The organism is Synechococcus elongatus PCC 6301 (assembly GCF_000010065.1).
In the GTDB taxonomy this organism is placed as follows: Bacteria; Cyanobacteriota; Cyanobacteriia; order Synechococcales; family Synechococcaceae; genus Synechococcus; species Synechococcus elongatus.
On sequence record NC_006576.1, the window covers coordinates 1050001 to 1105423 of the forward strand.

At 55.7% G+C, this 55423-nt stretch carries 57 protein-coding genes, 3 tRNA genes and 2 rRNA genes (2 of these 62 running past the window's edge); 27 read left to right on the plus strand and 35 right to left on the minus strand.

Translation table 11 applies throughout. The features are described 5' to 3' along the window. From SYC_RS04960 to SYC_RS04975, 4 genes are all read right to left on the minus strand, one after another. A 23S ribosomal RNA gene (locus SYC_RS04960) occupies positions 1-255 on the minus strand; it reaches 2623 nt to the left of the window's first position. Positions 256-456: 201 nt separating this feature from the next. Beyond that, positions 457-532 (minus strand) — tRNA-Ala (locus SYC_RS04965). A gap of 33 nt (positions 533-565) precedes the next feature. Beyond that, positions 566-639, minus strand: a tRNA-Ile gene (locus SYC_RS04970). 161 nt (positions 640-800) lie between these two features. Next, positions 801-2289 (minus strand): 16S ribosomal RNA (locus tag SYC_RS04975). The 16S and 23S rRNA genes sit together here with 2 tRNA genes alongside, the layout of an rRNA operon. A gap of 310 nt (positions 2290-2599) precedes the next feature. On the opposite strand from SYC_RS04975, the gene SYC_RS04980 reads away from it, so the two are divergent. The 3 genes from SYC_RS04980 (at position 2600) to rpiA (ending at position 5525) form a co-directional block, all read left to right on the plus strand. Beyond that, positions 2600-3340 (plus strand): metallophosphoesterase, encoded by a 741-nt coding sequence (locus SYC_RS04980; RefSeq protein WP_041677101.1) that lies wholly within the window; start codon positions 2600-2602, stop codon positions 3338-3340. 150 nt (positions 3341-3490) lie between these two features. Beyond that, positions 3491-4711, plus strand: a complete 1221-nt coding sequence (locus SYC_RS04985) for an HhoA/HhoB/HtrA family serine endopeptidase (protein ID WP_011243250.1) — start codon at positions 3491-3493, stop codon at positions 4709-4711. A gap of 88 nt (positions 4712-4799) precedes the next feature. Next, positions 4800-5525 (plus strand): ribose-5-phosphate isomerase RpiA, encoded by a 726-nt coding sequence (gene rpiA / locus SYC_RS04990; protein ID WP_011243251.1) that lies wholly within the window; start codon positions 4800-4802, stop codon positions 5523-5525. 136 nt (positions 5526-5661) lie between these two features. Here the strand turns inward: rpiA and bchI are convergent, their stop codons facing one another. Then, positions 5662-6756, minus strand: a complete 1095-nt coding sequence (bchI, locus tag SYC_RS04995; RefSeq protein WP_011243252.1) for a magnesium chelatase ATPase subunit I — start codon at positions 6754-6756, stop codon at positions 5662-5664. A 98-nt stretch (positions 6757-6854) separates the two neighbouring features. Between bchI and SYC_RS05000 the strand changes: the two genes are divergently transcribed. From SYC_RS05000 to mrdA, 3 genes are all read left to right on the plus strand, one after another. Continuing rightward, positions 6855-7859: a YheT family hydrolase gene (locus tag SYC_RS05000; protein WP_011243253.1), complete on the plus strand. Its 1005-nt coding sequence runs from the start codon at positions 6855-6857 to the stop codon at positions 7857-7859. 38 nt (positions 7860-7897) lie between these two features. Continuing rightward, positions 7898-8245 (plus strand): hypothetical protein, encoded by a 348-nt coding sequence (locus tag SYC_RS05005; RefSeq protein ID WP_011243254.1) that lies wholly within the window; start codon positions 7898-7900, stop codon positions 8243-8245. A gap of 96 nt (positions 8246-8341) precedes the next feature. Continuing rightward, on the plus strand, positions 8342-10159 hold the full coding sequence (gene mrdA / locus SYC_RS05010; protein WP_011243255.1) for a penicillin-binding protein 2: 1818 nt from the start codon (positions 8342-8344) through the stop codon (positions 10157-10159). Here mrdA and SYC_RS05015 read toward each other — a convergent pair. From SYC_RS05015 to SYC_RS05025, 4 genes are all read right to left on the minus strand, one after another. Next, positions 10114-11247: a glycosyltransferase gene (locus tag SYC_RS05015; RefSeq protein WP_011243256.1), complete on the minus strand. Its 1134-nt coding sequence runs from the start codon at positions 11245-11247 to the stop codon at positions 10114-10116. The two genes, mrdA and SYC_RS05015, sit on opposite strands and share 46 nt — an antisense overlap. 15 nt (positions 11248-11262) lie before the next feature. Next, complete coding sequence (locus tag SYC_RS05020; protein WP_011243257.1) at positions 11263-12471, minus strand: NAD-dependent epimerase/dehydratase family protein; 1209 nt, start codon at positions 12469-12471, stop codon at positions 11263-11265. A gap of 93 nt (positions 12472-12564) precedes the next feature. Beyond that, entirely contained in the window at positions 12565-12735 is a 171-nt protein-coding gene (gene psb34 / locus SYC_RS13790) for a photosystem II assembly protein Psb34 (protein WP_011243258.1), read from the minus strand. 83 nt (positions 12736-12818) lie between these two features. Further along, positions 12819-13679: a thiazole synthase gene (locus tag SYC_RS05025; RefSeq protein ID WP_011377630.1), complete on the minus strand. Its 861-nt coding sequence runs from the start codon at positions 13677-13679 to the stop codon at positions 12819-12821. 228 nt (positions 13680-13907) lie between these two features. Here SYC_RS05025 and SYC_RS05030 point away from each other — a divergent pair, with 228 nt between their 5' ends. After that, positions 13908-14465 (plus strand): hypothetical protein, encoded by a 558-nt coding sequence (locus tag SYC_RS05030; protein WP_234701802.1) that lies wholly within the window; start codon positions 13908-13910, stop codon positions 14463-14465. Here SYC_RS05030 and SYC_RS05035 read toward each other — a convergent pair. Further along, positions 14437-15267, minus strand: coding sequence for a DUF3598 family protein (locus SYC_RS05035; protein WP_011243261.1), 831 nt, complete (start codon positions 15265-15267; stop codon positions 14437-14439). The two genes, SYC_RS05030 and SYC_RS05035, sit on opposite strands and share 29 nt — an antisense overlap. 78 nt (positions 15268-15345) lie before the next feature. Here SYC_RS05035 and SYC_RS05040 point away from each other — a divergent pair, with 78 nt between their 5' ends. Beyond that, positions 15346-15582, plus strand: a complete 237-nt coding sequence (locus tag SYC_RS05040; RefSeq protein ID WP_011377629.1) for a hypothetical protein — start codon at positions 15346-15348, stop codon at positions 15580-15582. A gap of 8 nt (positions 15583-15590) precedes the next feature. Here SYC_RS05040 and SYC_RS05045 read toward each other — a convergent pair. Further along, positions 15591-15661: transfer RNA gene (locus SYC_RS05045), tRNA-Gly, on the minus strand. Between the two features lie 83 nt (positions 15662-15744). Here SYC_RS05045 and SYC_RS05050 point away from each other — a divergent pair. From SYC_RS05050 to SYC_RS05075, 6 genes are all read left to right on the plus strand, one after another. After that, on the plus strand, positions 15745-16185 hold the full coding sequence (locus SYC_RS05050) for a VOC family protein (RefSeq protein WP_011377628.1): 441 nt from the start codon (positions 15745-15747) through the stop codon (positions 16183-16185). Then, complete coding sequence (locus SYC_RS05055) at positions 16182-17555, plus strand: MFS transporter (RefSeq protein WP_011243263.1); 1374 nt, start codon at positions 16182-16184, stop codon at positions 17553-17555. Before SYC_RS05050 ends, SYC_RS05055 begins: the two co-directional genes overlap by 4 nt. A 102-nt stretch (positions 17556-17657) precedes the next feature. Beyond that, a complete protein-coding gene (locus SYC_RS05060) occupies positions 17658-19001 on the plus strand; it encodes a trans-splicing intein-formed DNA polymerase III subunit alpha C-terminal partner DnaE-C (protein ID WP_011243264.1) in 1344 nt (447 codons plus the stop codon). A 224-nt stretch (positions 19002-19225) separates the two neighbouring features. Next, the gene (locus tag SYC_RS05065) at positions 19226-20161 is read left to right on the plus strand and encodes an RpoD/SigA family RNA polymerase sigma factor (protein WP_011243265.1); all 936 of its coding nucleotides are present in this window, start codon (positions 19226-19228) and stop codon (positions 20159-20161) included. Between the two features lie 30 nt (positions 20162-20191). Further along, positions 20192-21508 (plus strand): cytosine deaminase, encoded by a 1317-nt coding sequence (locus tag SYC_RS05070; RefSeq protein WP_011243266.1) that lies wholly within the window; start codon positions 20192-20194, stop codon positions 21506-21508. Positions 21509-21510: 2 nt separating this feature from the next. Further along, positions 21511-22860 (plus strand): FAD-binding oxidoreductase, encoded by a 1350-nt coding sequence (locus SYC_RS05075; protein WP_011243267.1) that lies wholly within the window; start codon positions 21511-21513, stop codon positions 22858-22860. A gap of 1 nt (position 22861) precedes the next feature. On the opposite strand, the gene SYC_RS05080 is transcribed toward SYC_RS05075, so the two are convergent. The 3 genes from SYC_RS05080 to SYC_RS05090 form a co-directional block, all read right to left on the minus strand. After that, positions 22862-23632 (minus strand): HAD family hydrolase, encoded by a 771-nt coding sequence (locus SYC_RS05080; RefSeq protein WP_011243268.1) that lies wholly within the window; start codon positions 23630-23632, stop codon positions 22862-22864. Beyond that, complete coding sequence (locus tag SYC_RS05085) at positions 23629-24291, minus strand: FHA domain-containing protein (RefSeq protein WP_011243269.1); 663 nt, start codon at positions 24289-24291, stop codon at positions 23629-23631. The genes SYC_RS05080 and SYC_RS05085 overlap by 4 nt, the downstream gene beginning before the upstream one ends. Positions 24292-24391: 100 nt before the next feature. Continuing rightward, positions 24392-25105 carry a DevA family ABC transporter ATP-binding protein gene (locus SYC_RS05090; RefSeq protein ID WP_011243270.1) on the minus strand — a complete coding sequence of 238 codons (714 nt, stop codon included), beginning with the start codon at positions 25103-25105 and terminating at the stop codon, positions 24392-24394. Positions 25106-25224: 119 nt separating this feature from the next. On the opposite strand from SYC_RS05090, the gene uvrB reads away from it, so the two are divergent. Beyond that, complete coding sequence (gene uvrB, locus SYC_RS05095; protein ID WP_011243271.1) at positions 25225-27225, plus strand: excinuclease ABC subunit UvrB; 2001 nt, start codon at positions 25225-25227, stop codon at positions 27223-27225. Between the two features lie 57 nt (positions 27226-27282). On the opposite strand, the gene SYC_RS05100 is transcribed toward uvrB, so the two are convergent. Together SYC_RS05100 and SYC_RS05105 are read right to left on the minus strand one after the other, a co-directional pair. Next, positions 27283-27738 (minus strand): DUF3531 family protein, encoded by a 456-nt coding sequence (locus SYC_RS05100; protein WP_011243272.1) that lies wholly within the window; start codon positions 27736-27738, stop codon positions 27283-27285. Positions 27739-27829: 91 nt separating this feature from the next. Next, positions 27830-28825 (minus strand): Sll0314/Alr1548 family TPR repeat-containing protein, encoded by a 996-nt coding sequence (locus SYC_RS05105; RefSeq protein ID WP_011377624.1) that lies wholly within the window; start codon positions 28823-28825, stop codon positions 27830-27832. Positions 28826-28899: 74 nt separating this feature from the next. Between SYC_RS05105 and SYC_RS05110 the strand changes: the two genes are divergently transcribed. Together SYC_RS05110 and hslO are read left to right on the plus strand one after the other, a co-directional pair. Continuing rightward, entirely contained in the window at positions 28900-29604 is a 705-nt protein-coding gene (locus tag SYC_RS05110; protein WP_011243274.1) for an ABC transporter ATP-binding protein, read from the plus strand. 32 nt (positions 29605-29636) lie between these two features. Then, a complete protein-coding gene (gene hslO / locus SYC_RS05115) occupies positions 29637-30530 on the plus strand; it encodes an Hsp33 family molecular chaperone HslO (protein ID WP_011243275.1) in 894 nt (297 codons plus the stop codon). A 51-nt stretch (positions 30531-30581) separates the two neighbouring features. Here hslO and SYC_RS05120 read toward each other — a convergent pair whose 3' ends face one another. Further along, positions 30582-31196, minus strand: coding sequence for a CPP1-like family protein (locus SYC_RS05120; protein ID WP_011243276.1), 615 nt, complete (start codon positions 31194-31196; stop codon positions 30582-30584). 77 nt (positions 31197-31273) lie between these two features. Continuing rightward, positions 31274-31465 carry a hypothetical protein gene (locus tag SYC_RS05125; protein WP_011377622.1) on the minus strand — a complete coding sequence of 64 codons (192 nt, stop codon included), beginning with the start codon at positions 31463-31465 and terminating at the stop codon, positions 31274-31276. Between the two features lie 194 nt (positions 31466-31659). Between SYC_RS05125 and SYC_RS05130 the strand changes: the two genes are divergently transcribed. Next, entirely contained in the window at positions 31660-32373 is a 714-nt protein-coding gene (locus SYC_RS05130; RefSeq protein WP_011243277.1) for a response regulator transcription factor, read from the plus strand. Here the strand turns inward: SYC_RS05130 and SYC_RS05135 are convergent. Both SYC_RS05135 and ychF read right to left on the minus strand, forming a co-directional pair. Next, positions 32370-33089: a M48 family metallopeptidase gene (locus SYC_RS05135; RefSeq protein WP_011243278.1), complete on the minus strand. Its 720-nt coding sequence runs from the start codon at positions 33087-33089 to the stop codon at positions 32370-32372. The two genes, SYC_RS05130 and SYC_RS05135, sit on opposite strands and share 4 nt — an antisense overlap. 104 nt (positions 33090-33193) lie before the next feature. Then, complete coding sequence (ychF, locus tag SYC_RS05140) at positions 33194-34285, minus strand: redox-regulated ATPase YchF (protein WP_011243279.1); 1092 nt, start codon at positions 34283-34285, stop codon at positions 33194-33196. A 59-nt stretch (positions 34286-34344) separates the two neighbouring features. Here ychF and SYC_RS05145 point away from each other — a divergent pair, with 59 nt between their 5' ends. Next, complete coding sequence (locus SYC_RS05145) at positions 34345-35697, plus strand: efflux RND transporter periplasmic adaptor subunit (protein WP_011243280.1); 1353 nt, start codon at positions 34345-34347, stop codon at positions 35695-35697. Here SYC_RS05145 and wecB read toward each other — a convergent pair. The 4 genes from wecB to SYC_RS05165 form a co-directional block, all read right to left on the minus strand. Beyond that, the gene (gene wecB, locus SYC_RS05150) at positions 35694-36812 is read right to left on the minus strand and encodes a non-hydrolyzing UDP-N-acetylglucosamine 2-epimerase (RefSeq protein WP_011243281.1); all 1119 of its coding nucleotides are present in this window, start codon (positions 36810-36812) and stop codon (positions 35694-35696) included. The genes SYC_RS05145 and wecB overlap by 4 nt on opposite strands. Before the next feature lie 105 nt (positions 36813-36917). Further along, on the minus strand, positions 36918-37310 hold the full coding sequence (locus tag SYC_RS05155) for a hypothetical protein (protein WP_041676967.1): 393 nt from the start codon (positions 37308-37310) through the stop codon (positions 36918-36920). A 533-nt stretch (positions 37311-37843) separates the two neighbouring features. After that, entirely contained in the window at positions 37844-38227 is a 384-nt protein-coding gene (locus SYC_RS05160) for a DUF6464 family protein (RefSeq protein ID WP_011243283.1), read from the minus strand. 8 nt (positions 38228-38235) lie between these two features. After that, positions 38236-38967 (minus strand): TerC family protein, encoded by a 732-nt coding sequence (locus SYC_RS05165; RefSeq protein WP_234701803.1) that lies wholly within the window; start codon positions 38965-38967, stop codon positions 38236-38238. Between the two features lie 130 nt (positions 38968-39097). On the opposite strand from SYC_RS05165, the gene SYC_RS05170 reads away from it, so the two are divergent. Together SYC_RS05170 and SYC_RS05175 are read left to right on the plus strand one after the other, a co-directional pair. After that, positions 39098-40258, plus strand: coding sequence for a hypothetical protein (locus SYC_RS05170; RefSeq protein ID WP_011243285.1), 1161 nt, complete (start codon positions 39098-39100; stop codon positions 40256-40258). Between the two features lie 56 nt (positions 40259-40314). Continuing rightward, the gene (locus SYC_RS05175; RefSeq protein ID WP_011243286.1) at positions 40315-40824 is read left to right on the plus strand and encodes a hypothetical protein; all 510 of its coding nucleotides are present in this window, start codon (positions 40315-40317) and stop codon (positions 40822-40824) included. A gap of 33 nt (positions 40825-40857) precedes the next feature. Here the strand turns inward: SYC_RS05175 and SYC_RS05180 are convergent, their stop codons facing one another. From SYC_RS05180 to SYC_RS05190, 3 genes are read right to left on the minus strand one after another with little or no spacing between them, the layout of a single operon-like run. Beyond that, positions 40858-43005, minus strand: a complete 2148-nt coding sequence (locus tag SYC_RS05180; protein ID WP_011243287.1) for a cation:proton antiporter — start codon at positions 43003-43005, stop codon at positions 40858-40860. A 40-nt stretch (positions 43006-43045) separates the two neighbouring features. Beyond that, positions 43046-43738 carry a hypothetical protein gene (locus SYC_RS05185; RefSeq protein ID WP_011243288.1) on the minus strand — a complete coding sequence of 231 codons (693 nt, stop codon included), beginning with the start codon at positions 43736-43738 and terminating at the stop codon, positions 43046-43048. Then, positions 43720-43989, minus strand: a complete 270-nt coding sequence (locus SYC_RS05190; protein ID WP_011243289.1) for a YciI family protein — start codon at positions 43987-43989, stop codon at positions 43720-43722. The genes SYC_RS05185 and SYC_RS05190 overlap by 19 nt, the downstream gene beginning before the upstream one ends. A gap of 78 nt (positions 43990-44067) precedes the next feature. Here SYC_RS05190 and SYC_RS05195 point away from each other — a divergent pair, with 78 nt between their 5' ends. After that, positions 44068-44631, plus strand: a complete 564-nt coding sequence (locus SYC_RS05195) for an NADPH-dependent FMN reductase (protein ID WP_011243290.1) — start codon at positions 44068-44070, stop codon at positions 44629-44631. Here SYC_RS05195 and lipA read toward each other — a convergent pair. Further along, positions 44628-45521 carry a lipoyl synthase gene (gene lipA, locus SYC_RS05200; protein WP_011243291.1) on the minus strand — a complete coding sequence of 298 codons (894 nt, stop codon included), beginning with the start codon at positions 45519-45521 and terminating at the stop codon, positions 44628-44630. The genes SYC_RS05195 and lipA overlap by 4 nt on opposite strands. Positions 45522-45618: 97 nt before the next feature. Between lipA and SYC_RS05205 the strand changes: the two genes are divergently transcribed. Beyond that, entirely contained in the window at positions 45619-45804 is a 186-nt protein-coding gene (locus tag SYC_RS05205) for a hypothetical protein (protein ID WP_155813891.1), read from the plus strand. A 13-nt stretch (positions 45805-45817) separates the two neighbouring features. On the opposite strand, the gene SYC_RS05210 is transcribed toward SYC_RS05205, so the two are convergent. From SYC_RS05210 to acpP, 6 genes are all read right to left on the minus strand, one after another. Then, complete coding sequence (locus SYC_RS05210) at positions 45818-46048, minus strand: hypothetical protein (RefSeq protein ID WP_011243292.1); 231 nt, start codon at positions 46046-46048, stop codon at positions 45818-45820. Positions 46049-46051: 3 nt separating this feature from the next. Then, entirely contained in the window at positions 46052-46477 is a 426-nt protein-coding gene (locus SYC_RS05215; protein WP_231621346.1) for a PIN domain-containing protein, read from the minus strand. Positions 46478-46526: 49 nt separating this feature from the next. Beyond that, entirely contained in the window at positions 46527-47276 is a 750-nt protein-coding gene (locus SYC_RS05220) for a CPBP family glutamic-type intramembrane protease (RefSeq protein ID WP_011243294.1), read from the minus strand. A 95-nt stretch (positions 47277-47371) separates the two neighbouring features. Then, on the minus strand, positions 47372-49378 hold the full coding sequence (gene tkt / locus SYC_RS05225; protein ID WP_011243295.1) for a transketolase: 2007 nt from the start codon (positions 49376-49378) through the stop codon (positions 47372-47374). A 146-nt stretch (positions 49379-49524) separates the two neighbouring features. Then, positions 49525-50778 carry a beta-ketoacyl-ACP synthase II gene (gene fabF / locus SYC_RS05230; protein ID WP_011243296.1) on the minus strand — a complete coding sequence of 418 codons (1254 nt, stop codon included), beginning with the start codon at positions 50776-50778 and terminating at the stop codon, positions 49525-49527. Between the two features lie 67 nt (positions 50779-50845). After that, positions 50846-51088: an acyl carrier protein gene (gene acpP, locus SYC_RS05235; protein WP_011243297.1), complete on the minus strand. Its 243-nt coding sequence runs from the start codon at positions 51086-51088 to the stop codon at positions 50846-50848. Between the two features lie 458 nt (positions 51089-51546). On the opposite strand from acpP, the gene psaC reads away from it, so the two are divergent. From psaC to SYC_RS05255, 4 genes are all read left to right on the plus strand, one after another. After that, complete coding sequence (gene psaC / locus SYC_RS05240) at positions 51547-51792, plus strand: photosystem I iron-sulfur center protein PsaC (RefSeq protein WP_011243298.1); 246 nt, start codon at positions 51547-51549, stop codon at positions 51790-51792. Positions 51793-51938: 146 nt separating this feature from the next. Further along, the gene (glmS, locus tag SYC_RS05245) at positions 51939-53864 is read left to right on the plus strand and encodes a glutamine--fructose-6-phosphate transaminase (isomerizing) (RefSeq protein WP_011243299.1); all 1926 of its coding nucleotides are present in this window, start codon (positions 51939-51941) and stop codon (positions 53862-53864) included. A gap of 15 nt (positions 53865-53879) precedes the next feature. Then, positions 53880-54116, plus strand: coding sequence for a DUF433 domain-containing protein (locus SYC_RS05250; protein WP_011243300.1), 237 nt, complete (start codon positions 53880-53882; stop codon positions 54114-54116). Next, positions 54113-54466 (plus strand): DUF5615 family PIN-like protein, encoded by a 354-nt coding sequence (locus SYC_RS05255; protein ID WP_011243301.1) that lies wholly within the window; start codon positions 54113-54115, stop codon positions 54464-54466. The genes SYC_RS05250 and SYC_RS05255 overlap by 4 nt, the downstream gene beginning before the upstream one ends. 237 nt (positions 54467-54703) lie before the next feature. On the opposite strand, the gene SYC_RS05260 is transcribed toward SYC_RS05255, so the two are convergent. After that, a protein-coding gene (locus tag SYC_RS05260; protein ID WP_011243302.1) for a tetratricopeptide repeat protein crosses the window boundary here: on the minus strand, positions 54704-55423 show its 3' portion. The gene runs 144 nt beyond the window's last position; only the last 720 of its 864 coding nucleotides appear in the window; its start codon lies off the right edge, out of view; the stop codon is at positions 54704-54706.

Genomic DNA, 55423 nt, shown 5'->3' on the forward strand with positions numbered 1-55423 from the left:
GGCTGGTCCCCGTTCGCTCGCCGCTACTGAGGGAATCACTTTTGTTTTCTCTTCCTCCGGCTACTAAGATGTTTCAATTCGCCGGGTTCGCTCGCGCCACCCTATGGATTCAGGTGGCCGTACATGGGGTTGCCCCATTCGGAAATCCTCGGATCAATGCTTGCTTCCAGCTCCCCGAGGCGTATCGTCGGTAGCCACGTCCTTCTTCGCCTCTGTGTGCCTAGGTATCCACCGTAAGCCCTTCGTAGCTTGACCACTACTTCTTTCTGACTTCCATTTCTCCCACTTGACTCAATCAAGTGATGATGAAGATGGTGTCTGTGATACCTACACTCTCATCTCTATGCAGTTTTCAAGGTTCTTGCTGAGTCTTTCAACTCAGCATTCCTAACCTTCCGATACGAAAATCGAAAACTTAAGATGCTGAACTGATTTTTTGAATTTTAAGCAGTCTTTTGGTGGAGGTTAGCGGACTCGAACCGCTGACATCCTGCTTGCAAAGCAGGCGCTCTACCAACTGAGCTAAACCCCCACATCACTTCTTCACTCTCATGAAAAAGCTAGGTGGGCCATCCTGGACTTGAACCAGGGACCTCACCCTTATCAGGGGTGCGCTCTAACCACCTGAGCTAATAGCCCACATCCTGCTCTTGACCCAAACATCTTTGTCTAGGAAAAACCCAGACTAGTTTAGAAGCCCTTGCTCGAAAGACTCGACCGACCTAGGTTGACCTCTGATACCGCTCTATCAAATATGAAGCTTGCGCTTCTCGCAGTTATCAGTAGGGTAGGTCTCCCTGAAAGGAGGTGATCCAGCCACACCTTCCGGTACGGCTACCTTGTTACGACTTCACCCCAGTCATCAGCCCTACCTTCGGCGCCCCCCTCCGCGAACGGTTAGGGTAACGACTTCGGGCATGGCCAACTTCCATGGTGTGACGGGCGGTGTGTACAAGGCCCGGGAACGTATTCACCGCAGTATGCTGACCTGCGATTACTAGCGATTCCGCCTTCATGCAGGCGAGTTGCAGCCTGCAATCTGAACTGAGCCCCGGTTTGGGAGATTTGCTTCACCTCGCGGCTTCGCGTCTCGCTGTCCGGAGCATTGTAGTACGTGTGTAGCCCAGGATGTAAGGGGCATGATGACTTGACGTCGTCCACACCTTCCTCCGGTTTGTCACCGGCAGTTTCTCTAGAGTGCCCAACTGAATGATGGCAACTAAAAACGTGGGTTGCGCTCGTTGCGGGACTTAACCCAACATCTCACGACACGAGCTGACGACAGCCATGCACCACCTGTCTCCCCGCTCCCGAAGGCACTCTCTCGTTTCCAAGAGATTCGGGGGATGTCAAACCCTGGTAAGGTTCTTCGCGTTGCATCGAATTAAACCACATACTCCACCGCTTGTGCGGGCCCCCGTCAATTCCTTTGAGTTTCACACTTGCGTGCGTACTCCCCAGGCGGAACACTTAACGCGTTGGCTACGGCACTGCGCGGGTCGATTCACGCAACACCTAGTGTTCATCGTTTACGGCTAGGACTACAGGGGTATCTAATCCCTTTCGCTCCCCTAGCTTTCGTCCATGAGCGTCAGTTATGGCCCAGTAGCGCGCTTTCGCCGCTGGTGTTCTTCCAGATATCTACGCATTTCACCGCTACACCTGGAATTCCCGCTACCCCTACCATACTCTAGTCAATCAGTTTCCATTGCCTGTATGAGGTTGAGCCCCACGCTTTGACAACAGACTTGATTAACCGCCTGCGGACGCTTTACGCCCAATAATTCCGGATAACGCTTGCCTCTCCCGTATTACCGCGGCTGCTGGCACGGAATTAGCCGAGGCTTATTCCTCAGGTACCGTCACTTTCTTCTTCCCTGAGAAAAGGGGTTTACAGTCCAAAAACCTTCCTCCCCCACGCGGCGTTGCTCCGTCAGGCTTGCGCCCATTGCGGAAAATTCCCCACTGCTGCCTCCCGTAGGAGTCTGGGCCGTGTCTCAGTCCCAGTGTGGCTGATCATCCTCTCAGACCAGCTACTGATCGTCGCCTTGGTAGGCCCTTACCCCACCAACTAGCTAATCAGACGCGAGCTCATCTACAGGCCATAAATGTTTCACCTCTCGGCACATCGGGTATTAGCAGTCGTTTCCAACTGTTGTCCCCGTCCTGTAGGCAGATTCTCACGCGTTACTCACCCGTCCGCCACTAGCTCCGAAGAGCCCGTTCGACTTGCATGTGTTAAGCACGCCGCCAGCGTTCATCCTGAGCCAGGATCAAACTCTCCATTTTGGTTGAACTCTTAATTTGAAATCTCACCCATTAGGCAAGACTTCCAAGTTCGTAAGTTTTCCCGAACCCAGTTAACCGGATTCATCATTTTATTGACGAGTCCCTCAAGACTGGCTTCTAAACTATTCTCTTGTCTAGGTCCTGTCGCCAGCCCCGCTTCGCGTTTCCGCTCCGCTCTCACCGGCGCTTAATTAATCTACCTAACTCGCCTAGTCGCGTCAACCCCCTCAGAGAAAAATTTTTTCGGGATGGACAGAAGAGTAGACGGAGACTGGGTTTTGGGGTGGTTGAAGACTTTGCTGGAGATGCAATGACCCTCTCGATCGCTCAAATTACTGACCTTCATCTCCTAGTCGATCCGCAAGCTGCCCTTCGAGGTTGCGTGACAACACCCCGAGCCGCTGCCGTATTTGGCAATCTCAAACAGCGATCGCCCGATCTACTTCTTCTGAGTGGCGACTTGAGCGAGGATGGCAGCCCTGCTAGCTATGAGCGATTACGAGATTGGGTTGAAGAACTAGGTTGTCCTGCTATTGCGATCGCGGGTAATCATGACCAGCCTGAGCGTTTGACGGAAATTTGTGGGCGATCGCCTTTTATGGGTGAGCCTGTCTATTCCATCCAAGGCTGGCGAATCATTGCACTGGATTCCTACCAACCCAAACGGATAGATGGTCGATTGAGGGGCGATCAACTTGACTGGCTGGATCAGCGCTTAGGAGAAGACTCGTCCCCAACCTTGCTGATGCTGCATCATCCACCGGTGCTGATCGGGGTTACCAAGATGGATGCGATCGGGCTTAAGGACGGGCCAGAGTTTCTAGAAGTGATTGCTCACCATCAGCAAGTCCGCCTTGTGCTTTCGGGGCATGCTCATCAGGCATTTATTCAAGGTCGTGGTTTGACTACCTTCCTCGGGTGCCCCGCCACAGCTATGCAATTTGACCAGCCTGAGCTGCCGGCTGGTTGGCGATCGCTAGAGCTAGAGCCAGATGGATCTTGGCGATCGCAAATCCATTGGGTTGACACCGATTCAATTCATTTCGCTTGAACAGGGCTTGCATCTTAGACAGATCTTGGAACCGTCACTGGAGTCCCAGCGTCTACAGGCTCTATCACTCTTTGCTTAGGATAGGTGGCGATCGCTAACGTCAGTTCGCGACCCACTACTGAATGAGCGTTCGTGGATCTCGGAGGTGTCATGCGTCATCGTCGTTCTGGTCAGCGCCGGTTATCAGTCCGCGCAATCTTGAGTCACACCCTGGCAATTAGCTTGGGCGTCTTGGTGACAGTGGGCGGATTACAAGCACGTCCCTCTTTGGCCCAAGCAGCACCTGTAGAAATCGCACAAGCGACTCCTGCGAATACAGCAGCTCCCAACAGTAACCCAGATAGTTTTGTTGCAGCAGCAGTCCGTCAGATTGGCCCTGCAGTCGTTCGGATTGATACTGAGCGGACGGTGACACGGCGGGCAGCTCCCATGTTTGATGACCCGTTTTTCCGTGAGTTTTTTGGGTCTGACTTTTTTGGCAATGTCAATCCGCCAGCACGGCAAGAAGTACAGCGTGGTCAGGGTTCTGGTTTTGTCGTAGATGGTAACGGCTTGATCATGACCAATGCCCACGTGGTCGCCAATGCGGATCAAGTGCGGGTCACGCTACGGGATGGTCGAGAATTTACGGGACGAGTGCGGGGTGCAGACTCTGTCACTGATTTAGCGTTGGTAGAAGTTGATACCAAAGGTGAACGGCTGCCCACTGCTCGCATCGGCAATTCCAGTAATGTCGAGGTCGGAGACTGGGCGATCGCGATCGGGAACCCGCTCGGACTCGACAACACCGTCACTTTAGGGATTGTCAGCAGCCTTGGCCGCCGGAGCAGCGCTGTCGGTATTCCGGATAAGCGCCTCGACTTTATCCAGACCGATGCAGTGATCAACCCCGGTAATTCGGGCGGCCCGCTGGTCAATAGTCGGGGCGAAGTGATTGGCATTAACACCGCCATTCGCCAAGCGCCGGGTGCAGGGATTGGCTTTGCGATTCCAGTTAACACGGCCAAGCAAATTGAAACGCAGCTGCTGAAAAACGGGAAAGTCTCACACTCCTACCTAGGGGTGCAGCTGCTCTCCCTGACGCCACAAATGGCTCGAGATAACAACCGCGATCCCAACTCCACCGTGCGCTTACCAGAAGTGCAAGGTGTCTTAATCATGGGGGTTCAGCGCAATGCACCCGCTGCTACTGCGGGACTGCGACGCGGAGATGTGGTGATAGCGACTGATGGTCAAGCGGTGACGACTGCGGATGAGTTCCAGCGCCGTGTCGAAGCGAGCCAAGTCGGCCAGTCACTCAACCTCAGCGTGATTCGCGACGGTAACCGCCAGCAGATTGCTGTGCGCACTGGCGAACTCCAAGCTGGTTAAACCGCGATCGCTCGCACATGAGGTTACTCAGGCGGCTGGATTCAGTCGCCTTTTTTAGTTGCGACAGGCAGGCCCGTATACTGATTCGATGTTGTTGAACACCCGCAAGCCTGTTATGGATCCAGTCACCCACATGAAACATGAAGTCGCGAAAGCAGCCGCGAGTCGGGTGCAATCTGGCATGGTGGTCGGGCTGGGCTCGGGCTCTACAGCAGCCCTCATGATTCAGTACTTGGGCGATCGCGTTCGCAATGGCGAACTCACCAATATTCAGGCTGTACCCACCTCTTTTCAGTCCTCAGTATTGGCGAATGAATACGGCATTCCGCTGACGACCCTGAACGAAGTCGATCGCATTGATATTGCAATTGATGGCGCGGATGAAGTTGATCCACAACGCAACCTGATCAAAGGCGGTGGCGCTTGCCATACCCGCGAGAAACTAGTGGATGCGCGGGCTGAGCAATTCATTGTCGTCGTTGACAGCAGCAAACTGGTAGAGGCACTCGGAACAACCTTCTTACTGCCCGTGGAAGTGCTGCCGGAAGCTTACATTCAAGTCGGCAAAGCCTTGGAAAAATTGGGTGGCAAACCAGAACTGCGGATGGCGGTCAAAAAAGCAGGCCCAGTCGTGACTGACCAAGGCAACCTCGTTCTCGATGTGAAATTCGATCGCATTGACCAGCCCGCAGAACTGGAGAAAGCGATTAACAACATTCCAGGCGTGCTGGAAAACGGTCTGTTTGTTGGCTTGACCGATCTTGTACTCGTTGGTGAAGTTGACGGCGATCGCGTTTCTGTGCGCGAGTTCTAGGCTTTCGATCAACCCAATCAACTGAGCCAGCTTCAGATCGAAGCTGGCTTTTCGCTGGCTGAAAACACTGTGATCAAAACGCCCTGAAGAGACAGCCTTCAAGGCGTGGCAGCCTTTATCCAGTTGAAAATAGTGATTAGCTGACCAGAGAGAAGGCACTGGTGTCGGTCGGCTCCGGCAGGCCAAAGACACGGCAGAAGACTTTCGCCACTTTGCCCCCCGAGTCCACAGACTCTAGCGGATCCTTGCGGAGGCGGTGCCGCAGACAGGGGGCAACGATCCGCTGAATATCTTCGAGGGTGACTTCCGACCGCCCTTCAAAGGCCGTCAGCGCTTTGGCAGCGCGGTTGGTGACGATGTCACCCCGCAGGCCGTCAATATCCAGCTCCGAGCAGACCTCCGAGATTTTCACCCGCAGGTCATAGTCCAGCTCAACGGATGGCAGCAGCGTTTGCGCTGCAACAATCCGTGCTTGCAGGCTATCTTGCTCGCTGGCATAGCGATCGAGGAAAGTCTGAGGATTTTGATCGAAGGTCGATCGCTGTTCTACGACCTGAACCCGCAGTTCCGGATCTTTGACAGTGCGCACTTCGACACTCATACCGAAGCGATCAAGCAACTGAGGCCGCAGTTCACCTTCCTCGGGGTTACCGGAACCAACCAAGACGAAGCGAGCAGGGTGGCGAATCGATACGCCTTCCCGTTCCACCGTATTCCAACCAGAAGCCGCCGAGTCCAGCAGCACATCTACCAAATGATCGTCGAGCAGGTTGACTTCGTCGACGTAGAGAATGCCACGATTGGCTTTTGCGAGTAGACCCGGTTCAAAGGCTTTGACGCCTTCCGACAGCGCTTTTTCGATGTCAATCGTACCGCAGACGCGATCTTCCGTCGCACCCAAAGGCAGGTCGACCATTTGTACTTTGGCGCGACCAATCGTCGGGGTTTCGCCACGGGCAATGCGATCGCGAACCTCATTACTCATCAGCTCTGGATCGCTGGGATGGCTGTTGTAGGGATCCTCTGCCACCACCTCAATTTCGGGCAGTAGGTCAGCCAAGGCACGAATTGTGGTTGATTTCCCAGTACCGCGATCGCCCATGATCATCACCCCGCCCAATTTGGGGTCGATCACATTCAGCAGCAGGGCAAGCTTCATCTCCTCCTGGCCGACGATCGCCGTGAAGGGGAAAACAGTGCGGCGTGGCGCAGTCGGAAGAGTCGCAGTCACGGGTAAAGCAACGCTGAGCAAAGACCGTTTTTCATTGTGCCACAGTGCTTATACCCCTGCCGTGAACCCTGCTCGGCTAATCAGGTGCCTGTTCGACCATGCCGCTCTACCCCGATCGCTTTCGTTGTCCGTTCGTTCTGCGCCAAGGCTGGGGAATGACGATCGCCGCTGCTTTAGCTAGCGATCGCCCGCCATCTCTGCCAGCACCGATCTACCAAGGGCAATGCCTACGTGGGGCAGATGATGTGCCGCTCTGGACAGAGCGCGCAATTCCAACAAATCCCCGTGGCACCTTGATCGCCACCTACGGCATCACCGGGTCCCTGCAGAATCAAGGCATTCTCCAGCGCTGGGCAACTGCTGCTTATCAAGCCGGTCTGGCAGTGCTGCTCTTTGACTGGCGCGCCCATGGGCGATCGCTGGAATTGTCGCCCGTTCTGACCAGCGATGGGCTACGGGAAGGCGATGATTTTCTGGCGTTAGCTGGACAAGCTCGGCAGCTGGGGCTGCCAGAGCCCTACATATTTGGCGGCTATTCCCTCGGCGGTCAGCTGGCACTCTGGGGCGCTTGGCGCGGGCAACAGGAGGGCTGTCCTCCAGCAGCGGTCCTGTCGCTCTGCCCCAATCTCGATGCCGAGCGATCGCTGCCTTGGTTACGCAGCACGAGGCTCGGTCGCTGGATTGAGCAGCGGATTTGTCGCGAACTGTGCCGATTAGCGACCGACATTGCCAATCACCATCCGGGCAGCCTCGATCCAGCCGCGATCGCCCAAGTCACCACCATTCAGGACTTTGATAACTATTTGGTTGCTCCCCGTTTGGGCTTCCAGAGTAGCGTCGACTATTACCGTGCCAGCAGTCCGCTACCTTTTCTTGCCGATCTACACGTACCTGGACTGGTTCTCTACGCCGCAGACGATCCCTTCTTTCATCCTGCGATCGCCCCCGAACTCGCAGCGATCGCTCAGCGCAATCCAGTTCTAGAGATTGAAATCACGCGCCATGGCGGTCACGTGGGCTATTGGCAGGGCCGCGATCGTTGGTGGGCGATCGATCGATTCCAAGGCTGGTTGGAAGACTCCGGGACTTTACCTAAAGCCTGAGTAGACTGGCGATACGCCTGCTCATCTGCCACTCTCCTATGACCGTTTTGACGCTCCAACTGAGCAATGGCTCGCTGAGCTTGCCGCTCAATTTGGCGGCTGGCCTAGAGCTCAAGTCTGTTTTGCAGCAGCTCCTGCAGCAGCTCCGACAAGCCGCGACGCCGCTCAGTCCTGGTCAACGACCGACCCCACAGCCCAGCACTGATCATCGGTTGGAAGTCGGCGAAATTCATCTCGAAGTGTTCTGCAATCCCAATCTTTGGCCGAGTCCCTTTGCTGCCAAAGTCTTGCTGAGCCTACGACAAGGGGAGTTGCGGCTCAGTCTCGAAACCGAGCTAAGTCGTTTGATGGAAGATCTCGATCAGTATCTCGAGTCAATTCGCTAGGTTAGGGCGGTTTGCAGATTGCCTACACCCTGCAATCGCCGCCTTTGCGTAGACTGGTTGGACAATCCTGACTGTAGACCAGCGATCGCAATCGGTATGGCGAATCCCACATTTGGCAATCGCGACTCGGGCCGCAGTGTTGGCCGCTCCTATCAGTCGCTATGGCTGCTCTTGGGAATCACCACCGTCTTTTTTGGGGCTTTGGGTGGCCGCCTCGCCTACATGCAAATTCAGCAGGGCGAACGAAATCGCGAACTGGCCAACGAGAATCGCATCCACCTGTTGCCTCGCCTCCCTGAACGTGGACGTATCCTCGACCGCGAAGGGCGTGTATTAGCGAGTAGCCGCCACGTTTACTCACTCTATGTTTGGCCGCTGGCAATTAAAGACGACCGCTGGCCCGATACCCGACGCCGGCTAGCCGAGCTACTCAAAGTGCCGGAGTCTACGCTGCAAGCCCGCATCGATCGCCAGAAAGACAATGCCGCTTATCGAGTTCGCCTGGCCCAAAATCTGAGCCAACCCCAAGTTATTGCTTTTGAAGAAAATCGCCGTAACTTCATCGGCGTCGAAGTGGACTACGACAGCGTGCGCTACTACCCCAATGGGTCAATCGCAGCCCACGTTTTGGGGTACACCGGCGAGATTTCGGATGAGGAATTAAAACGGCGCGAGGAACAAGGATATCGACCTGGCGATGTCATTGGCCAAGCTGGACTCGAAGCCGCCTTTGAGAAGCAGTTGCGCGGTGAGTGGGGCGGTCAACAGGTAGAAGTGGATGCCCTCGGCAACGTCGTCCGCATTTTGGGCGACAAGCAAGCGCGAGCGGGCAAAGATGTCACCATCACACTGGATCTCGATCTGCAAAAAGCAGCAGAGGCTGCGATCGGCAACAGCATGGGGGCGATCGTGGCGATCGATCCTCGGGACGGCAGCATCTTGGCGATGGTCAGCCGTCCCACCTACGATCCCAACGTCTTTGCCACCGAAATCAGCCAGGCCGAATGGGATCGACTGCAGCAGCTGGAATTCCCCTTCGTCAATCGCGCTCTGCAGTCCTTTCCGCCAGCCAGTACGTTCAAGATTGTGACCACAGCAGCGGCCTTGGAATCGGGCAAATATTCCCCCGACGCCGTGCTGCAAACCTTCCCCTTCCTGCGGGTTGGCGGCATTCAGTTTTGGGACTGGAATAATGCGGGCTTTGGTCCCCTCGGCTTTGTAGGCGCAATGCGCTATAGCAGCGACACCTTCTTCTACCAAGTCGCTCAGCGGATTGGCGGCGACGCGATCGCAGCCATGTGCCGTCGGTTTGGCATGGGGCAGCGTACAGGGGTAGAGCTTGCCGCGGAGGAAGGGCGGGGTCTTGTGCCCGACAAAGCTTGGAAACTGAAGAACCTGAATGAGGAATGGACCGTCGGCGACTCGATCAATATGTCCATTGGTCAAGGCTTCTTACTGCAAACGCCACTGCAAGTCGCGGTGATGTTTGCGATTCCAGCCAATAACGGCTTCCGGGTAAAACCGCACTTCCTCAAGGACGATCGCGACAGCAAAGAATGGCGCGAGGATCTGAAACTGAAGCCATCCACGATGAAAGTCATCCGGGACGGGCTAGTCTCAGTCGTCGCGGATGGAACTGGAGCTGCCCTGCGAGTGCCCTCACTGCCGCCCAACGCAGGCAAAACTGGAACAGCGGAGGATCCGCCCCGGCGATCGCACACTTGGTATGGCGGCTATGCACCGATTGAGAAACCTGAGATCGTCGTCGTTTCCTTCAACGAAAACTCAGGCGGCGGCGGTGGCAGTACAGCGGCTCCAAAAGTCCGTCAAGTGATGGAAGCCTACTTCCGCAAGAAGGCGCTTCGAGCTCAGGCCGCTAAGGGTAAGCAACCATCTGCCAACACCTCGCAGTAGTAGTCCTGGAGTTGGCGCGTGGCTGCGTTCCAGCTCCAGCGTTCGGCTTCTTGACGAGCCGCTTGGCGTAGAATCTCGCGCTCTGCAGGGTTAGCCAACAAGCGCTGAATCGCAGCGATCGCCCCTTGTTCATCCTCAGGATCGAACAGGAAACCATTAATGCCGTCGCTGACAATATCGGGAATGCCACCGGAATTGGCCGCCACGACCGGACAACCCGCTGCCATGGCTTCCAGCAAGACTAGACCGAGGGTTTCGGTCCGGGAGGGAAAGACAAAAGCGTCAGCAGAAGCGTAGGCCGCCCCTAGCTGTTCCCCATGCAGATAGCCAATGAACTGCGTCTGGGTGCCAGCAAACAATTGCTCTAGTTCGGCCCGATGCGGGCCATCGCCGACCAAGGCCAAGCAAGCCTCAGGATTGGCATCCAAAATGGGTCGCAGGCGATCGATTTGCTTCTCGGCTGAGAGGCGTCCGACGTAGAGCAACAAGGGCGCAGTGGGCTTACCGCCACTGAGGCGATCGCGCATCGCAGCAGTAGCCAAGTCTGGCCGAAAGGTCTCGGTATCCACTCCTCGCTGCCAGAGGCAACAGTGCTCAATGCCGTGATCTGTCAGCTCCTGCACCATCGCGGTTGAAGTACAGAGGTTGATCGCTGCTTGGTTATGCGCCAGCTTCAGCAATTCCCAGAGCACCCCCTCCAAGACCCCCAGCCCGTAATGCTCAAGGTATTTCGGCAAATGGGTGTGATAGGACGCCACGAGTGGCACATTTAGCGCCTTGGCATAGTAGATGCCGCCCAACCCCAACACAGCCGGATTGACCACGTGGATCAGGTCGGGCCGGAACCGCTCCAAGGCTTTTCCCACTTTCGGCAACGGAAAAGCTAGCTTCAGCTCGGGATAGAGCGGTAGCGGAAAGCCTTTAACCCCATAGACTCGAGCCCCCTTGTGCTCGCGGAGCCCGCCGTCGGGGCAAAAAACCATGACGGTGTGGCCAAGACGCTGCAGGTGATCGACCGTGTGCCGAAGCCGCGTGACGATGCCATCCACTTTGGGGAGGAACGTCTCGGTAAAGAGAGCGATGCGCATAGAGAGAGTGCGACTTTAGCGCAGAGCGGTTTCAGGAGCGCTGAGAGCTTCAGCTTGATTACGGGTCCAGGCAGAAACGCAGGGAATTTTGGCGCGATCGCAGCGATCGGCAAACTTCTGCGCAATTTCTACCACTTCGCTCATCAGGCCATTGTCCAAGGTGGTCGGATTGAGGCCTAAATCAATCAAGCAGCGGTTGTCGACAATCAAGTCGTTCTCAAGGGCTTCCTTGCGTGGATTGGGCAGGTAGGCGATTTCAGCACCGGTCAATGCCGCCACTTTCTCTGCCAAATCCTTGACTTGGTAGGTTTCCGTCATCTGGTTAAAGATGCGGACTTTTTCATTGGCTGCTGGCGGATTTTCGATCGCCAGTTGGACGCAGCGCACTGAGTCGCGAATGTGGATGAAGGCTCGGGTTTGGCCACCAACGCCATGCACAGTCAAGGGATAGCCGATCGCCGCCTGCATCAAGAAGCGGTTCAAGACTGTGCCGTAATCACCGTCGTAGTCGAACCGATTGGTCAGATCCGGGTGGAGATTACAGTGATCGGTGTTCGTGCCCCAGACAATACCCTGGTGAAGGTCGGTGACTTGGATGTTGTCGTTCTTGTTGTAGTAGTAGAACAACAATTGATCCAGCGTCTTGGTCATGTGATAGACGCTACCCGGATCAACGGGGTGAAGAATCTTCTCTTCAAAGCGTTGGCCATCCCGCTGGACGACTTCCACTTCTAAGTAGCCTTCAGGAATCGTAGCCCCGCGATGGCTACCGTATCCATAGACGCCCATGGTGCCCAAGTGGACAATGTGGGACTTGAGGCCGACATCCACACAGGCGCAGAGCAGATTGTGGGTGGCGTTGACGTTGTTATTGACCGTGAAGCGCTTATGCCATGCACTCTTCATTGAATAGGGGGCGGCGCGCTGTTCGGCAAAATGCACGATCGCATCCGGCTGCGTTTCTAGCAGTAGTGCACAGAGGCGATCGTAATCAGCCGCTAAGTCGAGATTGACAAAGCTAATCGGCTGCCCGCCCGTTTCTTGCCATGCCTTCAACCGGCGTTCAATCGTCGCGATCGGAGTGAGGGACTGAACCCCCAATTCCACGTCTGTCTTGCGGCGAACGAGGTTGTCAACAATGGTGACGGCGTGACCTGCAGCAGCCAAATTGAGAGCGCAGGGCCACCCGCAGAAACCATCGCCACCCAATACAAGAATCTTCACGCAGTTCCGCTCCTGAGATCGCGTTTGACCGGGGCAATCAGGCTCACGGCCAAATTACCACAGAGCGATCCCCGGGAGCGGTTGTCCATGACACTAGTGAGAAGCAGACACGGCAATCACTAACATCCCTGCAATCAGCACCAGGGCAGCCCCGCCCGTCCAGAGCCATTTTTTGCCCTGATCAGCGTTGGCTTCTGCTTGGTACATTCTGGGTTCTTTGGCGAAGTTATTAAGCCGTCCGCCTTCTTCGGTGGTGTAGGGCATGGGAATGGATGAGACCTCAATACAGCTCTGTCGTGCCCCAGAGTAGCAAAGGATGCTGTCATCGCCCTGAGTCGCTGCAGCTTCTAAACAGTGGCTGGTGACTGCCCGACCAAGCCTGTTTGCGGAGAGCTAGCGATCGCCGCCGATCGCGTGGGAATCCGACCCGCTTGAAAGGCCAATCGACCCGCGATCGTGGCCATGGCCATCGCTTGGGCCATCCGCGCCGGATCTTCGGCTTGAGCGATCGCGGTATTGATCAGCAGGGCATCGGCTCCTAGTTCCATCGCCTGTGCAGCTTCACTGGCGGTACCGATGCCGGCATCAACAACAACGGGAACCTTCGCGTTCTCAACGATGATGCGAATGTTGGCTTCGTTGCGAATGCCTTGCCCCGAACCGATCGGCGAGCCCAGGGGCATCACCGTTGCGCAGCCCACTTCTTCTAAGCGCTTGGCAAGCAGTGGATCGGCATTGATGTAGGGCAAGACTGCGAAGCCCTCTTTGACTAACTGCTCCGCCGCCTGCAACGTCCCGATCGGATCGGGCAGCAGATAGCGACTGTCGGGGATGACTTCCAGCTTGACGAAGTTGTTGTCTTCCTGACCCAGCAATTTCGCCATTTCCCGCCCGAGGCGGGCGACCCGAATTGCTTCCTCTGCCGTGGCACAGCCGGCAGTGTTCGGTAGCATCCAGATCTTTTGCCAGTCCAGAGCCTCGGCCAAGCCTTCATGGCCGGGAGCATTGGTCTGCACTCGCCGCACTGCAACAGTCACAATCTCGCAGCCACTGGCGGCAATGCTGGCGCGCATTTGCTCAAAGCTGCGGTATTTGCCCGTCCCCGTCATCAGGCGCGATCGAAACGACCGTCCGGCGATCGTCAAAACATCGGCAGTGGTGTCGGGGGTGGCGACCATGAACTCGGCATCAGCACAACTGTTTTCCATTATTCCGACTTGCCTGAGCCGAATCGAGATTGTGGATGTTGACAAAATTGCGACAAAGAGTTACAAAAGTTTACAGAGAAAGACAGTGACGACCTGCTAACGCTTACTCAGCGTTTCAGAACAAGCATTTCGAGAACTGACCCTTCTCCTCCTCGACTCAGCTCTGTATCGACTGCCTCGGTTCTGCCGGGGCTTTTTTTTGACCTCGACTGGCCTGCCATAATGGCGATGGTCGTTCGTCGAGATGTTATGCGATCGCTCTTTTTGTCTGCACTGCTAGCCGCCACGACGGTGGCCACCGGAGCACTACCGGCGACGGCTCAAAGCATTTTTAACCGTGATGCCTTTTTTAATCGCGTTACGCCTGAGCTAGCACCTTGGGCTTCTCCTCAGGTCTTGCTGGAGCGTCTGCCGCGCCAGTGGAAGGGCAACTTTAACTACGAAGGGAGTACCCAAGCCCAGAACTATCCGACTGGCCTACAAGTGACTGGCTATTCGATCTCCGGCCGGGTGCTGTCCTTCTCCGGTCTGCTCAACTGGGGCAGCGATCGCCAGTCTGATGTGTTTGGCTACATCGACAGCCAAACGGGCCAAATTGAGTTTTACGAACGGCAAAATCTCGGTCCCACGGCTGCAAGTTCCTCCGGTGGCGGCTTTATCGGCTTCTTAGCTCTGCCCGATGAGCAACGCATTCCCGGTGAAGCCCTGTTCTACTGGGTTCCCAACAGCATCATTCAGCCCACTGGGGTCCTAGCGATCAAACCCGCACCTGCGACGAATCGCTAAGCCGCTGCTCGGTGATGAGAGTCACACTCGTCCACGCACCACTGGCATCGAAACTGCGGATCAGGCGCAGTCGGCGATCGCGACTGACGAGCCAGCCTAGTTCAAGCTGAAAAGGCGATCGAAGGGCCAGTTCTGTCGGGCAAGCACAGCTCACGCCACCGGGTAATAGCCAGATCGTGACTGCCTGTTGTTTGCCGACAAAGACCAGTTGCGATCCTTGAATTGGCGCAAGGGATTCGATCGTGCGATCGCCCCAGTCGAGCTGGGACTGCAACTGATTCCCCACTTTCTCCAAACGGAGTTGGGTGGTGACGCGATCGGGCGATCGCCAGTCGGGATACCGAGTTTCGGCGATTCCGCTCCAGGTTCCCAGCAAGTCTTGAACGGTCAACGGAGCTTGTTGGAACGCATCAATGCCAGGTAGTGCCTCCCGAATCAGGGTTAGCCCCTGTAGCTGGCGATCGCGGTACTGCCAGACCAAGCGGCGGCGCTGTTGATCGGCGAGCAAGCCCTGCTCTGCGCCAAACTCCCCAAACGGGGCAAGCTGCATGCCACCTTGGGAAAAAGCCCCGTCGTCAAAGCCAAGGTAAGCGCGACTGACACTCGTGAAGGGAATCTCAACCCGGCGATCGGGTTGCTGCTGATAGTCAACAACGATTTTGGCCTGTTGGCGATCAGCACTAGCGCTGAGAGTCACGACCGTCGGCTGCTCAGACAGGATTTCGCCCTGCAGGTTCAGGCTGGTAAAGCTGCCTCGCCACTCACCTACATTTTCCAGCAAGCAATTCCAGACCGATTTCATATTTGCATCGCCTTGCAAGGTGAGTTACGCCGAAGCAATCGGGCTTTATAGGGGTACAGTCACCGACTAACAACCACTATGAAACGAGAAGGGGTTCCCTCATTGACCGCCGATCAAGAAGCAGAGCTTCAACACATTCTCCAAGAGATTGATCGGGACTTTCTCAGTGACGGCAGAATCAACTTGCAAAAGGCACGGGCAATCGTGCAGCTTTCGCAGCAACTAGCACCCGTACAAGCTGAAGTGCTCTACCGGATCCGCCAAGCCATTCGCGAGCGCTGGGGGGATCGCCTAGACGTGGAATTCGAGGATTAAAGCTTCAGAGCGGGCTGCGGGAATCGAACCCGCATCATTAGCTTGGAAGGCTAAGGTTTTACCACTAAACTAAGCCCGCTGGCAGATTTCACAATATCATGCGGCGATAACAGTGTTGAGTGGGCTGACATACCCTCAACTGTGCTGCAAGAGGATGGCACTATGGCGATCGCCCGTTCTCAAGGCTGGCTGAGGGGCGTCCACCACGTTGCGCTACATGTGCAAGATCTAGCGCGATCGCGGCAGTTTTACGGCGAGATTTTAGGACTAGCGGAGCTGACAGATGATCAGGTTCCTAGTACGCTGCGACCGCTGGTTGAGGCCGGTCAGGTTGCCAACTTTCGGCTACCAGATGGCGTGATTTTGGACCTGTTCGCAGCACCAAAACTGCAGCCGCCTGACCCCGACCCTAGCCAAGAATTTACCCGCTTTGCCCATCTGGCCTTCGACATTGCGCCCGAGCAATTTGATGCGGCCGTGCAAATTCTCCAAGAGCAGAATGTCGCGATCGCCCAAGGGCCAGTCAGCCGTCCGACCGGTCGCGGTGTCTATTTTTACGACCCTGATGGCACCCTGTTAGAAATTCGCTGCGACCCTTCATGATTCCTCAACTCGACCTACGCACCAAACTCAGCTTCGGAGTTGGTGACTTTGGCACAGCAGTCATGGCGAATTTGCAGGTTTTCTTCCTGCTCTTTTTTCTAACGACGGTAGCGGGCTTGGATGCCGCTTGGGCCGGCAGCATCCTGATGATTGGCAAGGTTTGGGATGCCGTCAATGACCCCTTGATTGGCTGGTTGAGCGATCGCACCAAGAGTCGCAACTGGGGCCGCCGCTACCCTTGGATGCTCTGGGCTGCTATTCCCCTCGGACTCACTTTTTACTTGCAGTGGATTGTTCCGACTCAGAATCCAACTTGGCTCTTTATTTTCTATGTCGTGGTTGCACTGCTGTTTAACAGCTTCTACACAGCGGTTAACTTGCCTTACACCGCCCTGACGCCGGAGCTGACCCAGGACTACAACGATCGCACAAAACTCAACAGCTTTCGCTTTAGCTTTTCGATTGGCGGCAGTATCCTCTCGCTCTTGCTCGCTCAGGCAATTTTTAGCCTCATTCCCAATCCACAAGAACAGTACCAATGGCTAGGGGCGATCGCAGCGATCGCGTCAGTCCTTCCCGTCTTTATCTGTGTTTGGGGCACCCGTCGTCGCTATCAGTTCATGCAGCCGTTGGTCGAAACCACTCTACCGCCACGCCAATCGATTGCCGAAGAATTGCAGGTCGTCAAAGGCAATAAACCATTCTTATTTGTGATTGGCCTTTACCTCTGCTCTTGGCTAGCCGTGCAAGCGACAGCCTCCGTGATTCCCTACTTTGTCCGCTACTGGATGCGATTGCCCGACCCCGATCTCACTTCAGTGATGTTGGCAGTGCAGGGCACCGCGTTAGTCACTCTTTTTGGCTGGAGTTGGCTGAGCAATCGCATTGGCAAACAGGCCGTTTATTACTGGGGTACCGGCTTATGGCTAATCGCCCAAGTCGGCCTGTTTGTTCTGCAACCCAACCAAGTGGGTCTGATGTATGTCATGGCGATCTTGGCCGGTTGTGGTGTTTCCGTGGCTTACCTGATTCCTTGGTCAATGCTGCCGGATGTGATCGAATGGGATGAGCTGCAAACGGGTCAGCGCCGCGAGGGGATTTACTACGGCTTCATGGTCTTTTTGCAAAAACTCGCACTGGCGTTGGGTTTATTTATCGTTGGCCAAGCGCTGTCGCTCGCTGGTTTGATTCCCGGTGACTCAACCGTTGTTCAACCTGACAGCGCCCTCTGGGCAATTCGAGTCGCAGTTGCACCCTTCCCCACACTCTGTCTGATTTTGGGAATCCTCTGCGCCAAGGGCTATCCGATTACCCGCGATCGCCACGAAGCCATGCTCTTACAACTTGCCGAACGGCGATCGCAGGTCTAGAAACCTTTTCACCGCTGGGGCACCCGCGATCGGCGACAGCAAGCAGCCCTCAGCCGTAGACCTATGTGGCACGATCGACGCAGTGGATTGAGCCTGTAGCCCGTGGTCAAAATTGTTCGGCGGCGTTCCTTGGGTGTGCAACCCGTCTACGACCTTGGCGTGGCAACCGTACATAACTTTGTGCTGGCCAATGGCCTTGTGGCCTCCAACTGCTTCAACAAGAGCCACTCCACCGCCTATGGCTACGTCACCTTCCAGACGGCTTACCTCAAGGCCAACTTTCCTGTCGAATACATGGCGGCGCTGCTGACCGTCAACAGTGGCAATGCCGACAAGGTGCAGAAATACATCGCTAACTGCGCGGCCATGGGGATCGAAGTCCTGCCGCCAGACATTAACCGTTCGGGCGTGGACTTTACCCCCACCGGCGATCGCATTCTGTTCGGCCTTTCGGCAATTCGCAACTTGGGTTTGGGCGCGATCGAGTCGATTTTGGCGGCCCGAGACGTAGGCGGCCCATTTCTATCGCTGGCGGATCTCTGCGATCGCGTAGATACGGGGTCGCTCAACCGCCGCGCTATGGAATCTTTGATTCACGCCGGCGCCCTCGATGTCCTAGAAACCGGGGCCAACCGTCAGCAGCTCGTCGCTGATCTCCCACTAGTTATCGATTGGGCCAACAGCCGAGCCAAGGACCGCGCCAGTGGCCAAGGCAATTTGTTCGACATGCTGGGCAGTAACGACAGCAACAGCAGCCCGCTGGACACCGCGCCTAAAGCGCCTGCCGTTCCCGACTATTCCCCCGACGAAAAGCTCAAGCTGGAAAAAGAGCTGCTGGGTTTTTATCTCTCCGATCATCCACTCAAAGTGGTGCAAGAACCGGCGCGACTCCTCGCCCCCGCCAGCATTAGTGACTTAGAAGACTACTGCGATCGCGGTCTGATCAGCACGATCGCTCTACTAACAGAAGTCAAACCCGTCGTCACCAAAAAGGGCGATCGCATGGCGATTTTGCGGATCGAAGACCTGAGCGGCAACACCGAAGCCGTCGTCTTCCCGCGCAGCTACGAACGCATTGGCCACTACATCGAAGCGGATGCCCGCTTGATGCTTTGGGGCAAGGTCGATCGCCGCGACGACCAAGTGCAATTCATCATCGAAGATGCCGAGCCGATCGACCATGTCCGCCTCGTCTTGGTTGAACTGAGCGTCGAGCAAGCCAGCGACATCGTCCAGCAGCAACGCCTCAAGGAACTGCTGTTGCAGCAGAAACGCGAAGAGGAGCGATCGAAGGTGCCTGTCGTCGCAGTGATTCAAGCCGGCAGCGATCGCTACTTCGTCCGCTTGGGCGCCCAATTCCGCGTTGAGGATCCAGAGGAGGCTGTGGAAGCACTGCAAGCCGCTGATTTTCAAGCCCGCGCCGAAGCCCTCTTGTCGCCAGCCTAGGCCAACCACCCCACACAGCGATCGCGGTTGACCCTCAGAGAGCCATTTCTGGGGGTTTCTTGTTTAGTATCCCAAACTACTAAATGCAACAAAGACTGTCATCTACTTAACAGTTCTTTGAAGCAAAAAGGCTGAATTTTCTCCTTTTAGAGAAACTTTAGAAAAATCGCTGTTGTCCTTTCTGCGATCGGTGCTATAGTCTCCGCAAAACTCAGCGAGCGGCCATGAACGTACAGGAACGCCGAAACCTGAACGCAGCGGTTGAGCGACACACCAGTGATCATGTCAGCTGGTATCTCAGTTCAATCGGTAGAATTCCGCTCCTCACTGCCGAGGAAGAGGTTGAACTCTCACGCAAGGTTCAACTGATGATGGCATTGTTGGAAAACCCAGATGCCGAGAGCAATTCAGAGAACCAAGCGGTCTTACAGGCCGGTCAAAGAGCGAAAACAAAAATGCTCAAAGCCAACCTCCGGTTGGTTGTGAGTGTTGCGAAGAAATACCAGAATCAAGGCCTAGAACTACTCGACTTGATCCAAGAAGGGTCACTTGGTTTAGAGCGAGCAGTTGAAAAATTTGACCCAGCCTTGGGTTATAAATTCTCGACCTACGCTTACTGGTGGATTCGCCAAAGCATGACTCGGGCGATCGACAATCATGCCCGCACGATTCGTCTTCCCATTCATGTCAGCGAGAAAATTAGCCGCATCAAAAAAATGACGCGAGAGCTGACTCATCAGCTCAAGCGATTGCCCAGCCGTGCCGAAATCGCTGAGGCGTTAAAGTTGCCGCTTCAAGATGTAGAAATGCTGCTCAGCCAATCGACCCCCTGCACCAGCTTGGATGCCCAAGCACGGGGCGACGATGGCCGCAGCTTCTTGGGAGACTTGATTCCGGATCCCAAGAGTCTAGAGCCGATGGACGCCATGGATCGCCACATCCAGCACGAGCAAATCTCGACTTGGTTGGCACACCTGACCGAACGTGAGCAGCAGGTCTTGCAACTGCGCTTTGGTCTCCACGACGGCGAGCAACACACCTTGGCGGAAATTGGTCGGCGGCTGAATGTGTCCCGCGAACGGATTCGTCAAGTTGAAGCTCGGGCACTGCAAAAACTGCGGGTCTTGAGTCAACAACCGCTTTGCCCAGAGGCTTGCTAGGCTAGCTCCGGTTGCTGGGGCTAAACCGACGTGATCCTGTCTCTTGTCTTGCCTGAGAGCGATCGCTACTGTCTGCAGCAAGCGCGGGTTCCACAAGCAGTCCTCACTGACTGGAGCAGCCTCGGTCAACCCGATTGGGAAGGTAACTTTCTGATCGATCTTGAGATCGACAGGGGCAAGATTTGTGCGATCGCCCCCACCCAGTCCAGCGCTGGCAACGTCGCCAGTCTGGATTTACAGGGTCGGCAACTCTGGCCCGGATTTGTCGATATCCACACCCACATCGATAAAGGACATATCTGGCCGCGCAGTCCCAATCCTGACGGCAGTTTTGATGGCGCTTTGACGACGGCGATCGCGGATTCTCAAACCCACTGGAATTCCGATGAGTTGCTGGTGCGGATGGAATTTAGCCTGCGCTGTGCCTACGCCCACGGCACGGTCGCGCTACGCACCCATCTCGATTCTGCAGGTGATTTGGCAGCCCAGGGCTTCACTGTTTTTCAGGAATTACGGGAACGCTGGCGCGATCGCCTGACGCTCCAAGCCGCTTCGCTAGTCTCCCTCGATCACTATCAGGGGGTAGCAGGAGAGCGGCTCGCCGATTTGGTAGCGGCAGCAGGCGGTCTACTCGGTGGAGTAACTTTTCCGTCGCCAGCCTTGGATGAGCAACTCGATCGCCTGCTGGATCTTGCCCGCGATCGCCAGCTCGATCTGGATTTGCATGTGGATGAAAGCCTCAATCCAAGCGATCGCACTCTGCTGCAGGTAGCTGCTGCCGTCCAACGCAACGGCTTCACCGGTAAAGTGCTCTGCGGCCACTGTTGTAGCTTGTCCGTACAACCCGAGGCAGACTTACCGATTCAGTTACAGGCAGTGCAAGCGGCGGGACTGGGGATTGTCTCACTACCGCTCTGCAATTCCTACCTACAGGATCGGCAGGCCGGTCGGACGCCACGATTGCGCGGTATTGCCCCAGTTCAAGAAATCCAAGCGGCAGGGATTCCCACCTTCCTCTCCAGCGACAACAGCCGCGATCCCTTCTATGCTTACGGCGATTTGGACATGGTCGAAGTCTTTCGAGAGTCGGTGCGAATTGGGCAGCTCGATCATCCTGGGTCACCTTGGCCTGCTGCCGTCACCCGTACGCCGGCGGATTGGATAGGACTGCCAGATCAAGGCCGGATTGCGATCGGGGCGCGGGCTGATTTCGTGATTTTTAACGCCCGTTCTTTCACAGAACTGCTGGCTCGCCCCCAAAGCGATCGCCTGATTGTGCGCAATGGCCGCGCGATCGCGCCGGAACTGCCTGACTATGCTGAATTAGATGCAATCTTGGCGCAGTAGCAATGGTGGATTGGACAGCAGTAGATCTAGCGCTGGCTGACATTGAAAGCGATCGCGATCGGGCGACCTGTCAGCGCCTGTCCTTGGACTACGCCCATTTCAGTCCGATCCTCTGGCCACAATTGCAAGATCGGGCCGCCGATCGCGTCCTCTATCCCCGTAGCGAAGCGGATCTATTGGCGATCGCGCGGGTCTGCGTGCAAGAGCAAATCCCTTTGACGGTGCGCGGTGCAGCCACGGGTAATTACGGACAATGCACGCCGCTCCACGGAGGATTGCTAGTCGATCTCACCGCTTTTGATCAAATTGTTTGGCAGCGTGAATCTCGCTTACGAGTTCAGGCGGGCGCAAAACTGGCTGCGATCGATCGCGCCCTGCGTCCGAGTCGGTGGGAACTCCGCTGGGCACCGTCGACCTACCGCACAGCCACCATCGGTGGGTTCTTTGCAGGCGGCAGCGGTGGCATTGGCTCGATCACCCATGGACAACTGCGCGATCGCGGCAATCTGTTGGGGGCTAAGGTGCTGACCTTGGAAGCAGAACCGCGCTTTGTCGAGCTACAAGGCGAAGCCGTGCAAGCGATCAACCATGCCTACGGTTGCACGGGCTTGATCACCGAGCTGGAGATTCCGCTCGCGCCCGCCTACGACTGGCAGGAATGCATGGTCGATTTCCCGAGCTGGGCTGCTGCTTTGGATTTTGCCCAAGCGATCGCCGAGGCGGATGGCTTGATCAAGAAGATGGTCTGCGTTCTCGCCGACCCGATCCCTAGTTTTTGTAAAGCGCTCAAGGATTCTTGGCAAACAGGCGAAAGCGCTGTGTTGCTACTCCTGACAGAGCCGAGTTTAGAAGGGGCGACGGCGATCGCCTCAGAACTGGGAGGCCGGATCAGTTGGCAGCGATCGCCCCAGGATCAACCGCTGTTCACCTTGATGGAGCAGAGCTGGAATCACACCACCCTCCATGCCCGCAGCGTTGATCCAGTTTGGACCTATCTGCAAATGTTGCTGCCCTTGGGAGAAGAAGCGCAGTTCATCAGGCACATTCAACAGGACTGGGGCAACAACCTGCTCTGGCATTTGGAATTGATCCGCAGCCATGGTCAAGTCCGAGTCGCAGCCCTACCCTTGGTGCGCTTTGAAGGGCGCGATCGCCTCCAACAACTCACTGATCAGCTGACCGCAGCCGGCGCGATCCTATTTGATCCGCATACCTACTGCCTCGAAGACGGCGGCATGAAGCAAATTGATCTTCAGCAGTTGACCTTTAAGGAGCAAGTCGATCCCCAAGGACTGTTCAATCCGGGTAAGATGCGTGCCTGGCGCGAGAAGTACGGCGATCGTACGGTCTGAGCTAAGCGCGATCGCGCAGCAGCACCTCAACTAGTTCCAGGAAACCTGCCACTTCCGGTTGCTGACAAAGGTAACGTGGGGGCTGGGGCAGACGATGAAGGTACGGCACTAGATTGGCCACACCGACACTCAGAGGAAACTCGGCAAAGAGGCTGGCGTCGTTGGGGCTATCGCCCACGGTCACAATTTGCTCAGGCTGCAACGCAGGAAAAGTTGATTGGCAAACTTGCCAGAGCGATCGCCCTTTGCTTTGGCCGCGCGGCAGCAAGTGACACTGAACGGCGCTATAGACAAAATCTAACCCTTGCCCCATGGCAATCGCAGCTATTTGGGTCAGGTCGGCTTCCGTTAGCCCTGTCACATCAAAGGCCCAGTCCGTTTGCCGAAAGGCATTATCAGCCGCTGCTTGCAGCTGGGGCCAATGCTGCTGGATTTGCTGGAAACACTGCTGCAACTGCTGACGGTGATCGGCGATCGCAGCGATCGGGCTGAGGATAATCGGTGCTTGTTCCGGCCAGCAAATCGCGCCGCCGTTCTCGGTCATCACGCCTGCCACCGGCAGGTATTGGGCCAAGGCCATGCCCCAACCCACCGATCGCCCCGTGCTGATGAGCACTCTTATTTCAGCCGCTGCCAGCTGTTCGAAGGCTTCGATCAGAGCCGCAGACAAGCGATCGCTCGCTGTCAGAGTCCCGTCAAGATCGCTGACGATCAAGCGAACGGCACTAAGGTTGGCCTGCTGGATCGCCTGGGGCACTTGGAACGAGATCACGCTTCGAATTCAGTGGTGCTATCCGGCGACAGACTCACCGTCGGATCTTGGAGACCGGTCAGGCTACGGAACTGTGGACTGAGATAGAAGTAGGTAGCTTTGACATCCGCACCAAACAAAATTTGGTCGTAGTGCTTAAGGTCACACTCGGTAATGCTGCGATTGTTGACGTAGGTGCCATTGGCACTGCGGCGACTTGTCTCTGGATCTCCGTCGATCAGGCGATAGCGAACCTCACCGTTTTCTGTCAGGAAGCGCACCAACGTGGCATGCTGCCGTGAGGCATAGATGGAATGGAGGCGGATATCGCAGGAATCAGCCTTACCAATGGTGTAGTGAGATTTATAGAGCTTGAGCTCGGTTGCACCACGCGAATCTTCAACAATAAAGACGTGTTCCGGCTGGGCTGGATCTGCCAAGTCGAGGGTCAGCACCTTTTCCAACGTGTTTTGCAGAGAAGCCAAGCTTCGCAGAGCTGCAGCACTGTTTTGGAGCACTTGTTGGATGATCGTCAGATCACCCGAAACCACCGCCTGCTTTAGTGCATTGAGGGAGGTTCCATAGTCGCTGGTTTGCTGATCGACCAATTCGAACAGCTCCGAAAGCGCATAGTCGGTATTGCCAACTTTGACTCGAGTATCGAGGCTGATGATCGACACAATAGTTTCCTAGAACAATAAGTCGGCTCACGAAGTCGGAGTCGTATGGGATATTGTGCCTCCTCCAGTGCCTTCTTGCCTGTCGGGAACCGCAGAAAATTTAGGCTTTCTGGAGCACAGGGCTGGTCAGTCCACCTTTCACAAGGCGACCATCTTCCATTTCTAAAATGCGATCGGCAATATCTAGGATGCGATTGTCGTGGGTGACCAGCAGAATCGTGCAGCCCTGCTCTTTCGCAAGCTGCTGCATCAGGTCTACGACATCCCGCCCCGACTGACGATCGAGGGCAGCGGTGGGTTCATCGGCCAGCACCAGTTTGGGACGGCCCACCAAGGCGCGGGCGATCGCAACCCGTTGCTTTTGACCGCCGGATAAGTTTTCGGGATAGTAGTCGAGATGATCGCCAAGGCCAACTGCCTCTAGCATTTGATGCGATCGAGCGATGCGTTCATCCCAGTTGAGATCTGCCTGCAGGTCTAAGGTCATCTGCACGTTTTGGCTGGCAGTCAAGAAGCGGAGAAGATTGTGGGCCTGAAAGATATAGCCAATGTTGCGGCGCACTTCAACGCGCTGGCGCTGACTAGCACCGTGTAACTCTTGGCCCAGAACGCTGAGGGTGCCGGCCTGCACCGATCGCAAGCCCCCAATCAGGGTAAGGAGGGTCGTTTTGCCGCAGCCCGAGGGGCCAGTCAGCAGGACAATTTCGCCTGGGTTAAGGTCAAAGCCGACATCAAACAAGACTTGTTTCTGCAGCGAGTCATGGCCATAGAAATGGTCGAGGTTCCGAATGGAGACCACTGCGTCGCTGCTCATGACCTTATCCAAAGAGCTGCCTGCATTTTAGCGGTACTGTTTGGGTCAGTTACCCGGGGCGATCGCCCCTGAATTCAGCAGGATTGCTATCTTCAAGCAACACCGGCAGCCGCATCGCCATGACGCCCTTTCAACTGCAAGCCCGCTATCAACCGATGGGAGACCAACCGACTGCGATCGCGCAGTTGGTCGAACAAGTTCAGGCCGGTGCTCCCTATCAAACCTTGCTGGGCGCGACTGGAACGGGCAAGACTTTTACGATCGCCAACGTGATTGCGCAGGTGGGGCGCCCAGCCTTAGTACTGGCCCACAACAAGACCTTAGCGGCTCAGCTGTGCAATGAGCTGCGTGAGTTTTTCCCGAATAACGCCGTCGAGTATTTCATCAGCTATTACGACTACTATCAACCGGAAGCTTACATTCCGGTGACCGACACTTATATCGCCAAAACAGCTTCGATCAATGAAGAGATCGATATGCTTCGGCACTCCGCCACGCGAAACTTATTTGAGCGACGTGATGTAATTGTCGTTGCTTCAATTAGCTGCATCTATGGCTTGGGTATTCCTAGCGAGTATTTAAAAGCAGCAATCCCGCTAGAAGTCGGGGCTGAAATCAATATGCGCGAGGTTTTGCGACAACTCGTTGATGTTCAATACAGTCGCAATGATCTGGAGTCAGGTCGCGGTCGATTCCGGGTGAAAGGCGATGTCCTCGAAATCGGCCCAGCCTATGAGGATCGGATTATTCGGGTCGAATTTTTTGGTGATGAAATTGATGCGATTCGCTATATCGATCCAGTCACCGGCGAAATCCTCCAAAGCCTCGATCGCCTCAATATCTATCCTGCCCGTCACTTTGTGACGCCAGAAGAACGGCTGGAAATTGCGATCGCAGAAATCAAAGAAGAACTCAATCAGCAGCTCCTGACTTTACAAGCAGAAGGCAAACTGGTGGAGGCTCAGCGGCTCGAGCAACGCACCCGCTATGACCTCGAAATGCTGCAGGAAGTGGGCTACTGCAACGGCGTTGAAAACTATGCCCGCCATCTCGCTGGCCGCGAGCCCGGATCGCCCCCAGAATGTCTGATCGACTACTTCCCAAAAGATTGGCTCCTCGTTGTTGATGAATCCCACGTCACCGTTCCGCAGTTGCGGGGCATGTATAACGGTGATCAGTCTCGCAAAAAGGTTTTGGTGGATCACGGCTTCCGCTTGCCAAGCGCTGCAGATAACCGTCCACTAAAGTCGGAGGAATTTTGGGAGAAAGTGCGTCAGTGCATTTTTGTCTCAGCAACGCCTGGTGATTGGGAAATAGAGCGATCGGAAGAGCAGATTGTTGAGCAAGTGATTCGCCCGACAGGCGTGGTTGATCCCGAGGTTTTCGTTCGCCCCACGGAAGGACAAGTTGATGATCTCCTCGCTGAAATTCAGCAGCGGGTCCGTCGCCAAGAGCGAGCATTGATTACGACGCTGACCAAGCGAATGGCTGAGGATTTAACGGATTATTTGAGCGATCGCGGCGTTAAAGTTCGCTATCTCCACTCAGAGATCAACTCGATCGAACGAATTGAAATCCTGCAGGATTTGCGCAATGGCGATTTTGATGTCTTGATTGGGGTTAACTTGCTACGGGAAGGCTTAGACCTGCCAGAGGTATCCCTAGTCGCTATTTTGGATGCCGACAAGGAAGGCTTTTTGCGGACGGAACGCAGCCTCATTCAAACGATTGGGCGAGCAGCTCGCCACATCAATGGCCAAGCGATTCTGTATGCCGATCGCATGACCGAAAGTATGGAGAAGGCGATCAGTGAAACGGAACGACGGCGACGTATTCAATTGGATTACAACCAACGTCACAACATTACCCCTCAACCGATTATCAAGCGATCGAGCAACGCCATTCTCTCGTTCCTTGAAGTCTCGCGGCGGCTGAATAAGCAAGAGTTAGAAGTAGCAGTCAGTCAAGCCGATGATCTCTCCCTCGAAGAGATTCCCAACTTGATTACGCAACTAGAAGCCCAGATGAAAGAGGCCGCTAAAAATCTGGAATTTGAGGAGGCTGCTCAATACCGCGATCGCATTAAGAAATTACGTGAACGACTGGTGGGTCGCCACTAAAAACCCGATCTAGCAGGCATCCACTCCCACGCCAGTTGAAATGTGCGATCGCTGGAACTAATTCCAGTCGTCTGCGGCAAAGTCCAAGCTACGGCGTCCGGGTGAGGGCCAGTCGGCATTTTCACCACCGACAAAGACTTGCTCTAGCCCAACCATTTCTTCGCTCAGACGCTGAAGGGCATTCAGCAATACGTCTAAAGCGATCGCGTCACTGGTACCCAGATCAAACCAGCAGCGAGCCCAACGCCCTTGATACTCGACTTCTCCCATGTTGTGCATCAGGGCGGCCAGGCTAGAACGCTCTTGAGCTGACTGATAGCTCATATAACTCAGTTCTAAGCCCTCTTCTTGAGCTTGCAGGTTTTCAGCATTGAAGCCACCTAGCTTGCCTAGGAAAAACCAGGAGTCAAACAATTCCTCTAGATATTGCTGCTCTAAGGGCGCAGGGACAGTACTAAATTCCACCCAAATCCAGCAGTCAAAGGGGTTAAATTCACGAAATTCAATTTGCATGGGCGAGACCAAATTCCTCAAGGTTTCAACGACTGAACCAACAGCCAGTCATCACTGGCTCTGACTGGAACCTACAGCTTAGAGTGGGGCACTAGAGGGGCGGCAGAGTAGCTGGTCCCCAGGGGCCTGGCGCTTGGGTCACTTGATCGCGCAGTGACACACAGTCTTGGCCGCGATTGTCGAAGGTCTTCTGGTTATTGCAGGCTTCAAAAAAGAGTTGCCAAACCAGGGGTTGCGGCAGTTGCGAAGATTTTGCCAGTGCCTTTTGGAATTCTGCTGCTGCCGCTCGCCGCAAATTGGCATCACCGGTGGCTTTGCTCTGTTCCACGAGGATTTGGGCTTTGAGATAGCGCAGCTCTGGATTCTCGGGAGCCGCCGCGATCGCCCGATCAACGTACTGAATCGCTTCGGGATAGCGCTTGAGATTCCGCAGTCCGAGAGCAATGCCGCGATCGGCAAGGTAACGCGGGCTGGCTTTTTCTAGCTTGGCGATCGCGCCGCTGGGATTGGCCAAGGGCAGATTGGTCGCCACTATCAAATCCACGAAACCTTGCACCAGATTCAACTCAGGATCATTGGGATTGATCTGAGCGGCCGCCCGCAAGCTGCCGTAGACCGTCTGGAGGGACTGTAAGGCTTGGGGAACAGCCGCCAGCGGCACCCCTCCATCCCCCGTCAGTTGGGGCAGCAAGGTTGAAGCCGCCATCATCAACTCGCCCACTGCAATGTAGAGCTGGCTGCGCAGGGGTTGTTGAGGGGCGATCGCCTGGGCCTTGCTCTTGGTTTGGCGAGCATAGTCGGCAAAGGCTTGGCGATTTTGCTGGGCAAACGCTAGGCTGCCCGCCAAGGCAAACACCAAAGGATCCGAAGAGTCCTGGCGCAGCGCTTGCTGCAGGGCTTGTTCGGCAGCGGGATAGTTGCCCTGTTGAAAGGCAGCGGTAAAGGCTGCTGCCGTCGAAGCACTGATCGGCTGGGGATTGCTGCTGCGGAAAGGATCGCCAGCCCGCCCCGCGGGGATACCGACGGTACTGCAGAGAACGACCGCACAACTTGCAGCAATCAAACGATGGACCAAGCGAATATTCATGCCGGCGCTAGAAGCGATAGAAAGCAGAAAGACGTTGCCAGAACTCACTCGTTCCAGAAGAGGCAACTGGCAGAATGGAACGGTTGCGATCGCTTAAGCCTTTGACCCTGCAACTGGACGGCATTTCGTACCATCCTCCCGCGAGTTCACGGCCCATCTTAGACAATATCAGCTTCGATCTGGGCTTCCCGGAGCTAGGTTTGATTGTTGGCCCCAGCGGTTCTGGCAAAACGACGCTGCTAGAACTCCTCGCCGGTTTGATAATTCCACAACAGGAGCGAGTCACCTGGCGTGATCAGGATTTGAACTATCTCCAACTACGGCAGCTCGCTGGGCTAGTCTTTCAGTTTCCTGAGCGGCATTTCTGCGGCCATACCGTGCTGGAGGAGTTGCGCCTCGGACATCCTGAAATCAGTCGCGATCAGGTCAAATCGGCTCTAGTTTCGGTGGGGCTGGGGGATTTACCTTTTTCTGCTTCGCCTTACCAACTCAGCGGCGGTCAACAGCGGCGGTTGGCACTCGCAGTGCAGTTGATTCGCCAGCCCTGCATTTTGCTGTTGGATGAACCGACAGCCGGCCTCGATTGGTCAATGCGTCGTCAGTTGATTCAGCTGTTTCAGGAACTGAAGCAAACCTGGGGGTTGCTGATCGTCACCCATGAACCGCAGGAACTGGCCGCGATCGCTGATCGCCAGTGGGGAATTGTCCAAGGTCGGCTGGAACCCTGGCCAGTGCAGCCGTCAGCCCAGGCATTGGACCAGCAGATTAGCATTTGTTAAGAGTCTTTTTTGTTCACCCAGCGATCGAGCACATGGCAGACCAACTGATTCGAGCGACTGCAGCAGGTGGTGGCATTCGTGCCGTCGGCGTGATCACCACTGATCTCACTGCCGAGGCTCAGCGTAAACACGGTCTGTCGTTTGTGGCGACCACGGCCCTGGGGCGCAGCATGGCAGCGGGACTGCTCCTGGCCTCCAGCATGAAAAAAGAAGGTTCACGGGTCAATTTGCGGATTCGCAGCGCTGGCCCCCTCGGGGGGTTGATGGTCGATGCTGGCTTAGATGGCACCGTGCGCGGCTATGTGGAACATCCCGCGATTGAAATTGAGCCCAACACCCAAGGATTACCCGATGTCGGCCGCGCCATTGGCCCCGGCTACCTGCATGTGATGCGAGATGTCGGCTACGGTCAGCCCTACACCAGTACTGTCGAGCTGGTCAACGGCGAAATTGGCGACGATGTAGCCTACTACTTGGCCAGCTCTGAGCAAACACCTTCAGCGATTCTGCTAGGGGTTTATCTTGATCGCCAAGGGGTCGAAGCCGCCGGTGGGCTATTGATTCAAGTGCTGCCCCAAGCCGCTCGCGATCCAGAGCTGGTCAGCTTGCTGGAATCGCGGATCAGCCATCTGAAAGGCTTCACGCAACTCCTACGATCGGGCAAGGATTTGCCAGAGATTCTGGAAGACCTGCTGGGCGACTTGGATCTGACAATTCTGGCCGAACCACGATCGCTGCGGTTTTTCTGCCCCTGTACCCACCAACGGATGCTAGGCGCTCTCAAAATCTTTGGGGCACCGGAACTGCGCGACATGATCGCCAAGGATCAAGGGGCCGAGGCAACCTGCGAGTTTTGTAGCGAGGTCTATCAAGCCAGCATTGAAGAGCTGGAAGAACTGATCAGCGACTTGGAAACCGCCGCTTAATCCTGTCCACTCTTCCAAAACTGCTAGCTCGGACAAACCGCGATCGCCCAATCAGTGCAGAAAGGTGGCGATCGCCCAGAGCAACAGCAGGGCAAAGGCTGTGGCAATCTGCTCGGGGCTGAGCGGGCCAAGAACAGGAATGAGTCCCGCGATCGCGGTACCGGCGAGCAGCCCCACTAGCAACGCCGCAAAAGAGAAGAGAGCAGCCCGCCCAAAGTGGTTCTCTTTACGCATCACCAGCCAAATTGCACTGCCAATCCCGGCCACCAGCAGCAGTTGCAGAATAGTGGGTTGTAGGCGCGGGAAGAGCGACACCACCAGCAGCCCGCCAAAGAGCAGCGAGCTGATCAACAACTCCTGCGGCTGAGGTTTATCAAAAAAGCGACCCGCCCAGGCTGGTGCCGAGGGTGTCGGGAACGTCGGTGTTTTCTTGGACTCTACGATCGGCTTTTCGGCAAAGCGAATCCGCTCCGGCACCTTGATCTTGCCTTCTTGGCGTAGCCGCAAGCGCTCCATCAGAATGGCGTCGTAGGCGGTCTCGATGGCAGTCCGCTGCGGTGAATCGGGTTCTAGTTCTGCCAGCCGGCGATCGCGGGTTGCTTGAATTTCATCAAAAGAGGCGGATTCTGCAACACCCAGCCGTTCGTAAGGAGTTTGGTCTGCCATCGCACTTGGGCTCTACAGAGTGGGTTGAAATTCTCTGCTCTATGGTATTGCGTCCAGCCCAATGCTCGAGTTGTTGTCTAGCAGAAGGGCGTGGGCCAGAGGGTCGCTGGCTCGCGATCGCGGCAGACGGACTGGGCCGCCAGACTCGATCGCAGCAGAGTTTGCTGCAAGGGCGACTGCTGCAGTTTGGGGTACCACGGTCCAATCACCACTGCAGTCAGGGCCGCTAGCGCAGCGGTCTGAGCCGCAATCGGTAATTCTGTCAGCATTGCACCTTTACTCCCCACACCTGGCCTAGGCTTCACGCTACTGGGATAGCCATGAAGCTGGCATCAAGCGACTGTAAAGCTTGCATAAAGCAGACTATGCCAATCGATCGCGATCGCGAAGGGAATGTTAAGGCTCAGTGAAAGCCAGAGCAGCTCTCTAGACTAAGGGCAGATCAAAAGGTCTGCGCAAGCCAATGGAGACAGCCAAAATTTTGGTCGTGGATGATGACAGCGCGGTCCGAACTTTGTTAGTGCGCTTTCTATCGCGCCAAGGCTATCAGGTAGAAGCCGCAATCGATGGCAGCAGTGCCTTGGCTCAGTTCGAGCGCTTTAGCCCAGATTTGTTGATTCTGGACGTTAACCTGCCGGATACCAACGGCTATCAACTCTGCGAGATTGTTCAGAAACGCACAGGCGTCTACGTCATTTTGCTGACCAGTCGCGATGATGAGGCCGATATTCTGACCGGCTTTGCTAAAGGCGCGGACGACTACATCACCAAGCCGTTTTCGCTGATGAGTGTGGGGGCGCGGATCGCGGCGATTTTACGACGGCAGCGCCATATCGAAACTGCCAGCCAGCCAGCGCTGCACTACGAGCAATTGCAGATTGATCCGGCCCGGCGCGAGGTCTCATTTGCAGGCCAACCCATCCTGTTGACAGCCTTGGAGTTTGATCTGTTGCACTTTCTGGCAACGCATCCCGATCGCGTTTGGCGGCGCAATGAGTTGATTCAGGAAGTTTGGGAATACGATTACGTCGGCGATCAGCGCGTGGTCGATGTACACATTGGTCAAATCCGCAAAAAGCTTGAGGTCAATCCCGAGCTGGCTTGTCCAATTCAAACGGTGCGCGGGGTGGGCTACAAGTTTGAGTCAACAGGAATGAGCCTTTCGCGACTGGCCTAGGGAAAGGCGGGCGGGTACTTAAGGCGATCGCTGCTGACCCGCCAAGTCGGTAGAAATTGATCGAGTAACTGATAGAAACGGGGCGTGTGGTGATGCTCTAGCAAATGCACAAGCTCATGCACGACGACGGACTCCAAGCAATGCGGCGGGTATTTCGCGAGCTCTAGGTTGAGCCAAATCCGGCGATCGCGAATGTTGCAACTGCCCCAGCGAGTTTTCATGCGTTTGATTCGCCATTCTGCAGCAGTGACCTTGAGTTTGGGTTGCCAGTGATCGAGTAAGGGCGGAATTTGGGTTTGTAATTGCTGGCGATACCACTGGTGTAAAAGGCGCTCGCGATCGCTGCAAGAGTCATTCGGCTCAGTCTGAAGGGTAAGCACTTTAGCTGCGTGGTCGAAGTGAAGCGATCGCTTAGAGGTGTGGGGTTGAACCTGAAGCTGATAGGGAATACCCCAGAGATAATGGATTTCGCCACTGATTAATTGCATAGCAGTCGGTCGTGATCGGACTTTCGCTTGTTGCTCGGTCAACCATGTCTGTTTGCGTTGCAACAAGGGCAAGAGATCAGCTTCTCTGCAATGGAGCGGCACGGTGACTTGAATGCGACCATCCGGAGGATAGACCCGAAAGTAGAGGTGCTTAATCGGTTTGCGTACAACCGCGATCGCGAGATCATCCAACTGAATCCAAGTTTGGGGTGCTGGGAGCTTGCTCATCAGGAGGAATTGTTATTGCGATCGCAGTGAGCATTGCACAATTAAAAGCCCTCCACCGATCAACAGCAGAGGGTTAACTAGGCGGGGACTTATGGGGACGATCGCTACACGTTGAAGCGGAAGAGCATCACATCACCCTCTTGGACGATGTATTCCTTACCTTCACTGCGCACCAGCCCTTTTTCTTTGGCAGCGGTCATAGAGCCTGTTGCAACCAGATCGGCATAGGCAACAGTTTCTGCTCGGATAAAACCGCGCTCAAAATCGGAGTGGATCACACCTGCGGCCTGTGGAGCAGTCATGCCAGCCCGAATCGTCCAAGCCCGTGTTTCCTTCGGCCCCGTGGTGAAGTAAGTCCGCAGACCGAGCAGCGCATAGGTTGCCCGAATCAAGGATTGCAAACCACCTTCTTCTACGCCCAAGGAGCCTAGATAGTCGGCTCGCTCTTCCTCGGGTAGTTCCACCAGCTCCGCTTCCACTTGTGCAGAGATGATTACAACCTGCGCATTTTCTGCAGCGGCTAGCGATCGCACTTGCTCAACGTAGGCATTCCCCGTCGCTAACTCGCCTTCCGAGACATTCGCTCCGTAGATCAGCGGCTTGCGCGTCAGCAAGTCTAAGGGCGCAATCAGCGCTTCTTCCTCTTCTGTCAGCTCAAACTGTCGCGCGGACTTGCCAGCATCCAGATGGGGCTGGAGTCGCTCTAAAACTGCCAGTTCAGCTGCCGCTTCCTTGTTCGTGCGGGCCTGTTTGCGCAGTCGCTCAATCCGGCGTTCGATTTGCCCCAGATCAGCCAGCGCTAGCTCCAAGTTGATGATTTCGATGTCCCGCGCTGGATCGACGGAACCTGCCACGTGGATGATGTCGTCATCATCAAAGCAGCGCACCACCTGAACGATGGCATCAACTTGGCGAATGTGGGACAGAAACTGGTTGCCCAGCCCTTCACCTTGGCTGGCCCCTTTGACCAAGCCTGCGATATCGACGAACTCAATGCGCGTCGGTACCGTCTGCTCTGAGCTAGAGATCTCTGTCAGGGCAGCCAGCCGGGTATCCGGCACGGCAACAACTCCGACGTTCGGCTCAATTGTGCAGAACGGAAAATTGGCGGCTTGGGCTTTAGCGTTCGCCACAAGCGCGTTGAATAACGTGGATTTGCCTACATTGGGTAGGCCAACAATACCGGCTCTAAGCATGGCATCTACTCTACCGCGCTGCCGCTCTCCCCTCGCTCGTTAGAATCAGAATTTCTCGCATGACTTCCTCAACACCCATGAAAGTGAAATGGCTGGAGCCGATTCGGCAAGTTCACCCGTGGGTGCTCATCGTGATTGCGATCGCGGTGATCGGCAGTGGATCGGGGATCTGGTGGCTGCTGCGATCGCGGGCGAGTGAAGCCGTTCTCGATCGCTACACAGTGCCGGTCAAAGTCGAGACGCTACAAGAGAAAGTGACTGCCAGCGGTAGCATTGTTCCGATTCGCACCGTCAACCTCAGCCCCAAGACCGCCGGTCTCTTGGTCGAAGTGTTGGTGGAGCAAGGACAGAAAGTCCAGCAGGGTCAGCTGATCGCCCGCATGGATAACCGCGAGCTCCGCGCCCAGCAACTCCAAGCCCGAGCCGCACTCGCTGCTGCCCAGGCACAACTCCAGGTACTGCGCAACGGCACTCGCCCTGAAGTGCTTGACCAAGGTCGCGAAGCGATTCGCCAGGCTCAAGCGGCTGCCCAACAAGCCGCCGCGCGTCGCGCTCTGGCCCAGCAGGAATTAAAACGGCAGGAAGCCTTGGTAGGAGAAGGGGCGATCGCTCGCCAAGCCTACGATCGCGCTTTGACTGATGCGGCTGAAACCGATGCGGCCCTCCAACAGGCGATCGGGTGGTTGCGTGAGGTCGAACGTCGCCAGCAGGAATTGCAAAATGGCGCTCGGCCCGAAGAAGTTCGGCAGGCCGAAGCCCGCGTTGGTGAAGCGATCGGTCGCCTCCAATCCGTAGAAGTGCAGCTTGCCGACACAGAAATTCGCGCGCCCTTCAGCGGCATCATTACTCAGCGCTACGCCGATCCGGGCGCTTTTGTGACGCCAACCACCTCTGCTTCCGCCACCGCCAGCGCCACGTCTACCTCGATCGTCGCCCTCGCCGAAGGACTGGAAGTGCTGGCACAAGTCCCAGAAGTGGACATCAGCCGCATTCGTGTCGGCCAGTCGGTACAGGTGCGGGTCGATGCTTTCCCGACACAGACCTTTGAGGGCAAGGTGCGGTTGGTAGCACCAGAAGCAGTGGAAGAGCAAAACGTCACCTCTTTTCAGGTTCGGGTGACCTTGCAAACTGGCCAGAACCAGCTGGGATCCGGGATGAACGCGGACCTCGACTTCATTGGGCGATCGCTGCCCCGAGCACTGGTGATCCCAACCGTCGCGATCGTCACCCGCGAAGGCAAAAGCGGGGTGCTGATTCCCGATACTGCCGGCAAGCCGGAGTTTCGACCGGTGATTTTGGGTGCTGCCGTTGGCAACGAAACCCAAATCCTACAAGGACTCCAGCGCGATGAACGGATCTTTATTGACCTCCCGCCGGGACAGAAGTGGAACCCCGAAACCAGCGATCGCTAGGCGCTGCCGAGGAACTGGCGACTGAGCTGGACAATCCGGCCAGAAGCCTGACCATCGCCAAAGGGATTTGCCGCATTGGCCATCGCTGCATAGGCGGCCGGATCTTGGAGCAAGGTCAGGGCTTCTTGGGCAATGCGATCGGCTTGGGTACCAATCAATTTGGCTGTGCCGGCTGTCACTGCCTCCGGCCGCTCTGTTGTTTCCCGTAGCACCAACACCGGTTTACCCAAGCTGGGAGCTTCTTCTTGTAAACCGCCCGAATCCGTTAGCAGCAGGGTCGATCGTTGAATCGCACCGACCAGTTCGCTGTAATCCAACGGCTCAGTCAAAAAGACGCGAGGATGTTGGCCCAGTAAGGCTTGCAGCGGCTCCCGCACCGTCGGGTTGCGGTGCAGGGGCAGTAGGAGGGCAGCATCCGGCACCGCTTCGAGGATCGCTAGGAAGCCTTGAGCAATGTCCTGCAGCGGTTCGCCCCAGTTTTCACGGCGGTGCACCGTTGCGAGCAGCACCCGATAGCGCGACCAATCTAAACCCGCGATCGGGCAGTCAGGCTGGCGATCGGCCACGGTCAACAGGGCATCAATCACCGTGTTGCCCGTCAGATGCACTTCGCCAACCACCCCAGAAGCTCGCAAGTTCTCAACCGCCAACGGCGTCGGTGCAAAGTGAAGCTGGGCAATTTGCGAAATCAGCCGCCGATTGGCCTCCTCGGGATAGGGATTGAAGAGATTATCGGTACGCAGGCCCGCTTCAACGTGCCCGACAGGAATTTTCTGATAAAAGGCCGCTAGGGCTGCCGCAAAGGCAGTGGTGGTGTCGCCCTGGACGAGAACCAGTTGTGGCTCTAACTCTTGGAATAGAGTTTCCAGTCCTTCGAGACTGCGACTGGTAATACTAGTCAGGGTTTGGCGGGGCTGCATGATCGCCAAATCGCGATCGGGTTGCAGGCCAAACAGCTGCATCACCTGTTCAACCATCTCGCGGTGCTGGCCAGTCAGGACCACTTGGGTTTGAAAAGTAGGGTCCTGCTGAAAGGCTCGAATCACCGGCGCCAACTTAATCGCTTCGGGGCGAGTTCCCAAGGTGATGCAGACGCGAATCGGAGCCTGAGTCATGGCGGGTACAGGATCGACCCACCCATCCTATAGCGATCGCTGGCGCAACATCCCCACAAAAAAAAACCCGGTGTTTGCGACCGGGTTTCTATTTCAAATCACGCCCTAGAGAACGCTGAATCGACTTAGTTGTCGAGCCTCGCAGGTTAGGGGGCAAGCCGCAAACCGCGAAGTCACCGTTGCATCCGTGTTTCCATTCAGCCAAGGCAGCCATGTCACTTCTTGCGGATGAACCCCCCGCAAGGTCAGCATCACCGCAGGAATCACGCTCGCGAGCAACAACCCACCAAAGACCAAGCCGCTGACGAGCAAGACGGCACTGACTGGCATCACTGCTTGCAGAACCACCGAAGCCAAAGCTGCGATCGCAGTCAGCACGACCACCGCTGGAAAGCCCACGACCAGGAAACAAACCAGGAACGTGAACATCCAGAGCAAAAAGCCCCGAATCCAGAATTGCGAACCCCGTACGGGGACGGACAGCTGAGCTGCGACCATGACCCTAGCTCCTGAACAGTCGTGAGAGGTGAAAAAGCTTTGTCTGCGAGATGGCTGCAGACTTGGACACATCCTAAGAGAAGTTTTTTGGGATTATGAACACTGTTAACAAAAGTTTGCTTTAGAGTCAGTTAAGACCCGGAAATTCAGTAGAAATTCCTAGTCCAATCCGTCGAGCCTAGGAACGCAAAAGCACCTAAGTATAAATACGCAATAGCAGCAATTGTAGGTCGAAAGCCTTGGTGGTAACTGCAATCTAGCTATCCTTTTCGGATTACTCTCTGGAAGATCAAAAAGCTTGAAATAGGCTCAGACGTTATCTTCTAGGAATTTTGATTCTGAGCAGGATAAATATTTCTTTCTGAAAGAAAATGATGTTACAAGAATTCTCAGATTTCTCCGTCGATCGCTCTCAGCTGGCGATCGCTGATGGCGAACTGTTACGGGCTTCGCGGGATACCGCGAGGCAGCGGACTGGTGACTCCTGCACTCACCGAAGCATGAGGAGTCGCAGTAAATCCGTCGTGGACTGATCAGGGATTTGCCTCGGGCGATCGCGCTTCATAGCTGCGGCAACCGGCGCAGGGACCTTCGGGCTGGACAGCACAGCGCAATAGTTTTGAGTGGGCATTGTAGAGGCAGCTACTGTCGCCAATCACCCAGCGTCCCTGCCAAAAACTGCGTTCATTCGGCCGCGGCGCTGCTTGCACATAGAGCGAAATTTGACTGAGTCGGTAGGCTCCCGCTCGATATTGGTAGCGATGGCGTCGCTCTAGCACCGCATAGCTGCGATCGGCCACTTCGACATGACTGGCAGGCTGCGGTAGCCAGTCGAGCTGCAGAGAACCAAGATGCTGCTGATTCTTGGCTAGGAAGACATCGGTAGGAAGACCGGCCGACAGCCAGAGTTCGGTCATGACTGCAATTAAAGGCTGAGGGGATCTTTCGTAACTTCTACGGTTTCCTCGGATTCAGCAGCGAGGGGCAGGGTCTTTTTGGAAAAACCCCAGATGAATAACACGACAATACAGCTGACCATCACCCATTCTGGGGGAGTCAAGGATTCGTTGATCGCGCGCACGAGCAACCGCAAGCCCACCAGCGCCACGGCACCATAGCCCGCTGATTTTAGGTTGTCGTATTCCTTCAGCCAGCGGATGAAGAGGCCCGCGAGGAATCGGAGGGTGATCACGCCAATCGTGCCGCCCAACAACACCAACCAGGTTTCCCGCGAAACGGCGATCGCAGTGGTCACACTATCCAGGGAGAAGGCCAAATCGGTCAGTGCGATCGTGGGAATTGATGCCCAAAGACTCGTGAAGCGGTGATGGTGTTTTTCTCCCTCGGTATCACTACCGTCAGGCCGAAAGTAGTTAAATGCAAGCCACAACAGATACAGGGCACCCGCCAACTCCGCCAGTCGAAATTGCGTGACCCACGAGGCTGTCAAAATCAATAGCATTCGCAGGATGTAGGCAACCACAAGGCCGAGGTTAAGGGCTTTGCGTTGCTGCTCAGGATTCTCGAGCCCGCGCGCGATCGCAGCTAAAGCCACCGCATTGTCCGCAGACAAGACGGCTTCCAAAACTACGAGCAACGGCAGCAGTAACAGCAAGTCACTACTGAAGTGAGGAGTTCCGATGAATTCAGTGAGCATGGTGGGGGCGATTGCCGAAGCAGCCAACATCCAAGGCGAGACTAGGCCTAAATTCTAGCCCAGTCCACCGATCGGGCGGGGAGCGCCTAGGCGCAGCGGTACAATCAGTCGGCTTGCCTAGCCGCTTAGAATGAACCCAACCGGAACCGCGATCGCTGTCCAAGTCCGTCATCAAACTGCTATGGACGCTGACTTCGCACACCGCAATCATCCACTGGCGTTGGCAACGGCTGTCCAAACCCGTTTACAGGTCTACCAACAGCTACGCCAGCAGTATCCCAATGCCAGCCTGACGGCAGAGCTTGTGAGTGTGCAGGGCGAGCAATTTGTGGTGCGTGCCCAGGTCGAAATTGGTGGGCAAACCCTTGCAACAGGCTTAGGGGCAGCTACTCAAATCGAAGAAGCGGAGGATCGCGCCCGCCTGCGAGTCTTGGAGCTGTTGGGGCTCAGTCCCGAATGCAGCGCTCCAACCCAATGGGAAGTCCAAGTTGTGGCTCAGGCTACGCCAGCACTGGCAGCTCCCGCCAACGATCGCGCCCTCGCAGCGGTCAGTACACCGATCGCTGCGACTCCTCCGGCGATCGCCCCGGAGCTGGAACCAGAAATCCCAGCCTTCGATGAGGTCGAGGCAGAACCAGAACTGCCGTCAGAACCCCGCGTTACTCAAACAGCCCTGCCAGAACGCGATCGCCCTAGACCGGCACAACCGGCAGCTGTGACCGCTGAATTGCCATTGCTTGAGCAGCCGCCTGCACCCACTGCGAGCCTGTCTGCAGTGCCCACCGACTGGTCGGAAGATCTGGCAGAGATTGAAGTCGAACTTAAACGACTGATGTGGAGCGAAGCCGAAGAGCAAGCCTATCTGCTGCAACACTTTGGCAAGCGATCGCGCGCGCTGATTGCTGACTACGATCAGTTACTGCTCTTTCTGGATCATTTGCGATCGCTGCCAACCCCAGGGCTCTCCCCGAAACCGACGATCGCTCTAGAACCGGAACCGAAAGCGGCTCCAACGGTCTCCTTGCCACCCTTACCGGAGCCGACGGTGATACCGACCCCTGCACCGGCGATCGCTCCGCCAGTTGAGCAGCCGAATCGCAGCGAAGCCATGGAACTGACCAGTGCGGCCGTGAAACGACTGGGTTGGACCAATCGCCAAGGTAGTGATCATCTGCGGCAGACCTACGGCAAGGCCAGTCGCCAGCAGTTGACGACTGAGGAACTCCTCGACTTTTTGCATTATTTGCACCGGCTGTCGCCACCCCCCAGCAGCGAAGCCGTGCCGTTTTAAGCATTGACGGTTCTGCTGTGCTGATCGCAACGTTCCCTGAGAGAGACTGACGTGAAATGGGACGACTTGTCTCACTGCAGATTATTACGCCCATTGAGCAAACTGCAGCACTCTTTGAGCTGATTATTCAAAAGACCATGCCCGCAACTGAACAGGAGCTGCGATCGATTCTGGCAACCCAAATTGCTCCGCCTGATATTTGCCTCTGTTTTGTTGTAGCGCTGGATGAGGTCATCCAAACCTTGGAGACTCAAGCACTAGAACTGGCTGATCATGTTGCGATCGGTTGTGTCTGGACTGCGTTTTCTTTTGGCGATCGCTATCTGCTGACAACCGCGACTTCCTCTTACTCAGCTATGGCAAGAGCCTTCGAAGAGAGTCAGTCTATTCAATCCTTATTTGCGGACATAGCCCAGCAAAGTGCGTCCGAGGCGCTCTTTCTAATCGATGACTGGAATCAATCACACCTGCTCTGGCGTAGCGATCACACGACTCTTAAAGACAACTGGATTAGCAACCATCCTGTGGATCAATGCTGTCGCGAAATCATGGTTCCTTTCCACTAATGAAAAGCAGCTCTCGATTTACCCATAGCAACATCATTGAGTGGTGGCAAGCGACAAGGTTTGCGGGCTGAGATGACGACTGATAGCGGTGTAGCGACGCGTCACGATCAACGAAGATTGACAGGCTTCAACCAGACGATCGGGATAGAAACCGAGGGTCTTGCGTGCCAGACCCCAAGATGGACTCGTACCCACCACAGTGAGATCGGCTTCAGCCGTTGCCTCAATCAAGAAGTCCAGAGGATCTTGCTGCCACAGACATTCATAGCGAATGCGATCGCGCAATTGCGGACTGAGGCTATCCAGTAAATCTCGGGCTTCAGCACTGAGTTCTGCTCCCGCGATCGCTTCAAACTGGAGCAGTCGTAGCTGTCGTTGGGGATGCCCTAGCAACAGGCGGAGTGCCAATTCTAAACTGAGATCATCATGGGACGAACCACCGTAGGGCACCAGCAACCGACGCCGTGATGAATGGCTGTCTTTGTTGACATAGATTGCCACGTCCGTCGGAGCGTGGTTGAGCAGATATCCCACCCGTCCCCCCAGGCGACTATCCCCCACCGTCGAGCGATGCCAGCCCGCCAAAATCAAATCTGCTTGGGCTTGATCGGCCAACTGACAGAGATCACGACCAACGTTGCCTGAAGAGCGGATGATCGGCAGCACTACTGCTGGCGGCAGGCGCAGTTCCCCCAGCAGACGAGCCATTCCCTGGTGCAGGTTCTGGAGTTCGGCCTCGACTTCGACTGGCATGTCATCGAAGCCATAGTCGTTGTTGATTTCCAGCAAATTGGTGGGATAGATCACCCCCATGCCGCGATCGCTCAGGGCTAAATCGGCCGCCACACTCAGCAGCTGGCGCTGAGTTTGCGGATTCGCTAAGGGAACCAGCACTTGATAGGCTGAATCGGAATTGGGCAGCTGGGGCTGCGGTAGCGAGAGAATTCGCCGTTGTGGATAAAGACGATTGAGCAGCGGGGTCGTCATCACCGTTGTGACTAGCGCCATGATCACCAGCAGGGTGAACAACTCTGACGAAATCACCCCCAAACTCAAGCCAATGTTGAGAACGACCAGTTCCGTCAGGCCCCGCGTATTCATCAACCAACCAAGGGTTTGCGCTTCTCGGACTGACATGTTGCCCCAACGGGCTGCCAAGTAAGCTCCACCCACTTTGCCCGCGATCGCCACGACCAAAATCAGCCCACCAATGAACCAGAGTGCCGGTTGATTGAGGCGGCTGAGATCCGTGCGCAACCCGCTGTAGGCAAAGAAAACTGGCAGCAAAATCGTCAACACAAAGTCTTCGGTGCGCAGGGCTAAATCCCGGGTTAGCGCCTGATTCTTGGGCAAGATCACACCCAACAAAAAGGCACCAAAGATGAAGTGAATGCCGATTAACTCGGTCAGCAGTGCTGAAACCAGTACTCCCATGTAGATCGTGGCTAGCAGCACTTGGGAGAGTTCACCGCTGCGGGCGTACCAACGGCTAATCACGTTACCCAGCCAGCGTCGACCCATCGTCAACATGCCACCGCAGTAGAGCATTGCTAGAACGATCGTGGGAATCGCCGCAACCATACTGTTGGTGCGGGTTACCGCGATCGCGATCGCTAGCAGACACCAAGCCGTTAAGTCATCAATCGCGGCGCAGGTCAGAGCCAAACTCCCCAGCGGCGTGCGTTGTAGGTTGCGCTCCGTCAGAATCCGTGCCAGCACCGGAAAGGCGGTAATCGACAGCGCCACACCCAGAAACAAACTGACAGGCAACAGACCGACGCCCTGAACCAAAATCGCTGGATAGAAGCGCTGTAGCCCGATCGCGAGGCCAATGCCCAAACCAAAGGGCAGCAGCACGCTCAGGTTTGAGACCCAGAGAGCCAGCCGCAGTCGCCCTCGCAAATATTGGGGATTGAGTTCCAGCCCGATCAAAAACATGAAAAAGATGAGGCCAACCTGAGCCAGTAGCTCAAGGTAAGACCCACTCGCCTGCGGAAAGATCGCTAGCTCTAATTTCGGAGCGATCGCTCCCAGGAAAGACGGCCCTAGTAGAATTCCCGCCGCAATCTCACCGACGACGAGGGGCTGGCCAAACCGATGCACCAAAGAGCCCAGTAACCGCGAGCAGAGGATGACGACCAGAATTTCAATCAGGACGACCACAACGTGGCTGAAGTGCATGGTGGCCTCAGGTGCACGATGTTCCTATGGCAGCACGATTTCAGGAAATTGCAGCTGCTGTTGCCTCATCGCTTGCAGACAAGGATTTGGCCTTTGGCAAGGGTAAGCGCCAGCCTTGATAAATCACCGCGCCTAACAACGGCAGGAACCCAATCAATGGCCAAATACGTCGGCGATCGCCGCGACGGTGCGCATCTTCGAGCAAGAGCACTGGGAACAGCAGCGTTAAGCAAGCAAAGTCCAGCGTCATCACTTGGATAAAGCGGCTGGTCTGGAACTGCTGCACAAAGTCAGCCAGATCCCCTTGCAGCGCCAAGAGTCCTAACAGGGCGATCGCTATCCCTAGGGGTAAGGTTAACCAGCGGCGATCGAGCTTCTGGAGCAACGGCGGCCAAGCAACAGGCAACGAACCGGTGGGTAGCGGACGAAAAACAAAGTAGGGCAGCAGCGCAAACGCTCCCGCCCCAAAACTGGCGATCGCAAAGGGCCAAGCTCGCCAGCCTCGCTGATGGCCATCGAGGAGCAAGAGTGGGCCGTAGAGCAGTGGCCAGAGCCCCATGGCGTTAAACAGCGCCACAATCAGCAGGTTAATTCCCTGCCACTGTCCCAAGGACAGCCGCCGAATCAGATCCCAGGTTTGCGGGTCATCCGGCGGAGCCAATAGGGCTGTGTAACTGACTAGCGATAGCCAGGCGATCGCCGCTAGCGATCGTTTTAGAAGGCTTGAATCCACTCACGCACCTCATATTCCGTCCAGACGCCATTTTGCCAATAGGGATCCGCTTCGATCGCCTGTTTGACGGTTTCGATCGTGTCCGCCTCATAAGTTCCAAACACGTGGGTCAGGTCTTGGGTGGGGCCGAGGGTGATCAGCAGACCTTGCTCCTTTTGCACCGCTAGACCAGCGAGGTGCGCTTCTCGGTGGGGAGCCCGTTTTTCTAGAACCTCCTCGCAGTAGCGACCCCAGAGAACAAACTTGGCCATTTTGTCAGTGCAGTGAGACTTTTCAGGCATTATCGATGCTGCCGCTATGCTCAATCACAGGAGCCTCTGGATTTCGCCATGGTCAAAGTTCTGGCCTTCTCCGGCAGCGGCCGTCGTCAGTCCTACAATCAGCGCCTAGTGGCGATCGCGGCGGCAGGCGCCCATCGGGCAGGCGCTGAAGTCACCCTGACCAATTTGCAGGATCTCAACCTGCCGATCTTTAACGAGGATGAGGAGGCCGAGCAGGGCTTACCGCCGGGCGCCGTTGGCTTCAAACGCTTGCTGCGGCAGCATGACGGGTGGCTGATTGCCTGCCCGGAATACAACAGCTCGATTACACCGCTACTGAAAAATGCGATCGACTGGGCTTCTCGGCCAGAACCGAACGGCACACCCAGTCCCTTCCGCAACAAAACGGCGATCTTGATGTCGGCTTCACCGGGACAGTTGGGCGGACTGCGCGGACTCTTCCACGTTCGAGACGTCCTCCATAATCTCGGCACGATTGTCCTGCCCCAGCAGCGATCGCTGCCTAGGGCTGACTTGGCGTTTAATGACCAGGATCAACTGCAGGAGGAGGCTCAACAGGAGGCTTTTCTCAACCTAGGGCGATCGCTGGTCAGCTATCTGGAACGGACTTAATTCAGGGCGATCGCCGGTCGCTGACGCGGATATTCCTGCATCAGTCGGCGCACTTCTTCGGCGTGATAGGAACTGCGGGTCAGGGGTGAAGCCACGACTTGCAGGAAGCCGAGCTGACTGCCTTGCTGTTGCCAAGCATCAAATTCCGCCGGCGTGACAAAGCGATCGACGCCTAAATGTTTTTGGGTCGGCTGCAGGTACTGACCGATCGTGACGATGTCGCAGTCGACGCTACGGAGGTCCACCAGGACCTGCTGCACTTCTTCCGCAGTTTCACCAAGACCCACCATCAAGCCAGACTTGGTATAGATCCACGGCGCTTGTTCCCGACTGCGGCGCAATAGTTCCAGCGATCGCTGATAGTCACCTTGGGGTCGCACGCGTCGGTAGAGTCGTGAGACCGTTTCGATGTTGTGGTTCAGCACCTCGGGCGCTGCGGACAAAATAATTTCCAGCGCTTCCCAGTTGCCGCAGAGATCGGGAATCAGAACCTCAATCGTGGTCTGAGGCGATCGCGATCGCACCGCTTCAATACAGCGTTTGAATTGCTCAGCACCACCATCCGGCAAGTCATCACGATTGACTGACGTGATCACGACGTGATTGAGATTCAGTCGGCCCACAGCTTCTGTGAGTCGTTGCGGCTCCGTCGGATCGAGCGCTTTGGGTTTCTTTTCGAAGTCGATATCGCAGTAGGGGCAAGCCCGCGTGCAAGCCGGACCCATGATCAAAAAGGTGGCCGTCCCAGCGTTAAAACACTCACCAATATTGGGACAGGATGCCTCTTCGCAAACGGTATTCAGCCCCAGATCCGCCAAGACTTGCTTGACGTTACCGACGCGTTGCCACTGCGGTGCTTTGACTCGCAGCCATTCCGGTTTGACGACCAAAAGACGCTCCTCAGTTCGGGCTAATCAGTGGAGATAGAGCAGCGATCGCAGTCACTGACAGGATGCTTTGAAGGCAGCGATCGCAACTTTTCGAATTGTGACACACTGGCCCACGGGACTTGAGAGCGATCATCACCGAATCTACGGCGCGATTCAGGAGCGATCGCTGTTCAGCATGCCCAACGATCTTTTGCCCTTTCTGCTGGGTATCGCCGTTCTCATCCTCTACCTCTGTTGGTCAGCCGCGACCGAGATGGGAACCCGCTGGCCTTGGAAAAAGTAGGGGCAGGTAGCAATTAAGACTCTGGCTCCGCTGCAGCAGCCTTTTCTAGTAGTTCCAAACCTCGATTCTGGCGATCGCGGCCTCGCTCAGCTCTGAGTTGGAAGCGTGTTTCAGCATCAAACTCTGCCAAAAGCAGCGTTGCCATTTCATCAATCAGTCGATTTACTGTCGTGCCTCGTAGACGAGCCATTTCTTTCAGGCGTCGATGCTTATCATCTGCCAAACGCACTGTCATTGCAGTCATCTTCTAACCCTCCCTCAGTCCGTCTAGAAGCTGCTCTGGAGTCACGATCGCCAACGAGGGGAAGCGTAACTCTAACCGTTTTAGATCCCGTTGATTACGACTAACAACACATCGAGCTGCTGCTGCGATCGCCAATTCAATTAGATGGTCATCACCAGCATCAGGTGAGTTAGGTCGCCAGCCATAGTAAATACGGGTCCACTCACAACAACCCAGGAAAATATCAAACAGCTCCTCTCGTTCTTCAACACTCAAGCATCCAGTCCGAAATAGAGTTGATCGACTGAGAACATCTTCATACTCCAAAAACAAAGCGGTGCCCATCACAGGCGTACATTGACCCCGCAAGCAGGCTGCAATCACTTGCCGGGCTGAACCGTTACCCAGACAGGCCCCAACAAAGACGTTCGTGTCAACAACAATCCTCATGCCAAGATGGTAGCAAAAATGCCACCAAACAAGCATTGTCTCAGTGGCCTCAACCCTGAAGAATAGCTAGTACGATGTGGACTCCCCAGTGGGCAACGATCGCGCCTTCCAGTCCGTAGCGCCAATAGAGGTAGCCTGCCACCAACCCAAACAGCCCGTTTTGCAGCAGTAAATAACCGATCAGAACTGGCGTCAGCGGTAGCCCGATCGCAGCAGCATAGGGCAGATGAGCCGCAGCAAAGACGAGAGCAGACAGGAGAATTGCGATCGTTACCCAAAACTTTTGCGGTGAACCCTGACGACGTTGTCCCCAGCGCCAGCCCAGCCAGAGCAGAAAGGTCATTAAGCCCCAGCGCAGCAGAATTTCTTCGGTAATCCCGCCGTAGAGGAAGCGCAGCAGGAGCGGCGGAGCACTGGCAGTGGAAAAAGCAGGTGGCAACAGGAATTGACCAACGCCCGCGATCGCCCAGAACAAAACACTACTCAGCAGTCCGCCCAAGAGCGCAGGCCAAAGCTGGGGTTGAAGCAGTTGCCAGCCATTCTGACGATTGCTCAAGGCAACAATTACGGGCGCTTGCAAACCGACTGATAGCGCAAGGCGACTACCAGTCAGAACCGCGATCGTGAGCAAAATCGTTGGCTGAGCCAGTACCAAGACTCGCAGAGCTATTGGCGATAGCGGAGTCTCTCCTAGTGGCGGCAGAGGTAGTAATAACAGCGAGAGAACCCCCATCATCCCCAGCAGCCAAAGCAGGAGTTGCGATCGCCAAGTGATGGCTGAATTGACAGGCTGATTCATACCGCACCTCCCCAGTTCATAAGAAAAATCCCCTTCCGCAAGCTTACGAAAGGGGAATCAATTCAAGTTTTAGTGATCAGTCAGAAGGCGATCGCCTAGCCGATCACTGCTTTCGCTTTGGCGACGACGTTGTCGACGGTGAAGCCAAATTTCTCGAACATGACGTTGCCCGGAGCCGAAGCGCCAAAGGTATCAGTCGAGATCGTGGCGCCAGCATCACCGACGTACCGATGCCAGCCGAAGGAGGAACCCGCTTCCACGGCCAGACGAGCCGTGACGGCTTTCGGCAGTACCGATTCTTTGTACTCAGCCGACTGCTCGTCGAACAGTTCCCAGCAAGGCATCGAGACGATGCGGACTTTCTTCCCTTCTGCCCGCAGTTGTTTCGCAGCTTCAACACAGAGCGAGACTTCGCTACCGGTCGCCAGCAGAATCAGATCCGGCGTGCCTTCATCATCCGAAAGGACGTAAGCGCCTTTGGCAACGATGTCGATGCTGGAACCTTCCAAGTTGGGCAGGTTTTGACGCGACATGGCCAAGACCGACGGACGCTTACGGTTTTCCACCGCCACTTTGTAGGCTCCGCTAGCTTCGTTGCCGTCGGCTGGACGGAAGACCAGCATGTTGGGGATGATCCGCAGCGAAGCGATTGTCTCCACCGGTTGGTGGGTCGGGCCGTCTTCGCCCAAGCCGATCGAGTCGTGGGTGAGGACGTAGATGACCCCGACTTCCGACAGCGCCGACAGACGCATTGCGCCGCGCATGTAGTCTGCAAAGACCAGGAAGGTCGCAGCGTAGGGAATCAAGCCACTGTTGTGCAGAGCAATCCCGTTGGCGATCGCCGCCATCGCATGCTCACGCACCCCAAAGTGGACGTTGCGATTTTCGTAAGCGCCTTTTTGGAAGTCGCCCGAGACGTGCAACTCCGTCAGGTTGGAGTGGGTCAAGTCTGCCGAACCACCGATCAGTTCCGGCAGCACCGGAGCCAAGGCGTTCAGACAGATTTCCGAGTGCTTACGGGTCGCCACAGCTTTATCTGCCGGGGTGTAGCTCGGCAGTGCATCGGCCCAGCCAGTCGGCAGTTGGCCACTCAGCATCCGCTCAAATTCAGCCGCTTCAGCCGGGTAGTTGGCTTTGTACTGAGCCAGGGTTTCATTCCAGCTTGATTCCAGGGCTGCACCACGCTCGATCGCTTTGCGCCAGTGCGCCAGCGCATCTTCGGGCACCACAAAGGGTTCGTAGTCCCAGCCGAGGTTTTCGCGGGTCAGCTTGATTTCCGCATCACCCAAGGCTGCGCCGTGAACACCTGCCGTGTTGGCTTTGTTGGGCGAGCCGTAGCCGATCGTTGTGGTGACTTTGATCAGGGTCGGCTTGTCGGTGACAGCCTTGGCATCTGCGATCGCTTTTTCGATCGCAGCCAAATCGGTGTTGCCGTTTTCAACGTGCAGCACATGCCAGCCGTAAGCTTCAAAGCGCTTGCTGACGTCTTCGGTGAAGGCAACGTCAGTCGAGCCGTCGATCGAGATGTGGTTGTCGTCGTAGAGGGCGATCAGCTTGCCCAAGCCCCAGTGACCAGCCAGCGAAGCAGCTTCACCGGAAATACCCTCCATGTTGCAGCCGTCGCCCAGGATCACATAGGTGTAGTGATCCACTAGCTTGGCATCGGGTTTGTTGAAGCGAGCCGCAAGATGGGCTTCAGCTAGCGCCAGACCAACCGCGTTGGCAATGCCTTGACCCAAGGGACCAGTGGTCACTTCCACGCCCGGGGTTTCAAAGTTCTCGGGGTGACCCGGAGTCGGCGAACCCCACTGGCGGAAGTTCTTGATGTCTTCAATGCTGACGCTGTCGTAGCCGCTCAGGTGCAGCAGCGCGTACTGCAGCATGCAACCGTGGCCCGCCGAGAGGACGAAGCGATCGCGGTTGAACCAAGCAGGGTTTTTGGGATTGAAGCGCAGGAAGCGGTCCCAAAGGACGTAGGCCATCGGCGCTGCCCCCATGGGCAGACCAGGGTGACCCGACTTTGCTTTTTCGACCGCATCAATGGCAAGAAAACGGATCGAATTAATACAAAGTTCGTCGAGGGATTGAGCCGCAACAACCATAATCTCTACCTAACTGACAAAATTGACTCGGGCTTACAGCCCCCACAGGGTCAACCCAAGCGGGTGAGGCAGCAGACTTCGCCACTGACCCATCATTTCATCCTCCGGTGATCCCCATCAAGATGCGAAGGATACCTGCAGGAAATCTAGGGATGGAATTTCCGGAAGGCCAGCGTGACGTTGTGCCCACCAAAGCCGAAGGAATTGGACAAAGCCACTTCCACCGGTAGCGATCGCGCCTGATTGGGGACATAGTCCAAGTCGCAATCGGGATCGGGATCTTCCAGGTTAATCGTCGGCGGCACCATGTCCTCAGCGATCGCGAGGGTTGCCGCTACCGCCTCAATTCCGCCGGAGCCCCCTAACAGGTGACCGGTCATCGACTTAGTCGAGCTGATCACGGTTTTGTAGGCGTGCTCACCTAGGGCTTTCTTAATAGCTGCCGTTTCGGTGCTGTCGTTGGCCGGTGTGCTGGTGCCGTGAGCATTGATGTAGCTGACTTGGCTGGGCTGCAGATTGGCATCGCGGAGCGCCAACTCGATCGCCCGGGCCGCACCCAAACCACCTGGGACCGGCGAGGTGATGTGATAGGCATCACAGGTCATGCCATAGCCGACGATTTCGCCATAGATGTGAGCGCCCCTCGCTTGGGCATGCTCCAAGGATTCCAAGACCAAAATCCCTGCGCCTTCGCCCATCACAAAACCATCACGGCCTTGGTCAAAGGGACGGCAAGCATGGGCCGGGTCATCGTTGCGCAGCGACAGTGCCTTACAGGCCGCAAAACCGGCCATAGCCAGTGGGGTCACACAGGATTCAGTTCCGCCACAGATCATGGCTTGGGCATAGCCGTGCTGAATCAGCCGGAAGGCTTCACCCACCGCATTAGAACCCGCAGCGCAAGCAGTCACCGTGACATTGCAAGGGCCTTTGGCACCCAACTGGATGGCCGTCAGTCCTGCCGCCATGTTGGCGATCATCATCGGCACCATGAAGGGGCTGCAGCGATCGGGGCCTTTTTCCAGCAAAACCGTCTGCTGGTCCTCCATCACCCTCAAACCACCAATGCCTGAGCCGATCAGCACCCCGATCGCATCCGCATTCAGTTCAGTGATGTCCAGCTTGGCATCGGCGACTGCTTGGCGACTGGCAGCAACCGCCAGTTGTGCAAACCGATCCATCCGCTTAGCATCCTTGCGGTCCATGTACTGGGTGGGGTCAAAGTCCTTGACCTCCCCGGCAATTTTGCAGGCGTGACGAGACGCATCAAAGCCCCGAATCAGATCGATGCCGTTGCGACCGGCAAGGAGTCCCTGCCAATATTCCGTTGGATCATTACCGATGGGAGTAATGGCTCCCAAACCAGTAATAACAACACGCTGGCGTCCGGTTTCAGTCATGGATGCGTCTCTGCACAAACGATGGTCAGCAACAGCAGGCTCTATTGAGCCCCAGTGACTTCATCCCCTAGGCAGCTTTGCTAGCGATGAAATCGACGGCGTCTTGAACGGTCGCAATGCCTTCAGCGGCTTCATCGGGGATTTCGATATCGAAAGCCTCTTCCAGAGCCATCACCAGTTCCACGGTGTCCAGCGAGTCCGCTCCCAGATCGTTTTGGAAGCTGGATTCTGGCTTGACTTCAGCCACATCCACACTCAGCTGCTCAGCCACAATGTCTTTGACTTTGCTGAAGATGTCTTCTTGGCTCATGGATTGCTCTCTACCTAGAAATTGCGGGAAACAACGTGACAATGAAGGGGTCGCCAGAAGCTAAGCCCAATCAGCATTTTGCCGACTGCCTAGGCCGATTGAATCGTTCGATCAGCAAGCGGATCAAAGCGGCGCTCGGATTTAGGCATCCCTACATCTTAAAGGCAAGGGGAGCGCTCGCTAAATAGCCCAGGCGACCCTGCTGCTGAGAACAGGCTGTCCCGTGCCACCCTCACTGCTACCGAATCGCTGGGCGATCGCAGGTCAATCCCTTGCCCTGCTTGGCAATTTGTTAATTTTTTGCAGCCGCGCGAAAACTCGTCGAAAGCCCCAAGGTATGCTGAGGCCGGAAATTGCCTGAATGCCTGTTACATCAGGCTGTTTGGCTTGCGCAGTGGTTCGGCCGTTTGCTGCCGACGTTGCCCAGAGTCTAGCGCTGCAATTGGAGCAACAGTTCAATGTCTCATTCGGTCAAGATTTACGACACTTGCATCGGCTGCACCCAGTGCGTGCGGGCGTGCCCTCTCGATGTACTGGAAATGGTGCCCTGGGACGGCTGTAAAGCCGGTCAGATCGCTGCTTCTCCGCGAACCGAAGATTGTGTGGGCTGTAAGCGTTGCGAAACGGCTTGCCCCACGGACTTTTTGAGCATTCGGGTCTACCTGGGTGCCGAAACGACGCGCAGCATGGGTCTGGCTTACTAAAGCCACACCAACCGTCAGGATCCAGGCTTGTGGTTCAGGGGGCGATCGCCCCCTTTTTTCTGGCTCTTTTCTGGCGCGATCGCCCTTGAAGGGGACAGGCTTTCCGCTACGATGGCTGCCATTGATCCCTGTTGCAGGTGCAGTCCATGTGCGGCATCGTTGGCTATATCGGCACTCAGCCTGCCAGTCACATCCTCTTGGAGGGTTTGCGGCAGCTGGAGTATCGCGGCTACGATTCAGCCGGTATTGCGACCCTATGGGATCATCAGCTCCAAATTGTGCGGGCGGAAGGTAAGCTCCATAATTTGCAAGCTGCACTGCAAAACCATGACAGCCCCGCCCACCTTGGCATTGGCCATACTCGTTGGGCAACTCACGGTAAACCGGAAGTTCGGAACGCCCACCCGCACAAAGACATGAGCGGCTTGGTGGCAGTTGTCCAGAACGGCATTGTTGAAAACTACCGTGAACTGCGCGAAGCGCTGCAAGCCGAAGGCATTGAGTTTGTCTCGGATACCGATACGGAAGTCATCCCCAACTTGGTTGCGCGCCACTTCCGGCAATTGGCAGCAGCAGGCAGTGCACCAGATTCAAGACTTTTAGAAGCAGTTCGTCTGGCCGTGCAGGAGCTGGAGGGGGCCTACGCGATCGCGGTGCTCTGTGTGGATGCCCCAGACGAGATTGTGGTTGCGCGCCAGCAAGCACCGCTGGTGATTGGCTTTGGCCAAGGGGAATTTTTCTGCGCCTCGGATACACCTGCGATCATCAATCACACCCGAGCGGTGGTGACGCTTGAGAACGGTGAGATGGCACGACTGACCCCGCTTGGGGTTGAGATCTTCAACTTCCAGGGCGATCGCCTGCGCAAGCAACCGCGACTACTGAGTGGCACCTCCTTACTGGCGGAAAAACAAGGCTTCCGCCACTACATGCTCAAGGAGATTTACGACCAGCCCGGCGTGGTGCGTAGCTGGTTGAGCACCCACCTCAATGACAATTGGCGCGCGGATGCCGCCGATGAACCGGCTCAGGTGGCTCCCTATCCCCACGCGCAAACGCCCGTCATTTTGAACCTGCCCGATGAATTACTGAACGATCTTGAACAGGTTCAGATTCTGGCCTGTGGGACCAGTTGGCACGCTAGCCTCGTCGGACGTTACTTGCTCGAGACTTTGGCGGGGGTTCCGACACAGGTTTATTACGCCTCGGAATTTCGCTATGCACCGTCGCCCTTGGTGCGCAACACCCTGACGATTGGGGTGACGCAATCGGGTGAGACGGCAGACACCCTCGCGGCTTTGGAGAAAGAAGGCGAACGGCGATCGGGTTTGGGGCCAGAGTTTGCACCGCGCCTGTTGGGTATTACCAACCGCTCGGAAAGTACGCTAGCCCACGTGGTGCCGCACATTCTCGATATCCAAGCAGGAATTGAGGTGGGCGTTGCAGCTACGAAGACCTTTTTAGGACAGGTGCTTGCTTTCTATGGTTTGGCGATCGATTTGGCCTATCGACGCAGCAGTCAGTCCCACGAAAAACTTGAGGCCTTGATCGCTGGGCTAAAGCGGATTCCAGATCAGATTGAGCAACTGTTGCGGGAACAGGATGGAGCAATCGAATCGCTGGCGCATCAATTCACGGAGACTCAGGATTTCATCTTCATGGGTCGGGGGATTAACTTCCCAATCGCCCTTGAAGGGGCACTGAAGCTGAAGGAAATTAGCTACATCCACGCAGAGGGCTATCCGGCGGGTGAGATGAAACATGGGCCGATCGCGTTGTTGGATTCTAAAGTGCCGGTCGTGGCGATCGCAGTGCCGGGTTCGGTGTATGACAAGGTACTTTCGAATGCGCAAGAAGCCAAAGCACGGGATGCGCGGATGATTGGCGTGATTCCTGATGGCCCAGATGCCAATATGTTTGACCATTACCTCTGGGTGCCGATCGTCGATGAATTACTCTCACCTTTACTGACGGTTGTGCCGCTGCAATTACTGAGCTATCACATTGCTGCTCTGCGCGGTTTGGATGTCGATCAACCCCGAAATCTTGCGAAGTCAGTGACGGTTGAATAGCGAGGGCAACACTAAATGTCCACCGACTTACTAAAGCGAATCACATCAGACCCAGATATCTGCCATGGCAAGCCCTGTATCCGTGGCATGCGTTATCCAGTTGAGTTGATTCTTGAGTTATTAGGGTCTGGGATGACGACGGAAGAAATCATCACTGACTATGATGATCTGGAGTCTGATGACATTTTGGCAGTTCTTTTGTTCGCAGCTCGCCTTAGTCAGGTCAAGAGTATTTACAAAATTGCATCATGAGATTTTTGATTGATGCTCAACTTCCGATTCGACTGGCACGACTGCTTCGCGAATTTGGATATGACACAATTCACACCAGAGAACTTCCTGCTCAAAACAAGACTCCAGATTCGACCATAAACCTCATATCTCTTCAAGATAAAAGAATTGTCATTACCAAAGACTCAGATTTCGTAAACTCTTTCCTTGCCAGTCAAAAGCCTTACAAGCTTCTCTTGATCAGTACAGGCAATATCAAAAATTCAGATTTGGAAGCTCTTTTTGTCGCTAATTTAGGTGCCATGGTAAAACTTTTAGATCAGCATAGCTATATTGAAGTGAGCAGGGACTCAATCACTGTTCACTGCTAACTAAAATTATTGTTTTGTTTAGGCTTCCATAGCAGCCATTATTTTAGTTGAGACAGTCTCAAGAGAGTCAATAAGGGGCTTAAGCCCCTTGTTCCAGAGGGCTATCATCTTCCCTAACCGTCCTAACTAGGCTAGAGATTGCTATATCAAATCGTCCTAACTTGATTGCAGCCTGCTATATCAACATCTAAAAATCAATTAAATCTTGGGAATCAGATCTAATAAATGTAGTGAAACCTATGGGGTTTGGGCGCGTTGACGAGCTTCAAGGAGAGTTGCTTGGAGCCCAGGCGCTTGGAAGAGGCGATTAGTATCAGCCAAAAGGCAATCGCCCCAGAGCTGTTCTTTGAGGAAATCGAGGCTGACGTACTGGCTATCTTTGCCGAGAGCTTGCTGAGCGAGTCGAACGGCCTCTTCAGTTTGGCCCTGTTGATAGACCAAAACGGCTTTAGCGAGCACAGGCTCTGCTGCATCTTTGCTCAACTCGATCGCCCGATTCCAATAATTTAGCGCTTGATTGCGATCGCCCTGTTCATAACTGACTAAGCCGAGGTTATTGATTGCTTCCCAGAAATCAGGCTTCACCTGAACCGCTTTTTGAAAAGCCGCGATTGCAGGCGGATATTGCTTTTGAATGAGATACACATTGCCTAAACCAAACAGCGCACCCGACGAATCTGGCTTAATCGCCAGACCTCGCTGCAAAAAGCTCGCAGCCTCGCTGTAATTGCCTTGTCGGAACCGCGCTGAACCCAACGCAAACAAAATTGCAGGCTCTCGGGGCGACAGTTTTTGCGCTTTTTCTAGGGCAGCGATCGCCGGATCAAGTTGATTGAGCCGCAAACTCGCATCCGCCAGCACCAACCAAACTCGAAAATCATTAGGGGCTAACTGCGTTGCCAAGGCTGCCTGCCGCTGAGCAAATTCAATTTGCTGGAATTGCAGCAGCTGCGCCGC

Coding starts and splice junctions, on each gene's coding strand:
- SYC_RS04980 (WP_041677101.1), top strand. CDS start 2,600: ATGACCCTCTCGATCGCTCAAATTACTGACCTTCATCTCCTAGTCGAT.
- SYC_RS04985 (WP_011243250.1), top strand. CDS start 3,491: ATGCGTCATCGTCGTTCTGGTCAGCGCCGGTTATCAGTCCGCGCAATC.
- rpiA (WP_011243251.1), top strand. CDS start 4,800: ATGTTGTTGAACACCCGCAAGCCTGTTATGGATCCAGTCACCCACATG.
- SYC_RS05000 (WP_011243253.1), top strand. CDS start 6,855: ATGCCGCTCTACCCCGATCGCTTTCGTTGTCCGTTCGTTCTGCGCCAA.
- SYC_RS05005 (WP_011243254.1), top strand. CDS start 7,898: ATGACCGTTTTGACGCTCCAACTGAGCAATGGCTCGCTGAGCTTGCCG.
- mrdA (WP_011243255.1), top strand. CDS start 8,342: ATGGCGAATCCCACATTTGGCAATCGCGACTCGGGCCGCAGTGTTGGC.
- SYC_RS05015 (WP_011243256.1), bottom strand. CDS start 11,247: ATGCGCATCGCTCTCTTTACCGAGACGTTCCTCCCCAAAGTGGATGGC.
- psb34 (WP_011243258.1), bottom strand. CDS start 12,735: ATGCCCTACACCACCGAAGAAGGCGGACGGCTTAATAACTTCGCCAAA.
- SYC_RS05025 (WP_011377630.1), bottom strand. CDS start 13,679: ATGGAAAACAGTTGTGCTGATGCCGAGTTCATGGTCGCCACCCCCGAC.
- SYC_RS05030 (WP_234701802.1), top strand. CDS start 13,908: ATGGTCGTTCGTCGAGATGTTATGCGATCGCTCTTTTTGTCTGCACTG.
- SYC_RS05035 (WP_011243261.1), bottom strand. CDS start 15,267: ATGAAATCGGTCTGGAATTGCTTGCTGGAAAATGTAGGTGAGTGGCGA.
- SYC_RS05040 (WP_011377629.1), top strand. CDS start 15,346: ATGAAACGAGAAGGGGTTCCCTCATTGACCGCCGATCAAGAAGCAGAG.
- SYC_RS05050 (WP_011377628.1), top strand. CDS start 15,745: ATGGCGATCGCCCGTTCTCAAGGCTGGCTGAGGGGCGTCCACCACGTT.
- SYC_RS05055 (WP_011243263.1), top strand. CDS start 16,182: ATGATTCCTCAACTCGACCTACGCACCAAACTCAGCTTCGGAGTTGGT.
- SYC_RS05065 (WP_011243265.1), top strand. CDS start 19,226: ATGAACGTACAGGAACGCCGAAACCTGAACGCAGCGGTTGAGCGACAC.
- SYC_RS05075 (WP_011243267.1), top strand. CDS start 21,511: ATGGTGGATTGGACAGCAGTAGATCTAGCGCTGGCTGACATTGAAAGC.
- SYC_RS05090 (WP_011243270.1), bottom strand. CDS start 25,105: ATGAGCAGCGACGCAGTGGTCTCCATTCGGAACCTCGACCATTTCTAT.
- uvrB (WP_011243271.1), top strand. CDS start 25,225: ATGACGCCCTTTCAACTGCAAGCCCGCTATCAACCGATGGGAGACCAA.
- SYC_RS05100 (WP_011243272.1), bottom strand. CDS start 27,738: ATGCAAATTGAATTTCGTGAATTTAACCCCTTTGACTGCTGGATTTGG.
- SYC_RS05105 (WP_011377624.1), bottom strand. CDS start 28,825: ATGAATATTCGCTTGGTCCATCGTTTGATTGCTGCAAGTTGTGCGGTC.
- SYC_RS05110 (WP_011243274.1), top strand. CDS start 28,900: ATGGAACGGTTGCGATCGCTTAAGCCTTTGACCCTGCAACTGGACGGC.
- hslO (WP_011243275.1), top strand. CDS start 29,637: ATGGCAGACCAACTGATTCGAGCGACTGCAGCAGGTGGTGGCATTCGT.
- SYC_RS05120 (WP_011243276.1), bottom strand. CDS start 31,196: ATGGCAGACCAAACTCCTTACGAACGGCTGGGTGTTGCAGAATCCGCC.
- SYC_RS05125 (WP_011377622.1), bottom strand. CDS start 31,465: ATGCTGACAGAATTACCGATTGCGGCTCAGACCGCTGCGCTAGCGGCC.
- SYC_RS05130 (WP_011243277.1), top strand. CDS start 31,660: ATGGAGACAGCCAAAATTTTGGTCGTGGATGATGACAGCGCGGTCCGA.
- SYC_RS05135 (WP_011243278.1), bottom strand. CDS start 33,089: ATGAGCAAGCTCCCAGCACCCCAAACTTGGATTCAGTTGGATGATCTC.
- ychF (WP_011243279.1), bottom strand. CDS start 34,285: ATGCTTAGAGCCGGTATTGTTGGCCTACCCAATGTAGGCAAATCCACG.
- SYC_RS05145 (WP_011243280.1), top strand. CDS start 34,345: ATGACTTCCTCAACACCCATGAAAGTGAAATGGCTGGAGCCGATTCGG.
- wecB (WP_011243281.1), bottom strand. CDS start 36,812: ATGACTCAGGCTCCGATTCGCGTCTGCATCACCTTGGGAACTCGCCCC.
- SYC_RS05155 (WP_041676967.1), bottom strand. CDS start 37,310: ATGGTCGCAGCTCAGCTGTCCGTCCCCGTACGGGGTTCGCAATTCTGG.
- SYC_RS05160 (WP_011243283.1), bottom strand. CDS start 38,227: ATGACCGAACTCTGGCTGTCGGCCGGTCTTCCTACCGATGTCTTCCTA.
- SYC_RS05165 (WP_234701803.1), bottom strand. CDS start 38,967: ATGCTCACTGAATTCATCGGAACTCCTCACTTCAGTAGTGACTTGCTG.
- SYC_RS05170 (WP_011243285.1), top strand. CDS start 39,098: ATGAACCCAACCGGAACCGCGATCGCTGTCCAAGTCCGTCATCAAACT.
- SYC_RS05175 (WP_011243286.1), top strand. CDS start 40,315: ATGGGACGACTTGTCTCACTGCAGATTATTACGCCCATTGAGCAAACT.
- SYC_RS05180 (WP_011243287.1), bottom strand. CDS start 43,005: ATGCACTTCAGCCACGTTGTGGTCGTCCTGATTGAAATTCTGGTCGTC.
- SYC_RS05190 (WP_011243289.1), bottom strand. CDS start 43,989: ATGGCCAAGTTTGTTCTCTGGGGTCGCTACTGCGAGGAGGTTCTAGAA.
- SYC_RS05195 (WP_011243290.1), top strand. CDS start 44,068: ATGGTCAAAGTTCTGGCCTTCTCCGGCAGCGGCCGTCGTCAGTCCTAC.
- SYC_RS05210 (WP_011243292.1), bottom strand. CDS start 46,048: ATGACTGCAATGACAGTGCGTTTGGCAGATGATAAGCATCGACGCCTG.
- SYC_RS05215 (WP_231621346.1), bottom strand. CDS start 46,477: ATGAGGATTGTTGTTGACACGAACGTCTTTGTTGGGGCCTGTCTGGGT.
- SYC_RS05220 (WP_011243294.1), bottom strand. CDS start 47,276: ATGAATCAGCCTGTCAATTCAGCCATCACTTGGCGATCGCAACTCCTG.
- tkt (WP_011243295.1), bottom strand. CDS start 49,378: ATGGTTGTTGCGGCTCAATCCCTCGACGAACTTTGTATTAATTCGATC.
- fabF (WP_011243296.1), bottom strand. CDS start 50,778: ATGACTGAAACCGGACGCCAGCGTGTTGTTATTACTGGTTTGGGAGCC.
- acpP (WP_011243297.1), bottom strand. CDS start 51,088: ATGAGCCAAGAAGACATCTTCAGCAAAGTCAAAGACATTGTGGCTGAG.
- psaC (WP_011243298.1), top strand. CDS start 51,547: ATGTCTCATTCGGTCAAGATTTACGACACTTGCATCGGCTGCACCCAG.
- glmS (WP_011243299.1), top strand. CDS start 51,939: ATGTGCGGCATCGTTGGCTATATCGGCACTCAGCCTGCCAGTCACATC.
- SYC_RS05250 (WP_011243300.1), top strand. CDS start 53,880: ATGTCCACCGACTTACTAAAGCGAATCACATCAGACCCAGATATCTGC.
- SYC_RS05255 (WP_011243301.1), top strand. CDS start 54,113: ATGAGATTTTTGATTGATGCTCAACTTCCGATTCGACTGGCACGACTG.